This is a genomic window from Variovorax boronicumulans, assembly GCF_030812215.1.
GTDB classification, from domain to species: domain Bacteria; phylum Pseudomonadota; class Gammaproteobacteria; order Burkholderiales; family Burkholderiaceae_C; genus Variovorax; species Variovorax boronicumulans_C.
In genome coordinates, this window is record NZ_JAUSSG010000011.1 from 1 (window position 1) to 54,304 (window position 54,304).

A 54,304-nucleotide genomic window follows, 5' to 3' on the forward strand; every position below is an offset into this window, starting at 1 on the left:
TTCACCTTCAAGCATGTTCGACACCTTGTTGCACCACAAGAAACGTAGGATAGCAATCGGAGCGGCTGGTCAAGACGACTTCGCCGGTCGCATACGTTTGTTTGATGCGAGTGGCCGGGCTGCGAGAACGCGTTGGCGCCTCGCCGGTGCCCGGCCGCCGCTACGTCGCCGAGGGCAGGCTGCTGCTGCCGCTGACTTGCAGCGCCATCAGCGCCCGGCGCATGTCGCCAGCGGCTGCGTTGACGGCGTCGATGCGCGCCACGAGCGCTTCGTTGAGCAGGCCGAGCAAGGCGCTCAGTTCGCTGCGGGTGGGGGCGAGCGCCTCGCTGTCGTTCGGGGCGCCGGTTTCGATGAGCTTTTCGAACGCGGTGTAGGCGCGCAGCACTTCGTTGAGGTTTTCGGCGTCGTCGCAGGTTTGGATTGCGAGGGTGTCGAGGGTGGGGGATGTGGGATCAGCGCGTGATTGCGCGGGTGTGGATGCGGATTCAGCCATGTGCGGCCTCCCAGGGATTTTTGATTTGCCACAACCGCCGCACCCGCTTCCAAACGGTGGCGGCGGCTCGAACAGGTTGGAAGACCGGAAAACCCCTGAAGGAAACCGGCAGGGCTCGCGCCCTCCCGTCCGAGCCGCCTAAAAAAGCAGCGCGAACGAAAAAGCCGCAGACCATGTGCGGGTCCTGCGGCTTTCGTCGCAGGGGTTTTGTCGGGCTTCCAAACCCGATCGCGCTTTTTTTGCGCGACAAGCCAGTATATCTACTAGGACGCCATCAATCGAATAAGGCAGCCGCGAAAGCTATAGAACACAGTAGCTTTGACCATAAGCGTCGCGGATAAATTTCATGAGACAAAGAAGCGCGCATGCGCTGTCAAATACTTCAACGCAAAAGCAGAAATGACTTATCTCGCAGATTCAAAGCAAATTATTGCTGCGCGATTTTTCCAAAATATTTGACGAAGATACCGCAACAACTTTGTCTTTGATTGGCTGACTGTCGATAATACTTTCGCTGGTTGAGGTAAGTAATGCAGTGCCCGCCCGAGAGAGTTCTAATCGCTCCACATGCACTACAGCACCTTTTTTTGATTCAACGTGGGAATGTGCAATAACTTTAACTCGGCGACCAATAACGGTATTCATTTTCCGTACCTTTCACTTACATATCGAGTGACACCGGCGCATGATTCGAGAATTGCAGACTGCACTGCTTCGTCAGTAAACAAGCCCTGAGCTTTCGCGTCCAAGTAGATCACTCCCAACGCGTGATGTCCACTACCATCCAATACAGGGATCGCCATGGATGACATGCAGTCCGTCGAAAGTTTGGCCGCGTCTGCTGGCGTGTAGCTCCATTCCGCCTCCAAAGCGCGACGATAGCTCGCTAGATTTTCGTCTTGCCTATGCATCGTATGAGGTTGTTTGGTTCGAATGCAGAGCCCAGTTATGCCAGAACGAATAGAGAATTTTCGCCCCTCTCCGCCGCCTGCGCCACCGACATAGGGCACGATTTGCTCTATGAGCTGCGCATCGTCCAAAGGAGGAACAACGCGGTGAAACGTAACGCGTAATGCGCTGCTCTTATCTTGTGGATCAAGACCACACGCGTTACCAGCGCTTGCTTGCAGGACCCACAATGCGGCCTTAAGGCCATCATGATCGCGCTTTGCAGAAGCCTCTCGATCCTGCTCTCGTGCATGCGCGATTTTTACAGCTGACGCTATCAACAGCCATAAAACCGCCCCTGCAGATAAATATCCCAGCAAAATCGTTTCGGGCTGAAGCCAAAAACGATATGCCGCAATCCCTGCAACTATAAGAGGAGGAATACTCCCGACCGCCTCTACCAGCCATTTTTTATTCAGCCAGCTGGGGCGATCTATTCCGGGAATGTGCTTTACAGCCATTTTTGCTTTCGCACCTTGCTAACTGACGGCGACACCGACGTCAGCGGTGTGTGAGGAGAATTTTTGCCACGGCTTACGATACCTGGACGTGCCGGCCGTCATATCCGGGGGAACGAGTCCTTCTGAAAAATAAACCAGTTCGATCCCGCGCTTTGCATTTCCGTGTGCGCTATACGGAAAGTCCATCTGCACCTCATCGCCTCCTCCATAACACTCACGCACAAGTGAGTGATCATCGTAGGAAACCATCCATGGCCTTTTTAGATTACTTCGGACCCACAATGCTAAATTTCGATGATCTTCAGCGTTGTAATGATTGAGGTAAAGGCCGGGGCCTTTTTCAACATACGGAGGATCTAGATAGACCAACGTTTTCTCAGGAAAACTCTGCTGATTGTTGGCCAAAAACTCCATCGCATCGAGGTTGTAAATCTTAATCCTAGATCGCAATTTGCCAATCGCCCTAATCCTTGCAATCAAATCTATTTGATTGTATCTGGCGTTCAGCTTCCACAGTCCAGCTTGATTTTTACCACCAATCACTCCCGCTTCAAGTATCCCAGATCGGTTGGTACGATTCAAAAAGAAGGTCGCAAAACCTAGGTCTAATGAGTCCGATTTTTCACGGGTTTTATAAATAAATTTTTGCGCGTGCCATGTATCCATATTACACGGCGTGGTTTCAATTCGCTCACAAAGCTCGTCCGTACGATAGACCGCACTGTGCCAAAATGAGTATACAGCCGGGTCGAAGTCATTGATATGAATAGCACTGACCACGTAACTGAGAAGAAGCTCTATGGCGACAGCTGCCCCGCCGCAAAATGGCTCCACATAGTGCGCGTCATAAAGCTGATTGGTTTGAATTAGCTTTTCAACGTACGGTCTTAACCGAGCTTTACCCCCGGGGTATCGAAGCGGAGTTGCGTTAGCCATGAGCTTTATTTTTTTCCACAGCTTGAGCGTTTGCGTAAATTCTTTTCCACAAAAGATCCATTCCGCCGCCCAAATTATTCCATGATGCCCGAATGTGGTCCGGACTGATTACGCTTAACGCACTATGTGCTGCTTCGCACAATTGATCGTAAGTACTACTTGATGCTTTAAAAGATTTTGCCAACTCTTGTCGATTTGCTGGGTCCGTGGCATGGGAATTTCCCAAAAGATGGTTTGCCGCTTGCTCAATATTTGTTGATTTATTGGTCGTTTTTTTGGCGCCAATCGAATCCAAATATATCTCCGCAGTCATTTCCTGCAAAGATCTAAGGAGCAATGCACATGCGTAGGGCGCGTCGGCCACAGGTACCTGACCTTTCAGCTCATTAACGATTTCTCGGCATTTGAGATTCGTGACTGTTAGAAGATCTTTTTTATCAATGAGGTACTTTGAATCTCGCTTCTTTCGCACACCGGATGTTGCTGCGGCGGGTGCTCCTGCAGGAGCGGCGGCGGCTGGCGGCTTCGCGACTTTCGAAGCCGCGCCCTCTTCCGCCCCCTGTGAACCATCTCCAGTCTGCTTTGTAGAGTCAGCACTTGTCGTCGCGTCAGCCCCACCACCTTGCGATTGATTTGGAGCAGTCGAAGGTGCAGGAGGAGTTGCCGAAGGAGCGGGGGGAGGTCTGATTGCCTCCTCTACTTCGGCGAAATAGGCCTTCATATTCTTCGCTTCTGCAAACTCGTCGCGTGAGTGCACTCGACCACTTACGACATCTGACGCTAGCTTTGATAGGGCAGCGTAAGCCCGCTGTTTGTTGTCCAAGAGTGAGAACGAGCTCTTTCCAAGCACGAACCCGAAACGATCCTGGTAGTCCTTTGTGCTCGCAACACGCTCAAAGTTGGTGATCGCGAATTGACTGCTAGCTAGCTGGTTTGCAACGTCGAGGTTCAACGCGTTGTCATCGCGAAGTTGCTCAAGGCACTGCCAACTGCCAGTCCGATCAAATCGCGCGACCTGCAGCGCGGACCATGCACTTCGACCAGCGCCTGCGTTCTCACCTGTGTGGCGCAAGCGAATGAAATGTGTCGCGGAAATCCTGTCATCGAAAATCGCGACATCGACCTCTGCGGGCCAATGATCTTTGAAATCTTTCTGAAGCCTTTTGATGCGCTGTTTCAGCGATCCGCTGAGACCAATGTCGTCTCTATCCACAAGGGCTGGCTGCGAAAGTAAACGTAGGCTCGTAAGACGACGGTTTCCGTCAACAACGATGTACCGCCCCTCCTCCGTTTCTGAGCGGATCACATAGAGGCGATCCCCAGGATCAAGCTCACCCTTTTGGCAGATATCTAAAGCTAACGCGTAGATTTTTTCGCCCTCTTTCTCGACCGCGATCAAGCTTCGCATTGCGGCTGTCTGATTTTCCTCAGAGTTGGTTCGCGGATTGGCTGTGTCTAGGTCAAGCTGTGACACGGCAACAGTTGCTTTTAAGGCCATTAGGTCTCTTTCTGGTTCAGGCCCAAGGTTGCGTTGCCCCCTTGTGGGCTTGGTCCTACTCCGTTTCGGTTTGTATCACGCGCTGTAGCTGAGAACAGTGGCAAAAACGAGGGGCTATATCGGTCATCTTCCGTCAGGGCTCTCCGTGCGAGTGCGCCCCAATGTGACTCCTTCATCAGTTCTGTGCTTTGTCTTACTCTTGCTCTCATCGCAACTATCTTCTGCCCACAACCCCATTTATCCGCAAAGGTATCCACAAGACACTCCTCCTAACCCATTCAGGAGTGCCTCATGCCAATCGCCCTACTCGCGCTGACCCTCAGCGCCTTCGCCATCGGGACGACCGAGTTCGTCATCGTTGGCCTCATCCCCACGGTCGCTGCCGACCTGGGCATCGGCCTGCCCTCGGCGGGCCTTCTCGTCAGCCTCTACGCATTGGGCGTCGCCATCGGCGCGCCGGTGCTCACCGCCCTCACGGGCAAGCTGCCGCGCAAGGCGCTGCTGCTCGGGCTCATGGCGCTGTTCACGGTCGGCAATCTGCTGGCGTGGCAGGCGCCGAGCTATGAATCGCTGGTGGCCGCGCGCATCCTCACGGGGCTGGCGCACGGGGTGTTCTTCTCGATCGGCTCGACCATCGCCACGGGCCTCGTGCCCAAGGAAAAGGCGGCGAGCGCCATCGCGATCATGTTCACCGGGCTCACGGTGGCGCTGGTCACGGGCGTGCCGCTGGGCACGTTCATCGGGCAGCACTTCGGCTGGCGCGAGACCTTCCTGGCCGTGTCCGCGCTGGGCGTGATCGCCTTCGTCGGCAGCTGGATCTTCATTCCCAACAACATCCGCCACACGGCGCCGGCCTCACTCGCGCAGCAGGCCAAGGTGCTGGCCGAGCCGCGCCTGTTGCTGGTGTATGCCAAGACGGCGATTGGCTACGGCGGCTCGTTCATTCCGTTCACGTTTCTCGCGCCGATCCTCACCGACGTGTCGGGCTTCAGCGCCGGCGCGGTGGGCTGGGTGATGCTGGTGTACGGCGTGTCGGTGGCGGTGGGCAACATCTGGGGCGGCAAGCTGGCCGACCGCATGGGGCCGATTCCGGCGCTCAAGATCATCTTTGCGCTGCTGGCTGCCGTGCTGCTGGTCTTCAACTTCGCGGCGCCGCACAAGTGGCTCGCGCTGGTGGCGGTGCTGATGTGGGGCGCGGTGGCGTTCGGCAACGTGCCGGGGCTGCAGGTGTATGTGGTCAAGCAGGCCGAGCGCTTCACGCCGCAGGCAGTCGATGTGGCCTCGGGCCTGAACATCGCGGCCTTCAACCTGGGCATTGCCCTCGCAGCCTGGGCCGGCGGCCTGATCGTGACGCACCTGGGCCTCATGCACACGCCCTGGATCGGCGCGCTGGTGGTGCTGGTGTCGCTGGCCCTCACGCAGTGGAGCGGCACGCTGGACCGCCGCGCCGGGATTCCGGTTCGCGCCTCGGGGCCGGTGCCGGTCGGTCACTGATTGATCTGATTTCTCTCTCTTCTTCTTTTTCAACGCACAAGGACAACTCGACCATGACAACGAACAACGCAAACACCATCCCCGCCTTCGGCCTGGGCACCTTCCGCCTGCAGGGCCAGGTGGTCATCGACTCGGTGAAGAACGGCCTGGACGTGGGCTACCGCGTCATCGACACCGCGCAGATCTACGGCAACGAAGCCGAAGTGGGCCAGGCGATTGCCGAAAGCGGCGTGGCGCGCAACGACCTCTTCATCACCACCAAGATCTGGACCGACAACTACGCCAAGGCCAAGCTGGTGCCGAGCCTGAAAGACAGCCTCGCCAAGCTGCGCACCGACTACGTCGACCTGACGCTGATCCACTGGCCCTCGCCCGGCAACACAGTTTCCGTCGCCGAGTTCATGGGCGCGCTGGCCGAGGCCAAGGCGCTGGGGCTCACCAAGCGCATCGGCGTGTCGAACTTCAACATCGCGCTGATGAAGGAAGCGATTGCGGCCGTGGGCGCGGAGAACATCGCCACCAACCAGGTCGAGCTGCACCCGTACCTGCAGAACCGCAAGGTGGCCGAATTCGCCAAGAGCCAGGGCATCCACATCACCTCGTACATGACGCTGGCCTACGGCAAGGTGATTGCCGACCCGGTGATCGAGGCGATTGCCAAGGCGCACAACGCCACCACCGCGCAGGTCACGCTGGCCTGGGCGATGCAATTGGGCTACGCGGTGATTCCGTCGTCCACGAAGCGCGCGAACCTCGAAGGCAACCTGAAGGCGCAGCAACTGAAGCTGACGGACGCCGAGATGGCGCAGATCGCAGCGCTCGACCGCAACGAGCGGCTCACCGACCCGGCCGGCCTGTCGCCGGCGTGGGACTGATCGATCGACGGACCGCGCCATGCAAGCACTTGAACATCTGGTCGCCACCCACGGCAGCGGCCCGAGCATCGGGCTCGAGCTGCCGCTTGACAACGACTGGTCACCCGCGGGCGACACCGCCCGCCGCGCCGCCGGCAGGCCCTTCGGCGTGCCCGACATCGCACAGCACGCGCGCCTCGCGAAGCTGGCCGACAAGCTGGGCTTCCGTGCCCTGTGGGCGCGCGATGTGCCGCTGTACGACCCGGCCTTCGGCGATGCCGCGCAGGTGTTCGAGGTGTTCAGCTACCTCGGCTACCTGGCTGGCGTGACCGAGCGCATCTTGCTCGGCACCGCCGCCGTGGTGCTGCCGCTGCGGGAACCGGTGCTCACGCTGAAGTCGGCCGCCACGGTCGACTACTTGAGCAACGGCCGGCTGATGCTGGGCGTGGCGAGCGGCGACCGGCCGGTGGAGTACCCGATCTTCAATCGCGACTACGCCTTGCGCGGCGAGCGTTTTCGGGAGCAGGTGGCGATGGTGCGCGACTGGGGCGCGGCGGCGTTGCCCGAAGGCATCGCGCTGTTGCCGCGTCCGCAACAGAACCCGCTGCCGCTGCTGGTGGCGGGCCTCGCGCAGCAAACGCCGGACTGGATCGGCACGCACATGGACGGTTGCCTCGCCTACCCCGGCACGCCGGAAGACCATGCGCGGCGTTCGGCGCAGTGGCGCTCGGTGGCGGGCGAACACAAGCCGTATGTGAGCTTCATCCACCTCGACCTGGCGGACGATGCCGATGCGCCGCTGGAGCGCCATCGCTTCGGCGGGCGCATGGGGCGCCATGCGCTCATCGCCGAACTGGCCGCGCTGCATGCGGCGGGTGTGCAGCATGTGGGGCTGCATCTGCGGCGCAACCGGCGGCCGGTTGCGGAGACGATGGAAGAGATTGCGCAGTTCGTGCTGCCGGTGTTCCATGCGGAGGCCGACGTGCGCCGGTCGGAAGAAGACGACGCCGTTGCGGCCTGAACACAGCTGGCGGGGCCTGGTTGCTGGCAGGACAAGGGCTCCCAACAGCCTGATGCCATCGCGCCCACGTGTGGCAGGATTCGCCCCGACGCGCTGGTGCGTACTGGACGAGCGGGAGGGGCACACACATGATCTTCGACATTTTCTGTTCCGTCGATGGCAACCGGGACCGCTGGGCGCTGTGCTGGCGACTGGGGCGCGACCTGGCACAACGCGAACACACCGTGCGTCTGTGGATCGACGATGAACACGCGAGGCGCGAAATAGGCTGGCGCGAGGTCGGAAACTTTCCCATGTATTCGGAAAATTCCAGGCAGTGGTACGACGGCACCAACGCCGCGCGCGGCTCCTTGGACCCACGCAGCAAGATCCAGGTGAGACCTTGGCCCACGGAAGGCAAGTGGCTCCTCAAGCGGCGCCCTCCCGACGTGATCATCGAGACATTCGAGTGCGGGCTGCCTGGATTGGTAGTGGAAGAAATACTCCGCTTCCCGACACGGCCTGTGTGTGTGGCCTTGAATTCGTTCTCGGCCGCCACTCGTACCTATTCGAAAAAGAAGTCCGGTGTTCGATCAGGCTTGAGCAGCCTGCCGGAAACGCAGGTGCACATCCTCAACGCGGGCCTTTCAGAAGGCGGCGTGTTGTGGGGCACCGATTCCGAGCAAGGCGTTTTTGACGTCGCGAAATGGAGAGCTTGGTTCGTAGAAGGCAGCCTGGGCAGGCCCCTTGAGCCCGGAGAGCGCGTGATCAGCATGTGCGCATCCACCAATGCGCAGGCGCTCAAGGAGCTCTATGCCATCCTGGAGCGCGACACCGTGCCCTCGGTCATCCTGCGCCCAAGATGCGATCCCGTCGATTGGCGCTCTTGGGCGCTCGGTATCGAGCCAGGGCCGCGAATAAGCGAGCGGTCCCTCGATTCGTTATCACAGGATGATTTCGACGATTTGCTGAAGGGGTGCGACATCAATTTCGTCTGTGGGGAGGCGTCAGTCACAAGGGCATGGAAGTCTGGCCGCCCCTGGATTTGGCAAGAGCTTGCCGGCCCTCATGCCAAGGGACCCGATGAATCCGGCGAACTGCTGCGCCAACTGAATGCACCTGCCCAATTGATCAACCTCCATTCGTGGTGGAACGGCAGGCCGCATGCGGTGCCTGTGGTCGGCGACCTCTTTGATCAGAGCCTGTGGCCCGACGTTCGTGGGGCGCAAAAACAGAACGACCTTGTTGTCAAATTGCTGGGCATCTTGTCTGGCCTGGTGGTGGAGCCCGCAGCAAAAAAGAAGCGCGCAGTACGCCCCGACAGCACCTCGAAGGAGGGATCGCGGGAAGTCTTGCTACCTGGTCCTGGATACGACATTCGAGAGGAAGTGCTCGAAGGCAAGATCCTGACGATTGGGATGGGATCTTTTGTCGATTCCTTTCACAAGACCGTGCTGCGCAACTGCGAGTTGCGCATCGTCAAGACGACACGTCAGTCGCTGAACTTCGTAGCGACGTTCGACGGATGCGACATTCGGCCGAAGACGCCTCTGAAGCACAAGCAGATGTGGGACACCATCTTTCTGCGCTGCAATTTCCGCGGCCACTACATCGGCTGTGACTTCGGTTCACGGCGCGAGAAGGGCGAAGGTCGTGCCGAAGAGTGTGATTTCTCGGCTTGCAGATTGCATCTGACTGAATTCTTCGACTGCGAATTGCCGCGCCTGAAACTACCCGGTTGGCCTCACGTCTATCTGATCAGCGATTCCAGCGGCACATGGACCGCTGATTGGGGCAAGGCATCAGCGTCGCTGCCGCCGCGAATCGCCTCGATGCACGAACTAGGCTCCATTCGGGACGAGTCGATACTGGCCATTCACCTGCCCGATTTCGATCTCGATCCGGAGGCGGTCTGGCCTTTGATTCAAGACATGAAATATGCCTGGTTCCCGGGGAAAGACGACAAACCGCGAGCCTCCGCGCAGGCCGTGTTTTCGCTCGGCGAGCAGAACGAATCGAAGAAGCGCCAACGTCAACAGGATATCGAACGTGTGTCGATCTGGAACCTGCTGCATCGCTCGTGGCTGTGCAGCATCCAGAAGCAGTCGGACGGCTCGCTCGAACTCCTGTTCGATACCTCGTTCTTCAAGGCCAAGGTTCCTGATGCGCCGGAAAAGGTGCTGGTGCGACTGAAAGATGGAGCAGCCATTCATCGCAGCGCGGCCGACGCGAACGACTCGCGTGAGGCGAGAGGAGCCATCGAAAAATTCATGCTCATGGGCGTCGGGTGCGAAGGCGACGACATCGTCTTGAAGCCGCACCGCAAGGAGCGAGGACAGATCAAGTTGAGTTATGCGTCCTATGAAGTGTTCGAAGGCAACGGTACCCCCATTGCAGGCGGCGAGCTCAATAGGGTTGCGCAAAGCTACTGGACCACACTGTCGGCGTAACACGATCGACAGAGGCGACATGCGCCAGCCGAAAGAAGACAACGCCGCCGCGGCGTAAGTGGTGCCTACTCGGCCGCTACCGGGCCGGTCTTCTTGTGCGCGGAGATGGCGGCAGGCTTGATGAGCAGGGCGTTCAGTGCATCGCACTCGGACTTCAGTTCGGCCGCGACCTGCTCGGGCGCTGCGCGCAACTCGACGATGTCGCGCTCGCCGACACAGTGGCCGTCCAGGCGCACATAGATACGCTTGAAGTCCCCGCCGAGCGCCCTGGCCACGTCACTCAAGCAGTCTGCGAGGGTGGGGAAACCGCCATCCTTGTAGGAACTCGGGGGTATCACGCCCTTCGAGCGCGGCGCCCTCACGGAATAGGCAAACGTCGCGCCCTCGCCCCGCAGCTCCACGACGGGCTGCAGGATGCGTGGAGCGTCCCCAGTGCTTTTCATGGGCGCAGTTTAAGTGCGTCGGGTGCGGGGTGGAACCTCGGCGGCTGGCTGGTCTCTTGCGGGCCGGCGCGGCGGCTGCGTGCCTGCCGCAGGCTTGTTGCGGCGGGTCAGCGAGAGAAACCGTCCGCGGCGCACGGCCTTGCCGCGGATGCCGGTCTTCGATGCCACAGAATGGCGCCCCTTCAAAACAAGAGGAGACGCGTTGAAAGCCTTCGAAGACCAGGTCGAGCGTTTGGTGGCACTCGGGTATCCGGCGATGCTCGGCTGCACACCCGGTGAATTCCGCGAGCGCCTCGATGCGTTGCGCCCCCATGTTCCCGCAGAGGCCCCGGCATTGGATGTGGAACAGGGAACCGTCGGTTGCCTGCTGGTCGTGCACTGCGCGGCCGCACCGGTGGACAAGACCTTGCCGCTCGTTGTTCGCAACGGCCATGCGGCGATCGAGCGGCTGTTTCCTCGCACGCCCGATTTCTTCAGGCCGCTCCCGTCGCTGGCCTTGCCGTCAGGGCACGCCTATCTGCTGCTCGATGTCGACCGGGGCAACGGCTCGCTCAACGCGGTGCCGAAGGAGGCCGAGGTACGGATCGCGGCCGATGGCAGGACGCCGCTCACGCTCGAAGAAGGCACAGCATTGCTGACGCAGTACCCCGAGTTCCTGCAGCCCAACCGCTGCTTCATGATGCTGGGCTCGCGCGGCGACGACAAGCGTGTGCCGGCGCTCTGGCTCAGCGGCAAGCAGCCGAAACTGGGCTGGTGCTGGGAGGGCAACCCGCATACGTGGCTGGGCTTCGCTTCGTGCGGCGGTCGGTCGCCGGGCGTGGCTGTTCTCGAATAGAAGGTCGGGTGCCAGCAACTCACTCGGCCTTGAGCGCCTCGACCTGGATGCGCAACGTGACGTCGGGCTTGAAGCCCCACTGCGGCTGGTAGTCGAGCCCAAAGGCGTCGCGCTTGAAGCTGCCCGACACATCGGCGCCGCAGTAGTCGCGCTTGAACATGGGGTGCGGAATGCACTTGAACGAATTGATCTTGAGCGAAACGGGCTTGGTCACGCCATGCATCGTGAGCTCGCCGGTCACCGTGGTGGGCGCGCCGTTCCTGAAGCCGCCGAGCTTGCCCTTGTAGGTGATGGTGGGGTACCTGGCCGCATCGAGCTGCTCGGGGCCGGCGACGTATTCGGCGACCTTGGCATGGCCGAAGTCGATGCTGGCGGTGTCGATGCTCACCTCCACCGTGCCGGTGCCCGCGGCCTTGTCGAGCAGGACCTTGCCGCTGGTCTTGTTGAACCGGCCGCGCCACACCGAGATGCCCATGTGGTCGGCCTCGAAGCTCGGGTAGGTGTGCTCGGGGTCCATTTCGTAGGTGGCGGGTGCCGCCACCGCGCTCGCACCGAGGCAGAGCGCGCAGAGAGAAAACAGAAGTGTGCTTTTCGTCATGGCGGGTTGTCTCCATTCGTGAAACCGGGCGCGCAAGCGTAGCGGACAAGCACGGCGCGGTGTGCGAGGATCGCGGCCGCTCTGAAGGAACACACCCCATGCGCACCCGCATCGCCTCCGGTTTCCTCGTCGCATTGCTCGCGGGCACTGCATCGCTTTGTGCGATGGCAGCCGACCCGCCGCCGCAATCACTGCCGCCGATGGTGCAGCGCGCGCAACCCGGCGCAGGGCAGCGCGCATTGCAGCCGCTCGCCGGCACATGGAAGGTCGAGAAGAGCCTCTTCGTCGCCATCGGCACGCCCGACAAGCCCGCGCGCGGCGAGGGCATGACGACCAAGCGCGAGTGGATCGGCGACGGGCGCTTCCTGCACGACGTGACGCAAGGAAGCTTCAACGGCCAGCCGTACTTTCGCGCGGGCTTTCTCGGCTACAACAACATGGATCAGCGCTACGAGTGGGTGACGGCGGACAACTTCACGCCGACGCTCATGGCTTATCAGGCGCGCAATGGCAGCGGGCCGAACGTGAGCGGCCAGCCTATCGACATGAAGGGCCAGTTCACCGACCTCGGGATCACGGGCGAAGCGAACGTGGGCAAGAACATCCCGATGCGCACGGTGATTCGCATCGAGAGCGAGAACCGGCATGTGTTCGAGATCTACTTCACGCCGCCGGGTGGGAGCGAAGTGCTGGCGGACCGGATGGTGTTCACGCGCGCGCCCTGAGCCTTGCTTTTTTTCTTCGCGCGTGAACTCCGGCCCCTCCCCTTTCCGCCCTCGCGTGTCAACCCAGCGGCAGGAGCGGCACGAACCCCCATGCCTGTTTCTCGAACTCGATGAAGCTGATCGGGCCGGCCATCGCTGGCGCCGCGGACTGGTCGCCGGAGAGCTGGATGACCATGGGCGTCTGCGAATTGCTCGAGTGGGTCTTGCTCTGGATGTACCAGTAGCCGAGTTTCTCGGTGGACTGGAGGCACCAGAGTTGGTACTCGGTCTGCTTCGGGTCCTTCGGCGCCATGAACAGGGGCCTGGGCTCGAGCGGCAGGTTCGGCTCGATCGGCGTGTACGGCTCGAGCGTGACGACGAAGTCGGTGCTCATCTTCGTCTGCAGGTACCACCACCCCGGGTTCTCCGGGCCGGCGGCAACGAACATCCATTGCTGGTTGCTGGTGTTCGGCGTATTGCGCGGATAGCCAATGACCTTGGTGCCCGAGGCGGTGTTGTTCTGGAACACATCGAGCACATAGTGGCTTCCGGCCAGGTGCCGGATGGCGTAGGGGCCGAGGTCCAGCGGGCCCATGGTCGGCGTCGCCGGCGAAACATCTTTTTGAAGGGTCGACATCGTTGCTCCTTGAGAGGAATGCGTACGTTCGTGGAATGCGGCGAAACAGCGCTCAGGCGCGCGCGGCGCTGCGCGGGGCGTCACCCAGGATGGGGTCGTCGACGACGATGCTGGTCCTCCAGTAGGCCTTGATCAATGCCTCCGCCTTGGAGGTGTCCGCGGCCCAGCCCTTGTCCTGCAGCAGCTGGATGGCCTCGGGGTACGTCGTGTTCTCCGGAATGAAGAAGGGCAGCGACGGGTTGAGGTTGACGTAGCGATCACCCAGCAGGAATCCGGCCAGCGTCGGCATGAGGTTGCAGGAGGTTCCGTTCAGGCACATGTCCAGGATGGGCCCGGGCGTGGACTGGTTCATGAGGAACGGCGGCGTGTTGTTGAACGGGTTGCCGTCGCCCGTCATCCACTGGTTGGCGCCCCACTTGTGGGTGTCGCTCGCAATCCAGTCGTACATGAGGCCGGTGCCGATGGTGATGGCCGTGATGTCCTCCAGCTTGTGCCCTGCCTGCACGGCCAGCGCGATGGCCGCCACCGTCGGATCGTGGTTCAGGAAAGCACCGTCGACATTGCCTTCGTAGGAGCCCAACTGCCCCGGCATCGCGCCGCTGGAAGTGGCGGCCTTGGCGATGAGCACGTCGCCCATGCCCGGCGCCATGTTCGTGTACATGATCGGCGTCCAGGGCGTGGGCGTCACGACGCCGTCGGCCGAGGTGGCAAGGCCGCCGACATTGAAGGTCACGAAAAGCACCTTGCGTTCGAGGTCGGAGACTTTCGTGCCCGGATGCAGCGCGATCTGAGAGCCGAACACTTCGTCGATGTCGTACGCGGGCGTGTTCGGGTCGGTGTTCATCTTGTCGTAGAACTTGATCTCGCCGGTCTTGAAGAATTCGGCGAGTTCCTTGGCAGTCTTTCCGGCAAGAAGTTCGCTCGTGATGATCGACCCTGTCGAGCACCCTGCGATCAGATCGGTCTCATCCACGATGCCGGGAAATTTCTCCTGCAGTTTCTGCAGGATCGTGACCGACATGAGTCCGCGTATGCCGCCTCCGACGAACGAGAGGATGGTGAATTTTTTTCCAGGCTCTGCCATGACCAGCTCCTTTCAAATCATTGAATTCCCCGGGTTGGGGAAGCGGAGTCTCTGCTTGCGGCCCGTGCATCGTCTACGCGTGGAATCCCGTTCAATCCATCGGCGTAATTCCGAACGCCGCGCAAGATATCGGTGCCCTCTCATGCATCGCATGCGGATTCATGCAGTGCTTCAAGCGCAGTCCTTAGTTCCCTTTCTTGCGCGGATGAGAGCGATTGCACGAGCTTGCGGAACTCGGCCCGGTAGCAAGGAAGCATCAGGGCGGCGGTGAGTGCATGAACACCACCGCCGCATGCGATGTGCGCGTGGCATGCGGCAATGTTGCGATGGATGCCGAGGGCGCATTCGACAAGCGCGGTCTGCATCAGGTCGCTGTCGTGCTCGTGCTCGTGTTCGTCGTTGCTCGTGGTGTGTGTCGTGCGTGTCATTGCGTGCTCCTCGTGGCGCACTGCAATCGCGCCGCGAGACAACTCTATGCACGCGGGCGCGCCGCGGGGAGTAACAACATCGTCGTGAATCGGACCCGACCGCCAGACGGCGAGCAAGCTGCCATGCGGGGACAATCGGGGGCTCCTTGAAAATGAATGCATCCATGCCGACCGAACCTCGCACCCCTCCTCCTTCACCGACGGAACAGCCGGCCGATGCGTCCACCCCCGCGCCTCACGTGCCTCAGGCGCGCGCCGCACAGAGCGCGGGCAAGGCCCGGCGCCTGCGCACCGAAGCCGAGAAGCTGGAGGCCTTTTGCGTCGTCGTGCGCGCGGCTTCCTCCGCGGCGGACCATGCGGCGTTTGCGGAGGTGAGCCGTGCGGCATCGAAGGCGCTGCAGGCCAAGTTCGGCGGCGGAACGATCACTTCGGTGTTCGCATGGCTCACCAGCAGCGCGGGAAAAGATGCGCTGGACAGCGTTCTTGCAGGCGAGGTCGAGTTGACGGGGTCGCTCTCCGTCGAGCAGATCGTCGAGGCGGTGGCACTGGCGCAGAAAGCGGAGTTGCTGCGCGCCACACAAGGCCAAGACCAAGGCTGAGGTTTCTGCTTCTTCGCTCAGCCGGCCGCGCGCCAGCGGCCGGACTCGGGGCACACACTGGCCCGCGCGCCGTCGAGCCAGACCTGCTCGTCATTCAATTGCGATGCGGTCGAGGGGTCGATGTCGAACGCGATGCGCAACGCGCGCGCCACATCGGCGTTGTCGATGGGAAGCTCCCACGTGAGAAACAGCTGGCTGCAATCGCGCCCCGCTGCAAAGTCTTCTGCATCGAACCCGCTGGCGCCGCGGCGGATCACCGCATGCGGTTGGGCGGTGTCGAACATCAGCACGGTGCCCCTGGCCAGCGGAATGCGATGGCCGGTGCCGGGAAAGTGCACGTCGAGCCCCTTGTCCTCGCTCACGAAGAGATTGCAGAAAGCGGCGCTGCCGTACTGTTCGCCGTCGTGGTGGTAGCGCGCGCCGCGGCAGGCCATGAGTGCGATGTCGCTCGACGCCAGCACACCCTTCAGGCCGAGCGCCTGCGTCCACTCGCTCATCGCCTGCACGCAGCGCTTGTGGTCGGGCCAGCGCATGCGCGCGCGTGCCAGCGGCAAGGGCTCGACGTCGCCGGGCTCGAGGAAGAGGGTTTCGGCGATGTCGCGTTCCCAATCGGCCATGAGCCGCGCGGGCGGCTGCGGCACATCGACCGTGCCCGACAGCACGATGTCGCTCACGCTGCGGCTGCGCAGCGCGGTGCTGTTCCAGAAGTAGGAGGTGAGGCGATGGCTCATCGGGGAGCCAGTGTAGTGATCGCCTCTACCGGACTTGAAAAGACAGGAGCTCGGGGCCGAGCGACGCGAGGAAGTCGCGCGCATCGAAGGCCTCGCCGGCAGTCAGCACACCGGGTGTGTGGACCTTCCCGCCGACAACGCGGGCCAACGCCTCGACCACCAGCGGCGCGGTGAACGCATAGATGTCCCGCCCGCTCGCGATGGCCCTGCGCTCTTCGCCGCCGCGGCGCGCGATCACCTCGACCATGAAGGTCTGCGACGACCGGCCGCTCGCGTCGCTGGCGGTCGGCGCCTTGTGGCCCGGATCGGTCAGGTCCTTGACGGCGGCGAGCGTCATGTACGAACGGATCTCGGGCACCTGGATGTGGCGCGAGATGGTCACGGTGTCGGCCATGGTGAATTCGGAGACGGCCTGCTGCCTGCCCACGGGCGCGGGGAATTCCCATTCGACGACCGGCGCGGTGTTCGTCGTGTACGCGATCTTTCCGTTTGCGAAGACGACGCGGCGGCCATCGCGGCGCTGCCGGGAGACCTGGCCGGCGACGAGCGTGCCGGCCGTCGGATGCCAGCTGTCGAGGCCATACGCAATGGAAATGTCGTCGGCCGATGTCCAGTCGCCCATGGCCGCGGTCGCGAGCAGGTCGCCCAGCCCGCCGTAGAACGCCATCGCGTGCACGACGACGACGCCGGCCTCGCGTGCGCGGTCGGCGTACAGCGCGAAGGTGTCGATGTTGGCCTCGACTTCGGCGGCAACGTCGAGGTACGGAATGCGTGCGCGCAACGCTGCTTCGATCACCGGTCCGGCCGTGCTGGCGAAGGGGCCCGCGCAGTTGATGACTGCCGCTGCGCCCTTGAGTGCGCGGTCGAGCGAAGCGGGTTCGTCGATCGATGCGGGGCGCACTGCGAGGCCGGAGTGATCGGTCGCGAGCGTGTCGAGCTTGCCGGCATCGCGCCCGGAAAGAACCGGCGTCCAGCCGCGGCGGCGCAGTTCGGAAACGACGAAGCGCCCGGTGTGGCCATACGCGCCATAGACGACCACCGATCGATTGGATTGCATTGCGGATTCCCTCCAGTGGGAGCCATCCGCGGCAAAACGCTACAGATCTGTACTCCTCTGGATCGAGCTTAGAGTACAGATCTGTAGCGTGTCAAGGTAGACTGGCGAAATGAACAAACGCATGGCCACCGCCACCACCGAAGCAGCCGGCGCCGAACGCGGCACCTCCGTCGCACGGGCGCGCATTCTCGAGACGGCGGCATCGCTGTTCTATCGGGAGGGCGTGAGGGCCGTCGGCGTCGACCTGGTGGTCGAGCGGTCAGGCGTCGCGAAGACCAGCCTTTACCGGCACTTCGCGACCAAGGACGATCTGGTCGTGGCGTTTCTCGAGCAGGAAGACGCCGAATACTGGCGCGATTGGGAAACGGTGGCCGAGAAGGCAAAAGGCGACGCGCTGGCCGAGCTGGAGGCGCACATCCGCTGGATCGCCAATCACATCCTCAAGCCGACCTACCGCGGCTGCCCGTTTCTCAACGTGGCCACGGAGTTTCCAGATGCGGCGCACCCTGCGCGTGCCATCACCACGCGGCACAAGCTCGAATTGCACCGCCGGCTCGCCGCACTGGCAAAGCAGGCGGGCATTCGCAAGCCCGCGGAGCTGGCGGACCAGCTGGGATTGCTTTTCGACGGGGCCTACATGAACGGGCACCTGACGGGCAAGAAGGGGCCCGTGAGGTCGTTCGTTCCGGCCGGGCTTGCGCTGCTGCGTCTTGCGCAGGAACAGGAATAGCGCGCGGCTTTTTTCAGCCCGCGTTCTTCAGCGATTGCTTGGCCTTGTCGGCCGAGCTCTTCGCGCGGTTCTTGTGATAGCCCGACTTGACGTTGTTCACTGCCTTGCCGACAGGGCCGCTCTTCTTGGCCTTGCTGTCGGCCTGCTTCTCGTCGATCTTGTGCTGCGCGGCATCGGTCGCCTCGGAGGCAGCCTTGCCGATCTGCGCGTTGGCCGTGCCGGCCGCAAGCAGGGTGAGCGAGGTGGCGAGTGCAATCAGGGTCTTGTTCATCGGGTGTCCTCCAAATGTTGAATCGGAGTCGATGGTTGCACCGCTGTCAGTAGCGGCGTGTCAGCGAGCGCCGCGCATGCACTGGGGGCCGGGCCCCACAATGCGGCCGATCAACGGAGCGCGCCCAGGTACGAATCCACAGCCGTGCCCCACAGGCGTTGAACAGTGTAGGTGCCGTGGCCGTCCATCCCCTTGGGTGGCAGGAGAACGTCGAAGGTGCCTTTTCCACCCGCCGACTGGAATACCTTGAAGTTGGCCTTGCTGTGCGCGATGGGGTAGTACGGATCGTCTTCGCCGTACAGCCAGAGCGTCGGCTGCGGAAAGGCCGCTGCGCGCTTGAACAGTTCACCGTTTATCTTGGCCGCATCGGGGCAGCCCGCACCGATCCAGCCGCCGACGAAGTTGATCGCGCCCACCACCTCTTGCGGATGAAGGCCCGCATAGGTGGTTGCGAGAATGCCGCCGCGCGACACGCCACCGATCACGATGCGCTTGGCGTCCACGTCGCTGCGCTGTCGGATGTGTGCCATGGCCACCTGGAGGTCCGCCAGCGCGTGCTCGGCGCCGGGCAGCGACAACGCGGCCTTGCATGAATAGCGCGAGCGGTCCGCCTCGAAACCCTCGTCGTACAGGCCATCCGAACGGCCCCGCCCCCGGCGCTGCGGATAGATGACCTGCCAGCCGCGCGCGACGAAGAACGCACTCACCTCGGGGCTGGCCCAGGTCAGCTTGAACCATTCCGGGCGATTGCCCATGCCTGTCGAGCCATGGTTCATGACAAGCGTGGGAAAAGGCCCATCGCCTTCGGGGCGGTGGATGACCATCTCGAGCTTCACGGGCTTGCCGTTCTCCGTGAACGGCGTGTCCAGCCATTCGACGCGCCGCACGTACGCGGGCGGGCGGCGCGACAGCACGCCCATGGACAGCAGTTGGGTTTCGGGCCGCCAGATGCCGAGCTCCATGTCGCCGTCCTTGCGCAGACGCAGCACCAGCTTGGCGCCGGTCTTGAGCATGACCTGGAGTTCGTCGTTCTCGAAGCGGCCGGGCGCTTCGTCGACCACGGTCTGCAGCGGGCTTGCGCCCACGTAGGTCACGGTCGCGCCGGTGGCGGTGAGATCGCGGATGGAGAGCTTGATGTCGCAGCCCGCCGTGCGGCACGCCCATCCGCGCCAGATGCCGCTCCATTGCGCGACCTCGGCTGGCGCGGTGGTGTCTTCCTTCAACGCAGCCACTTGCGGCGGCAGCTCGGCGGCCACGGAGCTTTCGGAGACGGCGCGCGGCAGGTCGCCGATGTAGCTGGGCCATGGGGTCTGCGCCGATGCGGCCATGCAGACGCCGAGCAGAAACGCGCCGAAAAGACTTGGCTTCAAGAGAACTCCCTCCAATTTTTGGATGACCGAGACACGCGCCTTCGCGAGCCCCTACAACGATGCTATCCCGGCCTCCAGCGCGCCATTGCGCGCCACGATGCGCCCACCCGCCACCACCAGCTTTCGCACCGGACGCGACACCACCGCATGCGCCACGGTCTGCGCATCGACCAGCACCAGATCCGCGCGGTTGCCCGGCACGAGGCCGTAGGCCTCGAAGCCGCAGCCGCGCGCGCCCGAATGGGTGACGGTGTCGAGCGCCACTTCGACCTCGTCGTCGCGGCGCAGGTTGTAGCGCAGGCCGATGAGCATCGCGCGCTCGAGCATGTCGGGGTTGCCGTAGGGCGTCCACGCGTCGCGAATGCCGTCGTTGCCGCCGACCACGGTCACGCCCGCCTGCCGGCAGGCCATGAGCGGCGGCACGCTGCGGGACGGCGGCGCACTGGTGACGAGCACCACGCCCAGCTTCGCCATGCGCGCGAGCAGCGTCTCGCGCTCGCGTTCGGCCACGTCGCCGAGGCAGAAGCCGTGGCTCACAGCGACCTTGCCCTGCATGCCCAGCGCCTCGGTGCGCTGCAGGATGAGGTCGAGCGAGAACGCGCCCATGGCGCCCGGCTCGTGCAGGTGGATGTCGATGGGCCGCTGGTGTTTGTCTGCGATGCCGAAGAGCACGTCGAGCGACTTCACCGGATCGCCATCGATGGCAGAGGGGTCGAGGCCGCCGAGCACGTCGGCGCCGAGCGCGAGCGATTGGTCGAGCAGTTCGGCGGTGCCGGGGCGACGCAGCAGGCCCGATTGCGGGAACGCGACGACCTGGATCTGCTGCAACTCGCGCAGCGCCTCGCGCGTGCGCAGCGTGCCTTCGAGATGCCGCAGACCCGCCTGGGTATCGACATCGACATGCGTGCGAAGCCGCGTGGTGCCGAGGGCGAGAAAGGCCTTGGCGAGCACGAGCGACTGCGCGGCGGCATCGTGCCCGCTCGCATGGCGAAAGGCGCGCTCGTTCTCGATCTTGTCGATGAGGTTGGCGCCGACCTCGTTGCGATACCAGTCCATGCCCCACATCGTCTTGTCGAGATGGGTGTGGCCTTCGACGAGGCCGGGGAGCAGCAAGGCGCTGCCGCCCTCTTCCACGGTTGCGTCGGTGGGGGCGGTGAGTGCCGCGCCGATGCCTGCGATGCGGCCGTCGCGCACCAGCAGGTCGACGGGGGAAGCGCCCATCGGGCGAACGTTGCGGATCAATAGCGTGGGCATGGTTCTTCTTTGAAAAACATCGGGCGGATCGTCGTCGGCAGCGTACCCAGATTCGGTCGCGTGGTCATCATCACCGCACACGATTCGTTCCAGGCCGAAGTGTTCGCGCCCTCCGCTCGCGATGATCGGCGCACCATGCACACGACCACGCTCGATACAGCCGCCAAGCCCCGACCCCATCTCGCCGTCGAATGGACACTGCTCGCGGTGCTCGCGACCTGCTGGGGTGCCTCGTACACCTTCATCAAGATCGGCGTCGAGACGCTGCCGCCCATCACGCTGATCGCGGCACGCACGCTGATCGCCGGCCTGCTGCTGCTCGCGGTGCTGCGCATGCGCGGCGTGAAGCTGCCGACCAGGCCCGCGATGTGGGGCCGCTTCGCGCTGCAGGCCTGCCTGAACAGCGTGCTGCCATTCACGCTCATCGCATGGGCCGAGCGCAGCGTCGATGCCGGGCTCGCGACCATTCTCAACTCCACATCGCCGATCTTCATCTTCCTGCTGGGCCTCGGCATGGGCGGCGCGGAGAAGCCCACGCTGCGCCGGCTGTTCGGCGTGGGCGCGGGGTTGGCGGGCATCTGCCTCATCGTCGGCTTCGAGGCGCTGCATGGGCTCGGGCATTCGCTGCTCGCGCAGATCGGCCTTATGACGGCCGCCGTCTGCTACGGCTGCGCCGCGATGTTCGGCCGCGTGTTCAAGGGGCTGGACCCGATGGTGCCGGCGGCAGGCTCGCTGTTGAGCGGCGCGGCGATGCTGCTGCCCGCGAGCATCGCGATCGACAGGCCATGGACGCTGTCGCCTTCGGCCGCATCGGTGATGGCGGTGCTGGCGTTGGCCGTGGTTTCGACCGCCCTTGCCTTCACCATCTACTTCCGCCTGATCAAGACGCTGGGGCCGATGTCCACCGCCGCGCAGGCCTACCTGCGCGTGCCCATCGGCGTTGCGATCGGCGTGGTGTTTCTCGGCGAAGCGCTCTCGCCCACCGCGTGGATCGGGCTCGCGTGCATCGTGGCGGGCGTGGTCGCGATGACGATGCCCGGGCGTCGCTGATCGGCACCTCTGCTCGAATGCAACATCGTTGCATTTTGCAGAAGCACCGGGCACCGTGTTATTGGCACAGATGTTGCAAATAAATGCCCTGCACTTGTTGTGCTTCATTAACAACATTCAGGGAGTTGCCTACATGGCTCATCAACACAAGGTTGATTCGGAAGAACCGTCTGTGCAAGGAACACGGCGGCGTTCATTGCTGAGGGCAGGCCTGGCGCTGCCTCTCGGGTCCACCGCCTTGCTGGTCGCATGCGGCGGTGGGAGCAACGGAGGCGGACTGTCGTTCGCCCCCGTGGCCTCCGAGCCACCGTCCACGCCGACTTCAGGGACCGCGCCTCCTGCCCCCGCCCCCGCCCCCGTTGTGGTGGAAACCCCACCGGTCAATCCCCCGCCACCCAAGCCCGTGGAAAAGGCGGTGAAGAACATACGTGTTCTCAACTTCCAGACCCCCACCTACACGCAACCCGAAGGCCAACGCCTGAAGAGCGAAGACATCAAGACCTATACGCAGCGAGCCCTGCAAGCCAAGTTCGCGCTGCTTCGCGACGCCTTGACGGCAGGCCTCCCAAAGCAGAGCGCGCCAACCGATCTTTGCTACTTTGTGGTGCCGGAGTTTTTCTGGAATGTGAACTGGGATGCGGTACAGAACGAGGACGACATCAAGGTCTTCTCGACGACTTGTGTCATCGAGGTACAGAAGCACGTGCGCGCCTTGATCGCGCTGTTCCCGCAGGAGCAGTACGGCAAGCTGGCACTGCTGCCGGGGACGGCACAGGTGCTGATGAAGCAGATCGTCGGCGCTCCCCCTGCACCCCCACCTGCCGGCAAGGCGGTTGCCGACAAAGATCTGCCACCGTATGAAGCGCTCAACTACGTTCTGGTGATCGACAACTTCAGCAAGGCCAATCCAGATGGCAGCCGGCCTATCTCGATGTGGCCCAAGCGCAATGTATCGGGGATCGACTTCGATACGTATGGCAGGACGACCGTCATGAGAGATAGTCGAAAGTATTGGAAAGTCCGACTGGGGCCTCTCAACATCCTCGTACTGCAGAAATCCACGACGACGGCCGCGTCTCATGCGGACGGAAAGGAGATCAAGGGCTTCGACAACGACCCCCTCGGCGGCGTGCCTTTCGGTGTGGACGTGTGCCTCGACTATGCATTGGCATACACGGAGCAGCAGTACCTCCGGATGTCGCAGATCGAAGACACGAACTACATCATCGACTTCCTGATCGCGTGCGGCATGACTGCCGACCCGTCGAAGCACAAGTATTTGCCCTCGGTGCAATACATCGTTCGCAACGATGGCATGAACGCGACTTACCCACCACCCTACGAGTCGTTCAGCACCTACGGGACCTGCGAGATCTTCAAGCTCTCCGCACCGGAGGACAAGGAAGGCATCGCCCTGAGGCCCGTCAATGTGATGGTTCCCCAGACTCAGGTTGCCAGCCCGGGCCCGAACAGCATCCTCTTTGACTCCTACTTCGACGTTCATCCGCTGGGGCAGTACCCGATCACCAACCTTCCCACGGACCCGTTGCCCTCTCCGTTCACGCCGCCCGTGTCTGCCTGAGCAGCGCGCACCATCCACGGTCTTTGCAGCAGCAGCCCTGCCATCAGCAGGCCGGCTGCTGCGAAATCCCGCGCGTGTAACGAGGCTCTGCCCGAAGGTCGATCCGACCGTCGCCATCACGGGGAGCACCGAGAAGCCGGGTCGAACGGCCACGGCCCGAAACGACATGTGCGCTCAAAACTTTTGCGCCGAAGCCTTCATTTTTTACACGGCTTTTAGACGCCTCCTCCTACGCTGCCGGCTCCTCTATCCGTTAGCGATTTCTCTCGATGAAACACCTTCTCCGCATCGCCCTGCCGGTGCTCGTTCTTCCCACCCTCGCCGGCCTGCCGATGCTCGCGAGCGCGCAGCTCACCGGCAACGTCGCGCTCACCAGCAACTACAAGTTCCGCGGGCAGGACCAGGACATGCTGGGCCGCAACGACTACGCCAAGACCAGCGGCTTCAAGCCCGCCATCCAGGGTGGCCTGGATTACGCATTCGGCGAAAGCGGCTTCTACGTGGGCAACTGGAATTCGAGCGTCAACTGGCTCAAGGGCAACAGCCTGGAGAGCGATTTCTATGGCGGCTACAAATTCAAGGCCGGCCCGCTCGACATGGACGTGGGTGCGCTCACCTACGTCTACCCCGGCAACTCCTCGGGCAACACGACCGAGCTCTACGGCAGCGCGGGCTACACGAATGAAGCGATCGGCTCCTTCACGCTGAAGTACTCGCACACGGTGTCGAAGGACTACTTCGGCTACGCGGGCAACAAGGCCGGCTCGGGCCTGAAGGGCACCAACACCGGCTACCTGAACCTGGCCTACAGCAAGGAGATCGCGCCCAAGCTCACGCTGAAGGCGGCCGTGGGCTACACGAACATGTCGAGCGACATCCGCAGCCTGGGCTACAGGAACTACGTCGACTACAACGTGGGCGCCTCGTACGACTTCGGCAACGGCCTCTCGCTCGCGGGCTCGGTGCAGGGCGCGAACAAGAAGAGCGCGTACACCTCGGTCAGCAACCCCGGCGTGGACTTCGGCTTCGGCACTTTCGGCCGCGAAACCTATTCGCCGAACAAGGCGCGCTTCATCGTCACGTTGACGAAGACGCTGTAGCTCTCAAGGTCAGAGCACCCGTTGATCGCTGCACACCCACCGCGTGCCCAAGTGCGCAGGGCGTCGGGTGCTCCCCGCAGCGAAATCAAGGAGGAGGCCGAAGGCCGGGGGACATTCGCGGAGGGGAGCACCCGGCGCCCTGCGCACCCGCCCCGAATGCATCACGCGCCAATCAGTCGATGCTGATGTTGGCAGCCTTCGCCACCTCCGCCCACTTCACGCGGTTCTCGTGCACCGTCTTCTTGAACTGCGCAGGCGACTCGATGCGGATGGTGTTCCCCTGCGCCTCGAACTTCTCGCGAATATCCGGCTGCTCGAGCACCGCCTTCACCGCCGCATTGAGCTTGTTCACGATCTGCGGGTCCGTGCCCTTGGGCGCGAAGATGCCGAACCAGATCGAGCTGTCGAAACCCTTGGTGCCCGGCACGCCGCTGGAAGCGATGGTCGGCACTTCCTTCACCGCCGCCACCGGCGCTGCGGTGGTCACGCCCAGCAAACGCACCTTGCCCGCCTTGTAGTGCGGCAGCACCGTCTGCACCTGGTTCATGATGCAGCAGGTCTCGCCGCGCACCACCGAGGTGATGGCCTCCGGCCCGCCCTTGTAGGGCACGTGCACCATGTTGAGCCCGAGGCGCGAGTTGAATTCGGCAAACGCCATGTGCGTGCCTGCCCCGTTGCCCGTGGACGCATAGTTGTACTTGCCGGGGTTGGCCTTGACGAGGTCGACAAACTCCTTCAGCGTCTTCACGTCGATCACGCTCGAATTGATGGTGAGCACGTTCGATACGTCGAGCACCGGCGCCACCGGCACGAAGTCGGCCTCCACGTCGAAGGGCAGCTTCTTGTAGAGCGCGGCATTGCTGCCATGCGTGGCCGCGGTGCCGAACGAGAGCGTGTAGCCATCGGGCTTCGAATGCGCCACGTACTCGCTCGCGATGTTGCCGGCTGCGCCCGAGCGGTAATCGATGATGACCGGGCGGCCCAGCTGCTTTGCGAGCGGCTCCTGGATGGTGCGGGCGACCACGTCGACGCCCGAGCCGGCCGGAAAGCCCATGATCAGCGTGACGGGCTGCTGCGGCCAATCGTGCTGGGCGAAAGCGGCCGGGGCCGCGACGGCACAGAGGGCCGCGGCCAGCCGCAGCGAGCGGCGTGAGACCAGGGAGAAGAGAGAGAGCGGAGAGGATGGAGAATGGGCCATGACTGTCTTTCTGCGAGGCTGACGGTGCAGAGTGTGCAAAAGCGGATTGTGGCGCGCGGCTCATGCCCGTTTCCCCATGAGCTTATGCACGTGCCGCACGCGCATCGCACCCGCTCCCCATAATCACCCCATGGTCCGCTTCTCCCAATTGATCCACCCCGCACGCGAGCCCGCGCCCGTGCGCGCCGCCGCCACCGTGCTGCTGCTGCGCGACACGCCCGCCGGCATCGAGGTGCTGATGACCCGCCGCTCGGCCACCGCGAGCTTTGCGCCCGGCGCCTATGTTTTCCCCGGCGGCCACATCGACGCGGCCGACGAAGCCGCCAAGCGCATCGCCACCCGCCGCCCCACCCAGAGCCGCGCACAACGCACCCAGGCCATCGCGGCGATTCGCGAGGCTTTTGAAGAACTGGGCGTGCTGCTCGCGCACCACGCCGACGGCCGACCGGTCAGCGCCGAAGACATCGCCGCCATGGACCGCGGCGCCACCGCAGGCACCGCTTTCGCCGACCAGTGCGCGGCACGCGGGCTGGTGCTGGCGTCGGACCAGGTGTTCACCTTCGCGCACTGGATCACCGACCGCGACCTGCCCAAGCGCTTCGATGTGCCATTTCTCGTCGCGCGCATGCCCGAGGGCCAGGTGCCCACCGCCGACGAGAGCGAGCAGTTCGAGCCCTGCTGGGTGCGTCCCGCCGATGCGCTCGCGCGCCACGCGGCGGGCAACTTCTTCATGATCTTCCCGACCGTGCGCACGCTGCAGCGCATGGCGGCCTATGCAACGGTCGATGCGGTGCTCGCGGCCTGTGCGCCCGGCGGCAATGGCGGAACCGCCGAAGGGCCCCTGTGGACCAGTTGCCCGCGTGCAGGCTTCCTCAAGGGCGAGGACGTGCGCTACATGGAAAGCGATTCGCCCTACGGCGAGCTCGCGCTGGTCTGCCCCGACGGCCAGCTCGTGCACGCCCTCGACTGGCAGAGCGAGCAGCCGGTGGCGCTTCTGAAGAACGTGCAGCGCCTCACCGCGCCCAACCCGAGCGCCATGACCGGCCCGGGCACCAACACCTACATCGTGGGCGACGCCGCCACCGGCTACCTGGTGATCGACCCGGGCCCGAACGACTTCGACCACATCGGCCGCCTCTGGCGCATCACGCACGGCGACATCCGCATGATCGTCTGCACGCATTCGCATGCCGACCACTCGCCGGGCGCCGCACCGCTGCAGGCGCTGTGCAAGGCAAGCAAGCCGCCGATCCTCGGCCTGCCCTCGGCGCCGACCGCGCGCGCCACGGCGCGCTTCACGCCCGAGCGCTCGCTGATCAACGGCGAGCGCCTCGCGCTCTCGGGCACCACCGCCGAGGGCGAGCCCATCACCCACACGCTGCGCGTGATCCACACCCCCGGCCACGCGGCCAACCACCTGTGCCTGGTGCTCGAAGAAGACGGCCTGCTCTTCTCCGGCGACCACATCCTGAACGGCAGCACGACGGTGGTCGACCCGCCCGATGGCGACATGACGGCCTACCTCGATTCGCTCGACACGCTGGACGAGGCATGCGCCGCGGGCTTGGTCGAATTCATCCTGCCGGCCCATGGCTACGTGATCGGCTTCGCGCGCACCGCCATCGCGCAGCTGAAGGCGCACCGCCTCAAGCGCGAGGCCAAGATCGCCGCGGCCATGCACGAGCTGCCCGAAGGCACGCCCGAGCAATGGCTGCCGATCGCCTACGACGACGTGCCCGAGCGCATGTGGCCGGTGGCCGCGCGTTCCCTGGCCGCGCATGTGGCGCGCATCCAGCAACTGCAGCAGCAACAACGACAGACGGGCGCCCGATGAAGAACAACGCACCCGAAGACGAAGGCATCCGCCTCGCCAAGCGCGTGGCCGCCCTCGCGGGCGTGTCGCGGCGCGAGGCCGAACTGCTGATCGAGAACGGCGCGGTGCGCGTCGATGGCGTGCCCGCCCTGCTGCCGCAGTCGCGCGTGCAGGCGCACCAGCAGGTCGAGATCGAGGCCGGCGCCAAGCCCGAACCGGTGGTGCCCGTCACGATGCTGCTCTACAAGCCGGCCGGCATGCCGACCGACAACGCGCACAAGCTGCTGGTGGCCGCGAACCACCACGAGCCCGAACGCGCGGGCCAGAAATTCCTGCCCGCCCACGTGAAGGGGCAGCACTGCATGACGCCGCTGGAGACCGGCGCCAGCGGCCTCGTGGCCTATACGCAGGAGTTCCGCATCGAGCGCAAGCTGCAGGAAGACGCGGGCATCCTCGAACACGAGGTGATGGTCGACGTGGCCGGCCCGGTGAGCCCCGAGGTGCTTGCGCGCTTCGAGCGTTCGCCCGCGCGCGTGAGCATCGGCCGGCAGGCCGAGGACGGCAAGCAGACGGGCCTGCGCTTCGCGCTCAAGGGCGCGCGGCCGGGGCAGATCGCGCACCTGTGCGACCAGATGGGCCTGACCATCGTCGCGATGCGGCGCATCCGCATCGGGCGCGTGCCGCTCGCGGGGTTGCAGCCCGGCCAATGGCGCTACCTGGCGCCGCACGAACGCTTTTGATCTCGAAGCAAGAGAAAGAAGAGAAAAACGACGCGCCGCCTGCCTCGTGCTTGCGGCCTGAAATTTTCAGCAAGCGGCCCCGCGCCGCCGACAGGGAGACCGAAGCCATGACATTCAGGAAGAACACAACCACGGCCGCCGCACTGGCCTCCATCGCGCCCGTTGCACTGCTTGCAGGTTGCAGTTTTCTCGCCTCGCTGCAGCCGGCGCCCGAACCCGTCGCGGCAGCCGCGCCGCCCGCCCCGCCGCCCGCGGTGGTGTCGAAAGACGGGCTCGCACCGATCACTGGCGAGCAGGTCGAGCGCATCCGCGAAGCCATCGGCGGCAAGACGCCCAGCCCGAGCGTGGCCAAGGTGGTGCGCGGCGCGGCGCCGACCATCGAATCGTTCGTGCGGACCGAAGGCTGCATCACCGAGCGCAACGGCGCGGTGCTCAACCCCTTCGCGGCGCCGGGCCGGCTGTTCGACGGCACGGGCTTCCAGGGCGGTCCGATGGCGCAGATGCAGTACCACGACAAGACGGCCTGCGTGACCGTCAAGCGCATCCAGAACTGGAAGATGGTGTCGCCCAGGCTGCTGCGCTTCGAGGTGGTCTATGTGGGCGACGACGGCGAGGAGCAATCGATCCGCCGCCATGAGCTGATGCGCCAGCCCAAGGGCGGCTGGCTGTTCACGCGCTGAGCGTTGTTCTTCAGCCCGCGGCCGCGGTCGCCAGCTTCCCCTGGTGGCGCAGCGCCACCGCGAACGACAGCTGCGCCACGATGCCCGCCCCGGCCAGCACGATGGCCGCGGCCAGCGCCGGATTCCGGTGGCCCATGCCGGCCAGCGCCGTGCACAGCGCGCCCACCGCCATCTGCGTCGAACCATAGAGGCCCGAGGCCGAACCGATCACCTGAGGATTGACGCTGATCGCCTGCGTCAGCGCCGCCGGCGAAGCCATGCCCGCGCCGACGGTGAAGAGGAACATGGTGCCCACCGCCAGCGCCACCGACAGGTGCCCCGACAGCACGCCGCCCAGCAGCACGAAGGCCGCGAGCACGCTGAGCGCATTGGAGCGGATCATGAGGCGGTCCACGCGCACGCGCTGGATCAGGTGGCTCGTGAGGAAGCTGCCGAGCCACACGCCCGACACCAGGATCGCGAGGTAGATGCCCGCCTCGTGCGCCGGCCGGTGCAGCTGGTCCACGAAGATGAACGGCGCGGATGCGATGAAGGCATACATCGACGTGGTCGCGCAGCCGCCGCCGATGGAGAAGCCGAGGAACGCGGGCGAGTGCAGCAGCTGGCCGTAGTTGCGCGCGAGCGCCGATGCATCGAGCCGCGCGCCCGGCGTGCCGGTCTCGGGCAGCAGGCGCCAGGTGAAGAGCAGGCCGACGATGCCCAGCGCGAAGAGCGTGTAGAAGATCGAACGCCAGCCGAGCGCGGTGGCGAGCGCGCCGCCGACCAGCGGCGCGATGCTCGGGCCGACCGTGACCATCAGGTTCATCAGCGCGAGGCGGCGCGTGGCCTCTTGCGGCCCGGCCGTGTCGCGCACGATGCTGCGGCCCAGCACGAGGCCCGCGCAGCCGCCGATGGCCTGGAAGAGCCGCGCCGTGATGAGCGCATGCACATCCGGCGCGAGCGCGGCGACGAGCCCCGCCGCCGAGTAGAGGCCGAGCCCGAACAGCAGCACGGGGCGCCGGCCGAAGCGGTCGGCCATCGGGCCGTACAGCAACTGCCCCACCGCGAGGCCGAAGATGTAGAGGCTCACCGTCATCTGCATCGCGCCCATGCCAGCGCCCAGGTTCTTCGCGGCGATCGGCAAGGCGGGCACGAAGATGTGCATCGCCAGCGTGCCGCTGAAGGTGACCAGCGCGAGCAGCCACAGCGGCGCGTGCGGCCGTGCCGTGGGCGCTTCGGTCGAGGTCATTGCTTCACGGTCGTCGTGTTCTTGCCGAATGCGACGGGGGCGGATTGTTCATCGGGCTCCCAGCCGCCGCCGAGCGCCATGAACAGCACCACCTGGTCGTCGGCCAGTTGCGCTTCGCTGGCCGCCAGGGCGGCGTCGCTTGCAGCGAGCGAGCGCTCGGCATCGAGCGCGTCGAGGTACGCGGTGCGGCCGTTCTTGTAGAGCTGGCGCGCCTGCGCCGCGACCTTCGCGCTCTCGTCGCGCGAGGCCTGCAATGCGGCGCGGCGGTCGAGTTCGCGGGCGTAGGCGCCGAGTGCGGTTTCGGTTTCGCGCAGCGCGGTGAGCACGGTGCCGTCGAACTTGGCGAGCGCGCCGCGGGTGCTGGCCTCGGCCTCGGCGATGCGGGCCTGCGCGATGCCGGTGTTGGGAATGGTCCAGGAGATCAGCGGGCCCATGCTCCAACTCATCGTGTCCTTGCGGCCGAAGTCGGCCGCCGGGCCGGCCGATGAAGCCGAGAGGCCGAGCGTGACCTTCGGATAGAGATCGGCCGTGGCCACGCCGATGCGCGCGGTCGAGGCCGCGAGGCTGCGTTCGGCCTGGCGGATGTCGGGGCGGCGGCGCAGCAGAGCCGCGCCATCGCCCACGGGCAGTGTGCCGGCCACGCGCGGGGGCACCGTGCAGTCGGCCACCTCGCGCGGAAAGTCCTGCGGCAGTGCACCGGTCAGCGTGGCGAGGCGGTAGAGCGCGCCCTGGCGCTCGGCCTTCAGCGGGGGCACGGTGGCGTTCAACTGCTGCAGTTGCGCACGCGCGCGGCCCGTGTCGATGGCGCCGGCACGGCCTGCGCGTTGCAGGCGGTCGGTGACGTTCACCGCGTCTTGCTGCAGGGCAATCGACTTCTCTGCGATCTGCAGGCGCAGGCCCGTCGAACAGGCCTCGGCGTAGGCGCGGGCGGTGCCGGCGGCGACGTTCACGCGCACGAGGTCGAGCGCCGCCGCGGCCGCTTCGGTACTGGCGCCGGCCGCTTCGATGCTGCGGCGGATCTGGCCGAACAGGTCGACCTGGTAGGACAGCGATGCACCCGCGCTGTAGTTGAAGCGGCTGGGCGGCTCGTAGCCCTTCTGCAGCAGCGAGAGGCCCGAGACATGGCCGAACGACGGCCCCCCACTCACGCCCAACGCGGGGCGCTCGGCGCCGGCCACTTCGGACGCGATGGCGCGTTCGCGTTCGAGGTTGGCCACGGCCTGGCGCAGGTCGGTGTTGTGCGCGAGGGCTTGCGTGACGAGCTTGTCGAGCAGCGGGTCGTGGTACAGGCGCCACCAGTGCGGTGGCAGCGGCGCCGAGTTCGCGGGTGCTTCGGCAAAGGGCTTTGCCGCAGCGGGTTGGCTGGCGAGCGCATCGGCGGGCTGCTTGTAGTCGGGGCCGACCGCCGCGCACGCGGCGAGCCCGGCGGCTGCCACCAATGAGGCCATGCGAAAAGCGAAGCGGGTCATGTGGATCATCCCTTCTTCGGGGCGGCCGCGCCGTGCTCCAGCACCTGCACGGTCACGGTCTGTCCAGCCACGAGCCGCGCGCCTTCGGGCAGCGGATCGAGTTTCACGCGCACCGGAATGCGCTGCGCGAGCCGCACCCAGTTGAAGGTCGGGTTCACGCTGGGCAGCAGGTTCGCGCTGGTGGAGCGGTCGCGGTCGGCAATGCCGGCGGCCACGCTGTCGACCGCGCCCTCGAGCACCGCGCCGCCGCCCATCGGCGTGACGCGCACGCGGTCGCCCAGATGGATGCGCGGCAGCTTCGTCTCTTCGAAATAGCCTTCGACGTAGAACGACTGCGCATCGACCAGCGCGAGCACCGGCCGGCCCGCCGCGGCATAGCTGCCCTGGCGCAGGTCCAGGTTGGTGACGAGGCCATCGGCCGGTGCGCGCACCTGGGCGCGCTGCAGGTTGAGGCGCGCGGAATCGAGCGCCACCTCGGCCTGCGCGACGGCGGCCTGCATCTGCTCGACGCGCGAGCGGGTCTGTTCGCGTGCCTCCTTGGAGACGAGTTCGTCCAGGCCCGCGTTGCGCGCGTTCTCGCGCTGCACCTGCGCGCTCGCGGCGCGTTGTGCCGACAGAGCGGCCTGCGCCTGGCGCACGGCGAGGTCGTAGCGGGCGCGGTCCACCTCGAAGAGGAGCGTGCCTGCGGCGACCGGTTGGTTGTCCTGGATCGGCACCGCCGTGACGAGGCCGGACACGTCGGGCGCTATCTGGACCACGTTGGCGCGCACGCGGCCGTCGCGGGTCCACGGCGCGAGCTCGTAGTGGTCCCAGAGCCGGAAGCCGGCCCAGACGGCCGCGGCCACCACGGCCAGGGTGAGGAGGACGCGCAGCAGGCGCTGTATCCGGGAGTTGTCTGAAGAAGAACTGGCTGTCATGGGAATCTCTTCGTCATTGAAGGTGTGAGGTGAGGCGGCTCAGCGCATAAAGCAGCAGCAGGTAGAGCGCCATGTCGAACAGCGCCGGGTGCCACACCCAGCGATAGAGGCCGGTGGCCGCGAGCAGGCGGCGCACACCCCAGAGCGCGAGCAGCGCGCCGGCGGCGAGCACCATGAGCCATGGCAGGTAGAGGCCGTAGAAACTGGCTTCGCCGATCATGTGGAGGCTCCTTGGGAAACGACGGCTGTCAGCGAAGGCGGCGCGTCGGGGAACAGGTTGCGGCGCAGGCCCACCAGCGCGGTGACGGCGGCGCGCGATGCCGAAGAGGTGTCGCGCGCGGCGAGCACCGCATGGAGCGCGTCGTCGATCTGCGGCAGCAGAGCTTGCGGCCGGGGGGTCATGCGGCCTTCGCCGCGCTGGCGGAAGAAACGCGAGATGCCGTCCAGCAGCGCGGCCGAAGTGGCCAGCGGCAACTGCGCGCGCACGCGCTGCAGCACCGCGATGTCGGCGCCCATGCGCAGGTCGCGCAGCGCGTCGTTGGCAGCCACGCCTTCGACCGTGCCGCCGGCTTGTGCGATGCGCGGCGCGAGCAGGCCGATGCGGTCGAGCATGCGGACCGCGTAGGCGTCGCCATGCGCGTATTGCGGCTGCGAAGAAGCAGCCATCTCGCCGAGTTCGCGCCAGGTCGCGCGCTGGATGCGGCGCGCGCTCCAGTCGGCGCCCACCGAGCGCACGAGGCGCGTGACGCGGGCCGCGACCAGCACGCCGACGATCTGGCCGATCATGCTGTTGATGAAGCTCACGAGGTCGGCACTGGCGGTGTCGTGCAGCGCGAGCGTGCCGGCCACGCCGAAGATCATCGCCATCGCGGGCATGAAGTGCGTCGGCCGCGGCAGGTAGAGGCCCAGCACCAGGAAGAGCGGCGCGCAGATCGCGACCAGCATGCCGAAGTCCTGCACCGTGGGCATGAGCACCAGCACATAGACGGCGGAGATCGGAATGGACCACAGCGTCCACTTCAGGAAGCCATGGATCGCCGGCACCGGATCGTCCATGGTCGCGAAGAAGCAGCAGAAGACGGCGGCCATCATGGTGGCGGCCGAGCCCATGGGCCAGCCGGTGAGGATCCAGAACGCACCACACAGGCAGATGGCAATGACGGCGGCGAGCGCGGAGAGCAGCGCCATGCCGTAGTCGCGGTGCAGCGCGCGATTGCCGAGGGCGGCGGTGCGGCGCAAGGGGGCGGCGCCCTGGAGGCCTTCGTCGATGTCCAGGCGCAGCTGGGCGCAGGCGGTCCAGCCGTCGACGAGTTCTTCGAGGCGGCCGGCAAGGCCGATGCGCAGGGCGCGGCCCCAGGCGGTGGGTTGTGCGCCGGTGTCGGCTTGCGGTGCATCGCTCATTGCGGCGATGGCATGGCGCAGGGCCTGCAGGCGCTCGGCGCGCGGGGTGTTGTCGCCCGCGGGTTCGGCTTCTGCGCGCAGCCATTGCGCGGCCTTCGCAAGCACCGAGGCCACATCGGGGGCGAGCACGCCTTCAGCCTGTTCGAGTGCGAGCAGCCGGTCTTCAACGGCCGAGAGCGCGGGCGTGAGCGCGGCGACGCGGTCCTGCATCGTGCGGATCGCGCCGGCCGTCCAGCGCAGGTGCGTGGTATCGAAGGGCACGTGGGTGGAGAGCAGGCGCAGTTGCGTGATGTCGCCCGCGAGGCGGCGGCGGTCGGCATCGAGGCGCTTGGGGTCGGCGTCGCTCTTGCGGCCGGTCGGCTGCAGCAGGTCGCCGAGCCACTTGCGCGCGTCCTGCAGCGTGCGGTCGAGCAGGCCGAGCACGGTGGGCGCGAGGCCGGTGGGCAGCACGAGGCTGTGAACCAACGTGGCGCAGAGGATGCCGAGGCCGATCTCCTCGACGCGCGCCACGGCGGTGTCGAACAGCACCAGCGGCGTCTGCACCGACGGAAAGCCGATCAGCGCGGCCGTGTAGCCCGCGAGCATGAAGACGTACGAGCGCGGCGTGCGGTCGAAAAGCGAGATGCACAGGCACAAGCCCACCCACAGCGCGAGCACCAGCGTCAGCAACTCGGGCGCATTCGAAAGCGCGGGCACCAGCAGCACCGTCGCCGTGCTGCCGATCAGCGTGCCGACGAAACGGTACACCGCCTTGGAGCGCACCGCGCCGGCCAGCGGATGGGCCACGATGTAGGTGGTCATGAGGGCCCAGAACGGACGCGGCAGGCCGGCGCGGCTGGCCAGGTACATCGCAAGCATCGCGGCGGCGAAGCTCTTGCCCGAAAACAGAAGCTCCGCGCGGCTGAAGCGCGGCAGGCGGAGCGTGGTCATTTACTTGCGTCCTTCCTGCGTCGCCACGGCGTTGCGACCGAGCCGCTCCTCGAGCATGCCGAAGACGCGCAGGCAGGCGGCAATGTCCTCGTCGGCGATGCCTTCGAACAGCGTGCCGCGCATCTCGCTCAAGGCGGCTTCGATGGTCGCGCAAGCGGTCACGCCTGTGGGTGTGAGGTGCAGCGTCTTGGCGCGGCGGTCGGCCGGGTCTTCGAGGCGTTGAACGAGGCCCGCCTCGACCAGTTGATCGACGGAGCGAACCAGCGACGGTCCCTCGATGCCCAGCACCGAGGCAAGCATGCCCTGCCGGATGCCGTCGCCCATGCGGCCGATCATCACGATCGGCCAGGCCAGCGTCTGCGACACGCCGACGTGGGCCACCGCCTTGTCGGCCGCGGCACGGTAGGAGCGCTGCAGCGTGGACAGCGACATGCCAAGGTGCATGAGCGCGTGTTCGCGGGTCTGGGTGGTTTTGGAGGCAGTCACGTCGGATAGCAATTAGTTAGCTTGCTATCTATTATACGGGTAACTACTGATCCATGCAGCGGCAACGCTGGCGCCCGCCTCGGGCGCCGGAAAACCGGGAAAAGAAAAACGGGGAAAAGAAGAAAAGTGTGAAGCCCGCCGATAAGCCGGATTCTGTGCACCGAAGGCCTCTTGCGAAGCCCTCGGCGTGACCGCCATTACTCTGGGCCGTTTGTCGCCAAACGGCTCGATGCCACCTACCCGCCAGCTCAGCGGAACCACCTCGATACTGGCCTACTTGGTGTTGCTGCGCGCAGAGATTGCCCGTTTCACCCGAACTCAATCGGCTCGTCTCTGTTGCTCTGATCCTCACCTCACGGTGGAGAGTCGTTAACTCCTGCGCTGTCCTGTGCAGTCCGGACGTTCCTCCAGTGCGGTCTTTCGACACGATGCCCGAAGGCAGAGCGTCCCTTTCGGGCTTGCACCAGCGGCGGTCTGGCGTGCTTCACCGCTCGATTATCGCCCGGCGCGCAGCGCGCTGGTCTCACAATGCGCGCTGTCCGTCGACAAACCGCATCCAAGGAGATTTCCATGAAGGCCCAGAACATCCTCCAGACCATCGGCAACACGCCGCACATCCGCATCAACCGCCTGTTCGGCAACGCGAAGCAACAGGTGTGGATCAAGTCCGAGCGCGCCAACCCCGGCGGCTCGATCAAGGACCGCATTGCGCTCTCGATGGTGGAAGACGCCGAGAAGTCCGGCGCGCTCAAGCCCGGCGGCACCATCGTCGAGCCCACCTCGGGCAATACCGGCATCGGCCTCGCAATGGTCGCTGCCGTCAAGGGCTACAAGCTGATCCTGGTGATGCCCGACAGCATGTCGCTCGAGCGCCGCCGCCTGATGCTGGCCTACGGCGCCACCTTCGACCTCACGCCGCGCGCCGGCGGCATGAAGGCTTCCATCGCCCGCGCCGAGGAAATCGTGGCCGGCACGCCCGGCGCGTGGATGCCGCAGCAGTTCAACAACCCGGCCAACGTCGAGGTGCACGTGCGCACCACGGCCGAGGAAATCGCGGCGGACTTTCCCGACGGCATCGACGTGATCATCACCGGCGTGGGCACGGGCGGCCACATCACCGGCGTGGCACGGGTGCTCAAGAAGAAGTGGCCGAAGCTCCAGGTGTTCGCGGTGGAGCCGGTGGCTTCGCCCGTCATTTCGGGCGGTGCGCCGTCGCCGCACCCGATCCAGGGCATCGGCGCGGGCTTCATCCCGAAGAACCTGGACACCTCGCTGCTCGACGGCGTGCTGCAGGTCGATGCCGAACCCGCCCGCGAAATGGCCCGCCGCTGCGCGCAGGAAGAAGGCATCCTCGTGGGCATCTCCTCGGGCGCCACGCTCGCGGCCATTGCGCAGAAGCTGCCGTCGCTGGCGCCCGATGCGGTGGTGCTGGGGTTCAACTACGACACGGGCGAGCGCTACCTCTCCGTCGAGGGCTTCCTCCCCGCCTGATCCAGCTATCTCTTTCATAGCGCCTCGGCGCGTAAAATGCGCGGCCTGCTTGATAAACACAAGCCCCACGCCATGCTGAGAATCTCCGAACTCAAACTCCCGCTCGACCACGCGCCCGACGCGCTGGTCACCCTGATCGCCCGGACCCTCGACGTCCCGCTCGAAGCGATCGCCTCCCACACCGTCTTCAAGCGCAGCTTCGATGCGCGCAAGGTCGACCTGCTCACGGTCTACATCTGCGACGTGCAGTTGGCCGATGCAAAGCTGGAAGCCGCGCTGCTCGCCAGGCACGCCGGCCATCCGCACATCCAGCCCGCGCCCGACATGCGCTACACGCCGCCCGCCAATGCGCCCGAAGGCACGAGCCGGCCGGTGGTGATCGGCTTCGGCCCCTGCGGCATCTTCGCGGCGCTGATGCTCGCGAAGATGGGCTTCAGGCCCATCGTGCTCGAACGCGGCAAGACCGTGCGCCAGCGCACCCGCGACACCTGGGGCCTGTGGCGCAAGAGCGTACTCAACCCCGAGTCGAACGTGCAGTTCGGCGAAGGCGGTGCCGGCACTTTTTCCGACGGCAAGCTCTACAGCCAGATCAAGGACCCGCGCTTCCTCGGCCGCAAGGTAATGGAAGAGTTCGTGAAAGCCGGTGCGCCGCCCGAAATCCTTTATGTCGCGCATCCGCACATCGGCACCTTCAAGCTGGTGAAGGTGGTGGAGAACATCCGCGAGCAGATCGTCGCGCTCGGCGGCGAGATCCGCTTCGAGCAGCGCGTGACCGACGTGCGCATCGAAGACGGCCAACTGCGCGCCCTCACCGTGCTCGACCAGACCACCGGCCAGTCGAGCGAACTGCGCGCCGACCATGTCGTGATGGCGCTCGGCCACAGCTCGCGCGACACCTTCGCGATGCTGCACGAGCGCGGCGTTCACATCGAGGCCAAGCCCTTCTCCATCGGCTTTCGCGTGGAGCACCCGCAGGGCCTCATCGATCGTGCGCGCTGGGGCCGCCACGCGGGCCATCCGCTCCTGGGCGCGGCCGACTACAAGCTGGTGCACCACGCGAGCAACGGCCGCTCGGTCTACAGCTTCTGCATGTGCCCGGGCGGCACGGTGGTTGCGGCCACCAGCGAGCCGGGCCGCGTGGTCACCAACGGCATGAGCCAGTACTCGCGCAACGAGCGCAACGCGAATGCGGGCATCGTGGTGGGCATCGATCCGAAGGACTTCCCGGGCGACGCGCTCGCAGGCATCGCGCTGCAGCGCGCGCTCGAATCGAACGCCTTCGTGCTCGGCGGCGGCGACTACCGCGCGCCGGGGCAGTTGGTCGGCGACTTCATCGCCGGCAAGCCCTCGACCGCGCTCGGCAGCGTGACGCCCTCGTACAAGCCCGGCGTGACGCCCACCGACTTGCACCAGGCCCTGCCTGCCTACGCCATCGAGGCGATGCGCGAGGCCTTCCCCGCCTTCGGCCGCAAGATCAAGGGCTTCGATACGCACGACGCGGTGCTCACCGGCGTCGAAACGCGCACCTCGTCGCCGATCCGCATCACGCGCGGCGACGATTTCCAGAGCCTCAACGTGCGCGGCCTGTACCCCGCCGGCGAAGGCGCGAGCTACGCGGGCGGCATCCTCTCGGCGGGCGTCGATGGCATCAAGGTGGCCGAGGCGGTGGCGCGCAACGTGCTGGCCGCGGCCGAACGCGAGCGCACGGCGAACGTCTGATGCAGCAAGCCATGCCCTTCGCACGCCCCACGGCCGGCCAGTTCGCCGTCGCCACGCTGGCCATGGCCGCGGTGGTGCTGGCCTCCAACATCCTGGTGCAGTTCGCCCTCAACGACTGGCTCACCTGGGGCGCCTTCACCTACCCGGTGGCCTACCTGGTGAGCGACCTCGTCAACCGGCGCTTCGGCCCCGGCATGGCGCGCCGCGTGGCGTGGGTCGGCTTCGCGGTGGCCATCGTGGCTTCGCTGATGCTCGCGCCGATGCGCATCGCGCTCGCTTCGGGCCTGGCATTCATCGCCTCGCAGCTGCTCGATATCCGCGTGTTCGACCGCCTGCGCCGCGGCCTCTGGTGGCGCGCGCCGCTGGTGGCGACGGTGATCGCGGCGGTGCTCGACAGCATCGTGTTCTGGGGCATCGCATTTGCGGGCACCGACGGCCCCTGGCTCACCTGGGCCGCGGGCGACCTCGCGGTGAAACTCGGCGTGGGCGTGCTGATGCTGCTGCCGTTCCGGCTGCTGATCGGCCGGCAGGCCGCGCGCACCTCGGTCCTGAGCCATTGAGAGCCATGATGTCCCGCAACGACGACTTCCACTACTACGAGCCTGCCAAGGGCCACGGCCTGCCGCACGACCCGTTCAACGCGATGGTCGGCCCGCGCCCCATCGGCTGGATCTCGTCGCAGGACGAGAACGGCGTGCTCAACCTCGCGCCCTACAGTTTCTTCAACGCCTTCAACTACACGCCGCCGATCGTCGGCTTCGCGAGCATCGGCGCAAAAGACAGCCTGCACAACATCCGCCAGACGCGCGAGTTCGGCTGGAACCTCGCCACGCGCCCGCTGGCCGAGCAGATGAACCAGTCGTGCGCGGCCGTACCGCCGGAAGTCAACGAGTTCGAGCTCGCCGGCCTCACGCCCGTGGCATCGCGCCAGATCGCCGTGCCGCGCGTGGCCGAGAGCCCCGTGTCCTTCGAATGCCGTCTCACGCAATTGATCCAGCTCGAAGGTGTCGATGGCGTGCCGGTGCAGACCTGGCTCGTCCTTGGCGAAGTGGTGGGCGTGCACATCGCGCGCCACCTGCTGAAGAACGGCATCTACGACACCGCGGCGGCGCAGCCCATCCTGCGCGGCGGCGGTCCGGCCGATTATTTCGAGATCAGCCCCGACAATATGTTCAGGATGTTCCGGCCGCGCTGAGCGCACAACCGGTTTTTCTGTTGTTCCCCTTTCATCCCATCGCGCCCACCGCCGATCCCACCGTATGACCGACGCATCCACCGCAGCCCCGAACACGAACGCGCCGAACTCGCGCCATGCACGGCGCCAGCGCCCGGACCTCGCCGAGCAGCTGCAGCAGCTCAAGACCGGCGCCAGCGCCGACGCAGGCGCCGGCGCGCAAGCGCCCACCGCGCAGCAGCAACAAGATCAACGGCCACCGCGCGAGAGGAAGCCGCGTCCGCAGGGACAGGGGCAGCAGCCCCGTCAACAGCAGCAGGCCCGCAAGCCGCAGGCACAAGCAGCGCAGCAACAACCCCAACGCACGCCGCGCAAGGTCAACCCGGTGCTCGAGCGCCTGTTCGAGCTGTACCCGCAGCTTTTCGGTGCCCGCTTCGTGCCGCTCAAGCTCGGCGTGTACGAAGAGCTGATCGCGCGCCATCCGGACGACTTCAAGGCCGAAGACCTGAAGATCGCCATGGGCCAGCATGCGCGCTCCACCCGCTACCTCGAAGCCGTGGCCGCGGGGCTCGCGCGCCATGACCTGGACGGCAACGCGCTCGATCCGGTCGCGCCCGAGCACGTGCATCACGCCATCCTCGAACTGCACCGTCGCCGCATGCACCGCAACCCCGGCGAAGACCTGCGCCCGCAACTGGTGGCGCGCATCGCCAAGGCGATCGAAGCCTCGGGGCTCGATCGCGAAGCCTATGCCGTGCTCGTGCGCTCGCGCGATGCGAACAACAACGCGGTGGTCGACGAGGCATTGGCCGAACTCGCGCAGCAAGCTGCCAAGCGCGAGGCACTGCTGCGCGCCTTCGAGGCCAGCGGCCGCACCGAGCAGGAGTTCGCCGAGATGTACGGCATGAAGCCGGGCGAAGTGGCGCGCACGCTGCAGCACGCACGTGCCGAGCGGCAGGCGCCGGCTGTTGCTGCTGCCATTGCAGAACCGGCGGCACCGGTCGAGCCCACCGAACCCGCTGCCGACTGACACGCCCGGCGCACCCGGGCCTCAACAGCCCATAAAAAAACCGCCACGCAAAGCTGGCGGTTTTTTTACGTCCGGCGGCAGCGCCGCGGCCGTGTCAGCGCGCGTTCTGCAGCGCAGCGATGCGCTCTTCGATCGGCGGGTGCGTCGCAAACAGCTTGCCGATGCTGCCGGTGATGCCCATGGCTTCCACCGCCTTGGGCAGTTCGCCGGCCGGCAGGCCGCCCAGGCGCGCGAGCGCGTTCATCATCGGCTGCTTCTGGCCCATGAGCGCGGCGGCGCCGGCGTCGGCGCGGAACTCGCGCTGGCGCGAGAACCAGGCCACCACCATCGCGGCGGCGAAGCCAAGCACGATGTCCAGCACGATGGTGCTCACGTAGTAGCCGATGCCGGGGCCCGAGGAGCGGTCGTCGCCGCGGCGCAGGAAGCTGTCGACCGCGTAGCCGATCACGCGCGACAGGAACACGACGAAGGTGTTCATCACGCCCTGGATCAGCGTCATCGTGACCATGTCGCCATTGGCGATGTGCGCCACCTCGTGGCCGATGACGGCCTCGACCTCTTCGCGCGTCATGTTCTGCAGCAGGCCGGTGGACACGGCCACGAGCGACGAATTCTTGAAGGCGCCGGTGGCGAAGGCGTTGGGCTCGCCCTCGAAGATCCCGACCTCCGGCATGCCGACACCGGCCTTGTCGGCGAACTTGCGCACGGTGGCGACGATCCAGGCCTCGTCGGGCGACTGGGGGTTGTCGATCATGCGCAGGCCCGCGGTCCACTTGGCCATCGGCTTGCTGATGAGCAGCGAGATGAACGCGCCGCCGAAGCCCATGATGAGCGCGAAGCCCAGCAGCGCCGTCAGGTTCAGGCCGTTGGCCGTGAGGAAGCGGTTGACGCCGAGCAGGCTCGCGACGACGCCGAGCACTGCGACGACCATCACATTGGTCAAAACGAACAGAAGGATACGTTTCAAGTTGAATTCTCCGTGGGGAACTGCCGCTCAGATGAGGGCCGGCGGGCCCTCTTCAAGCCATGCGGTGTTGCGAGCGCTTCTTTGTTGTTTGGATACTGACGCGGCCCCGGCATGGCGGCTGCGGGTAGAGCAATGATAGGAGCAAAAGTTCTACGGACGGGGCCGGAAGACCTTCGGATCGTCGTAGTACTCGGGCGACACATTCTCGGCACACCACCCCGGTACGCCCAGCACCGGGAGCGGCACGAAGGGCTTTTGCGCGAGCCGATCCGGGCTCAGGCACTGCGCCAGCGCGGCGTCCTCGAGGGCGCTCGAACGCGCCGCATCCGGCAGCAGCACGTGCGCTGTCGCGGCCTTGCGGGGCGCGACGAGCTTTTCGAGCAGCGCGTGGCCGAACACGAGCAGCCGCGCCTCGGACCACAAGGCACGCCGCGTCACGAAAAGCGCGTGCCAGTCGCGCGCCACCAGCGCCTCCCATAGCGCGGCCGGTGCATCGAGCACCGCGCCGTTCTCGTCGAACAGCGTGAGCGCGTCGCGCAGCGGGCCGCGCGTGGCGCCGATGCCGGTGCGGGCGATCTCGGCGGCCTGCAGTTCATTGAGGCGCCGTTTGGTTTGCGGAAAGGCGAGCCAGACCAGGCCGTTGAAGAAGTCGTGCAAGTTGTCGCGGGTCGGGACGGTGCGGGTCTGGAAGATGTGCGCTTCGTAGGCTTGGCCGGCGGGCAGGCTGTCCTGGTGCACGAAGTCGGGCGCCGATGGCGGCTTGACGGCCTGCAGCGCCGAGGCAACCGATGTGACGCTCGCGGCCTGCGCCGCCGCTTCGCCGTGGGCGCGATAGGGCGCAAGCCAGGGCTGCGCCCAGTCGACCGCCGGCAGCATCGACTCAGAGCGCGGAAGCGCCCGTCCAGCGGATGCGGTCCGGATGCTGCAGCACGGCGAACTCCGCGGTGAGCTTGTCGAACAGCTTGAGCGAACTGCCGCTCTTACTGAGGAGGCCGGCTGTGCGCAGGGCTTTCGCCACGTCGTTGAGCGGCACGTCCTTGCCGCTGCGCAGGGCGGGCGCGGCCCGCAGGATGAATTCGGCGGCTTCGGAGACCGGCTGCGGCGTGGACTGAGGCTCTGCCGCGGCCCGCGTCGTCTTCCTGGCGGCTGTCTTCGTTGCCGCTTTCTTCGCAGGCGCCGTCGCGCTCTTCGCCCGCGCGGTCTTCACGGCAGGCACCTTCGCCGCAACCTTCTTCGCCGCAGCGGTGCGTGCCGCGGGCTTCACGCTGTGGTGCGCGAGATCGATGAAGGTGTCGTAGATGCCAACCGTCTCGTCACCCGTCTTGCCCTGCTGGCCGATGCCGCAGACGCGGCACCCCTTCTCGCGCAGCCGGCTCACGAGCGGCGCGAAGTCGGAGTCGGAAGACACCAGCACCACCACGTCGGGCCGCTCGGCAATCACAAGGTCGATCGCATCGACCGCGAGCGCGATGTCGGTGCTGTTCTTGCCGGCCGAGAGGTTCACCATCGGCCGCACCGAGAGCTGCTTGAAGAGCGCCTGCCGGTTGACCGCCATTTCGGCGTTGCAGTAGGCACGGCGCACATGAATGGCGCCGTACTCGTCCATGGTGCGCTGCACGGCTTGCTCGATCACGTCGGCCGAGACGTTGTCGGCGTCGATCAGCAGCATCACGCGCGGCGTGGGTGTCATACGAGTTTCCAGTGGATGGTTTCACCGCCGCGCAAGGGCTTGAGCGTGGCTTCGCCGTAAGGCACCGTCTCCGGCACGGTCCACGTCTCGCGCTTGAGCGTGACGGTGTCGGTGTGCCGCGGCAGGCCGTAGAAGTCGGGGCCGTGGAAGCTCGCGAAGCCTTCCAGCTTGTCGAGCGCGTTCACGCTGTCGAAGGCCTCGGCGTAGAGCTCGATGGCGGTCAGGGCGGTGTAGCAGCCGGCACAGCCGAGCGCATGCTCCTTCAGGTGCGCCGGGTGCGGTGCGCTGTCGGTGCCGAGGAAGAAACGGTCGCTGCCGCTCGCGGCCGCCTCGACCAGCGCGACGCGGTGCGTCTCGCGCTTGAGCACCGGCAGGCAGTAGTAATGCGGGCGGATGCCGCCGGTGAAGATGGCGTTGCGGTTGTAGAGCAGGTGGTGCGCGGTGATGGTGGCGGCGGTGAAGCGGCCGGCGTCGCGCACGTAGTGGGCGCCCTCTTTGGTGGTCAGGTGCTCGAACACCACCTTGAGTTCGGGGAAGTCGCGGCGCAGCGGAATCATCACGCGATCGACGAAGACCGCCTCGCGGTCGAACAGGTCGATGGCCGGGTCGGTCACCTCGCCGTGCACCAGCAGCAAGAGGCCGTGCTTCTGCATGGCTTCGAGCGTCTTGTAGGTCTTGCGGATGTCGGTCACGCCGGCATCGCTGTTGGTGGTGGCGCCGGCCGGGTAGAGCTTGAGCGCACGCACGCCGGCTTCGGCGGCGAGGGCGATTTCCTCGGGCGGCAGCTTGTCGGTCAGGTAGAGCGACATCACCGGTTCGAAGGGGGTGCCTTCGGGCACCGCGGCAAGGATGCGGTCGCGGTAAGCCACGGCCTGCGCGGCGGTGGTCACGGGGGGACGCAGGTTCGGCATGATCAGCGCGCGGCCGAACTGGCGCGCGCTGTGCGGTACGACGGCTTCGAGCGCGGCGCCATCGCGCACATGCAGGTGCCAGTCGTCGGGGCGGGTGATCGTGAGGGTGTCTGTCATGGCGCGGGGATTGTCGCACCGCCTCCCCGCGGCGCCCTCCGGATTACGCGTGCAGGAACACCCGGCAGATGTTCCCGGCCGTGTGCCGGCTCCAGCTCGCATGGTTGACCGAGCAGCGCGCGCCCTTGTTCGGCGGCCAGGGATCGAAGACGCGCAGCGTGGTGCCGGCATCGCCGTCGCCGCGGATGCCCGCCACGACGACCATGTGCCCCGGACCACCGGCCGCATGGCCCTTGGCGCCCCAGCGCAGGTCGAACATCAGCAGCCCGTTCTCCAGCGCGGTGCGCATGGCACCGACCGTCCAGGACATGGCCTGCCGCTGCAGCACCAAACCGTGCGCGGACGCGAAGAGCGCATCGGCGGTCATCGCCTCGTCGGCGTCCGCGAAGCTGCGCAGCCCGCCGTCCTCGGCGATCAGCTCGCCCGGCGTGCGCGCGACCACCGCCGGCACGGTGGAGCGCGTGATCATGGCCACGGCGGCCGCCCAGCACAGGGCGGGCACAGGCTGCGGGATCAGCGCGACGGGATGCAGGATCGGCTCGCGGGCCTCGCGGCCGAACACGAGGTTCTGCGTGCAGGGGCCGGCCTCGCCGTCCTCGACCAGCCAGTTCGCAGCCTGCAGCCGGCGCACGGCCATCCGGGTGAACGGACCGTAGTCGCCGTCGATCACGAGCCCGGGCCCCGGCTGGAGCGTCCTGTTCAGGGCCTCCTGCAGCCTGCGGACATCGGCCCCGCGCGAGCCTTGTCTCAGTGTTGTCATCGGTTCTTGCCCCCGCCCATGCGACTTCGGCTTTCGAAGTGGGCGGCTGCATTGTGGAAAACGGGGTGCGGCTGCGTCTATCGGTCGGATGGCATAGCCGGGATGGCGGCATCGCAATGACCAGTGCATGGCTGGGGGCTCTGCGCCGGCTGGCACATGTCGTGCTTGAAGGCTTCCTTCGCCTTTCCGTCATCCCCCACACCGGAGTTCCAAGTGAAGCGTGCTGCCCCCGCCCTGTCCCTGAAACCCCTGGCCGCCTGCGCGGCGCTCGCCGTCCTGGTTCTTGCATCGCCCACCGCGCTGGCCCAGGAAAAGACGCTGCGCATCGCCATGACCGCGGCCGACATTCCGCGCACCCTCGGCCAGCCCGACCAGGGCTTCGAAGGCAACCGGTTCACCGGCATCCCGATCTACGACGCGCTCACGCAGTGGGACCTGTCCAAGGCCGACGCGCCCAGCGTGCTGATTCCCGGCGTTGCCACCACATGGGCGGTGGATGCCAAGGACAAGACCAAGTGGGTCTTCAAGCTGCGTCCCGGCGTCAAGTTCCACGACGGCTCCGCATTCAACGCCGATGCGGTGGTGTGGAACGTGCAGAAGGTGCTCGATAAAGACGCACCGCAGTTCGATGCGAGCCAGGTGGGCGTCACGGCCTCGCGCATGCCCACGCTCAAGTCCGCACGCAAGATCGACGACATGACGGTCGAGCTCACCACCAGCGAGCCCGATGCGTTCCTGCCGATCAACCTGTCGAACCTGTTCATGGCTTCGCCCGCGCACTGGCAGAAGAAGTTCGACGCCGCTGCCGGCGCCACGCCCGCCGACAAGGCCAAGGCCGCCTGGACCGCCTTCGCCGCCGACCCGTCCGGCTCGGGCCCGTTCAAGGTCACGCGCTTCGTGGCGCGCGAGCGGCTGGAGCTCGCCGCCAACAAGACGTACTGGGACGCGAAGCGCGTACCGAAGATCGACAAGGTCGTGATGATCCCCATGCCCGAAGCCAACGCGCGCACCGCCGCGCTGCTGGGCGGACAGGTCGACTGGATCGAGGCGCCCTCGCCCGACGCCATGGCGCAGATCACGCAGCGCGGCTTCAAGATCTATTCGAATGCGCAGCCGCACGTGTGGCCGTGGCAGCTGTCGTTCGCCGAAGGCTCGCCCTGGCTCGACAAGCGCGTGCGCCAGGCCGCCAACCTGTGCATCGACCGCGGCGGCATGAAGCAGTTGCTGGGCGGCATGATGGCCGAGCCCAAGGGCACGGTGCCGCCGGGCCACCCCTGGTTCGGCAAGCCCACCTTCGACATCCGCTACGACGTGAAGGCTGCGCAGGCCCTCATGACGCAGGCCGGCTATTCCGCGGCCAAGCCGATCAAGGTGAAGGTGCAGATCTCGGCCTCGGGCTCGGGCCAGATGCAGCCGCTGCCGATGAACGAGTTCGCGCAGCAGTCGCTCAAGCAGTGCTTCTTCGACGTGCAGTTCGACGTGATCGAATGGAACACGCTCTTCACCAACTGGCGCAAGGGCGCGAAGGACCCGTCGGCCAATGGCGCCAACGCGGTCAACATCAGCTTCGCGGCGATGGACCCGTTCTTTGCGATGGTGCGCTTCGTGAGCACCAAGGCCTTTCCGCCGGTGTCGAACAACTGGGGCTACTACGGCAACGCCGAGGTCGACAAGCTGGTGGCCGATGCGCGCACCAGCTTCGACGACAAGGCGCGCGACGCCGCGCTCGCGAAGCTGCACACCCACATCGTGGACGACGCACCGTTCGTGTGGATCGCGCACGACGTGGGCCCGCGCGCCATGTCGGCCAAGGTGAAGAACGTGGTGCAGCCCAGGAGCTGGTTCATCGACATCGCGACGATGACGATGGACTGACCGCCTCCTCCCTCCAGCCAGCTTCCCAGCCAGCCATGCTCGCCTACCTCCTGCGCCGCGTGATCTACGCCGTGCCGATCATGATCGGCGTGGCCCTCGTGTGCTTCCTTCTCGTGCACATCGCGCCCGGCGATCCGCTGGTGTCGATCCTGCCGCCCGACGCCTCGGCGGACCTGCAGGCGCAGTTGCGCGAGCTCTACGGCTTCAACCGCTCGCTGCCTGAGCAGTTCGCCATGTGGGTCTGGCGCGCGCTGCATGGCGACCTGGGCGTGTCCATCGCGAGCAACCGCGCGGTGGCCGGCGAGGTGTTCACCGCCGTGGGCAACACGCTGCGGCTGGCGGTGGTGGCCACCTTCATCGGCTTCGTGCTGGGGTGCCTCTTCGGCTTCGTGGCGGGCTATTTCCGCAACTCGTGGATCGACAGGCTCGCCTCGATGTTCTCGGTGCTCGGCGTGAGCGTGCCGCACTACTGGCTGGGCATGGTGATGGTGATCGTGTTCTCGTCGCAGCTCATGTGGCTGCCCGCCACGGGCGCCGGCCCGAGCGGCTCGGACGACTGGGCCTGGGACTGGGCGCACCTGCAGTTCCTCTTGCTGCCGGCGCTCACGATGTCGGTGATCCCGATGGGCATCATCGCGCGCACCGTGCGCGCACTGGTGGCCGACATCCTCGACCAGGAGTTCATCGTGGGCCTGCGCGCCAAGGGCCTCACGCACCTGGGCGTGTTCCGCCACATGGTGAAGAACGCGGCGCCCACGGCGCTGGCCGTGATGGGCCTGCAACTGGGCTACCTGCTGGGCGGCTCGATCCTGATCGAGACGGTGTTCTCCTGGCCCGGCACCGGCTTCCTCTTGAATTCAGCCATCTTCCAGCGCGACCTCCCTCTGCTGCAGGGAACGATCCTGGTGCTGGCGATGTTCTTCGTGGTGCTCAACCTGCTGGTCGATGTGCTGCAGACCTTGCTCGATCCGCGCATCGCACGCGCCTGAAGGAAGAGAACCGCCAAGCCATGTCCACCGTGCTCGCTTCCTCTCCCACTGCCAACGCCGTCGAACCGTTGCCGGCGCAACGCTCGCGCGGCTACTGGACCTCGGTCTGGCTGCGCTTTCGCCGCGATCCGGTCGCGGTTGGCGCGGCCATCGTCGTGCTGCTGCTGATCGCGCTCGCGGTGTTCGGCCCGTGGCTCGCGCCGTCCGACCCGTACCAGTCGTCGATGCTCAAGCGCCTCAAGCCCATCGGCACCGAGGGCCTGCCCTTCGGCAGCGACGAGCTGGGCCGCGACATGCTTTCGCGGCTGATCGTCGGCGCGCGGCTGTCTCTCTTCATCGGCATCACGCCGGTGCTCTGCGCCTTCGTGCTGGGCACGGTGATCGGCATCGTCGCGGGCTATGCGGGCGGCCTCACCAACACGCTGATCATGCGCACCATCGATGTGTTCTATGCGTTCCCCTCGGTGCTGCTGGCCATCGCGCTGTCGGGCACGCTGGGCGCGGGCGTGGTCAATTCCTTGATCTCGCTGACCATCGTGTTCATTCCGCAGATCGCGCGCGTGGCCGAGAGCGTGACCACGCAGGTGCGCACCCGCGACTACGTGGAGGCGGCGCGCGCCTCGGGCGCCAGCCCCTTCACCATCGTGCGGGTGCATGTGCTGGGCAACGTGCTCGGGCCGATCTTCGTCTACGCCACGAGCCTCATCGCGGTCTCGATGATCCTGGCCTCGGGCCTCTCGTTCCTCGGTCTTGGCGTCAAGCCGCCGGAGCCCGAGTGGGGCCTCATGCTCAACACGCTGCGCACCGCGATCTACGTGCAGCCCTGGGTGGCCGCGCTGCCGGGGGTGATGATCTTCATCACCTCGATTTCCTTCAATCTCCTGTCCGACGGCCTGCGTTCGGCCATGGACAACAAGGGCTGAGGCCATCCATGGAAGCACTGAAAGACATCGGCGGCCCCGCGCAGCCGCTCCTCACCATCTCGGGCCTGGTCAAGCACTTCCCGCTCAAGAAAGACCCGCGGGGCCGCGGCGGCGGCGTGGTGCGCGCGGTGGACGGCGTGGACTTCGAGGTCATGAAGGGCGAGACGCTCGGCGTGGTCGGCGAATCGGGCTGCGGCAAGTCGACCACCGCGCGCCTCCTGATGCAGCTGATCGAGCCGACGCGCGGCGAGGTGATCTTCGACGGCCGCGAGGTCGGCGGGCGCGACCTGCCGCTCAAGGAATTCCGCCGCCAGGTGCAGATGGTGTTCCAGGACAGCTACGCCTCGCTCAACCCGCGCCTCACCATCGAGGATTCGGTCGCCTTCGGACCGCAGGTGCATGGCGTGTCGCGGCGCGAATCGGTGGCGCGGGCGCGCGACCTGCTGGCGCGCGTGGGCCTCGCGCCGCAGCGCTTTGCCGAGCGCTATCCGCACGAGCTGTCGGGCGGCCAGCGGCAGCGTGTGAACATCGCGCGGGCGCTCGCACTGCAACCGCGCATGGTGATCCTCGACGAAGCCGTGTCGGCGCTCGACAAGTCGGTGGAAGCGCAGGTCATCAACCTGCTGCTCGACCTGAAAACCGAGTTCGGCCTCACGTATGTGTTCATCAGCCACGACCTCAACGTGGTGCGCTACGTGAGCGACCGCGTGATGGTGATGTATCTCGGGCAAGTCGCCGAGATCGGTCCCGCCGATGTTCTGTACGAAATGCCCGCGCATCCCTACACGCGCGCGCTGCTGTCCTCGATGCCTTCGATGGACCCCGACCGCCGCACCGAGGTGGCAGCGCTCGCGGGCGATCCGCCGAACCCGATCAATCCGCCGTCGGGCTGCCGCTTCCATCCGCGCTGCTCCATCGCAGCGCCGGTATGCAGCCAGGTCGTGCCTGAGCGCATCGCGACGGATTCGCAGCATGCGGTGAGTTGCCTGGTGCATGAGCCCGGCAGCGGGCACCCGATGGCGCAGCCGCAACCCTTCTTGCAGAGGCAGGCCGCATGAGCGCCGCGCCGGGCCGCCCCAAGCAAGCTCGCACCGCAGTGCGAAGCACGAAGGTACTTCAATGAATGCAGCAGCAGAAACAGAAACTGCCGCCACCGGCCCCATGGTCCGGCTGCGGGATCTGAGCGTCACTTTCAGCGGCGGCCGCAAACCCGTCCACGCGGTCAGCGGCGTGAGCCTCGAAGTGCAGCGCGGCGAAGTGGTTGCGCTGATCGGCGAGTCGGGTTCGGGCAAGAGCGTGACCATGCGCACCTTGCTTCGCCTGCACCCCGAGCGCCGCACCCGCATGGGCGGGCTGGTGGAAGTGGCGGGCCGCGACGTGCTCGCAATGTCGCAACGCGAACTCGCTGACTTTCGCGGCAAGGTCGCGTCGATGATCTTCCAGGAGCCGCTGCTCGCGCTCGACCCGGTGTACTCGGTGGGCGCGCAGATCGTCGAGTCGATCCGCCGCCACGAGCCCGTGAGCCAGGCCGAGGCGCAGCAGCGCGCGCTGGCCCTCTTCGAACGGGTTCGAATTCCGAGCCCCGAACGGCGCCTCCAGGCCTATCCGCACGAGATGTCGGGCGGCATGCGCCAGCGCGCCATGATCGCGCTCGCCCTCGCCTGCAAGCCGCAGCTGCTGCTGGCCGACGAGCCGACCACGGCGCTCGACGCCACGGTGCAGATCCAGATCCTGTTGCTGCTGCGCGAGCTGCAGCGCGACCTCGGCCTCTCGGTGATCTTCGTCACGCACGACATCGGCGCAGCCGTCGAGGTGGCCGACCGCATCGCGGTGATGTATGCGGGGCGCATCGTCGAGGAAGGCACGGCGCGCGAACTGATCCGCTCGCCGCGCCATCCGTACACCATCGCGCTGCTCAAGAGCCGGGCGCACGGGGCGCTCGCGCGCGGCACGCGGCTGGAGACCATCGGCGGTGCGCCGCCCGATCTTTCGGCCTTGCCGACCGGCTGCTCCTTTGCCGAGCGTTGCGCGCTCGCGAGCGATGCCTGCCGTGCCGCACAACCGCCGGTGGTTGAACTCGCACCGAATCACCGTGTACGCTGCATCCACACGGAGGCCGCCGCGGCCATTGCGCCCGTGCTGGTTGCCTGAACCTTCCTTCCTCACGTCCATCGCCATGCCACTGCACGACCCTGCCCACGCCTTCGTCCCGTACCCCGATGCGCCAGTGGCGCGCGCCAGCACCGGCCCCTTGTCGGACCTGAGCTTTGCCGCCAAGGACCTGTTCGACGTGGCCGGCTATCCGACCGGCGGCGGCAACCCCATCGTGCTGGCGATGTCGGGCATCAAGACCCGCACCGCGCCCACGGTGCAGAAGCTGCTCGATGCCGGTGCGCGCTTCGTCGGCAAGACCGTGACCGACGAGCTCGCGTTCTCCATGAACGGCAACAACGCGCACTTCGGCGCACCGGTCAACGGCGGCGCGCCGCTGCGCATCACGGGCGGCTCGTCGTCGGGGTCGGCCTCGGCCGTGTCATCGAAGCTGTGCGACTTCGCGCTCGGCACCGACACCGGCGGCTCGGTGCGTGCGCCCGCCAACCACTGCGGCCTGTACGGCCTGCGTCCGACGCACGGCCGCGTGAGCCTGGAAGGTGCGCTCGACCTCGCACCGAGTTTCGACACCTGCGGCTGGTTCGCGCGCGACATCGGCACCTTCGCGCGCGTGGCCGATGTGCTGCTCGGTGCCGACGCAGCCGCCCTGCCCGAGCGCGTGCGGCTGCTGCGGCCCGACGACGTCTGGACGCTTGCCGTGCCCGCCGCGGCCGAAGCCCTGCAAGGCGCGGCCGATCGCGTGCAAAGCCTGCTCGGCCCCGCGCAAGGAACGACGGTGGCGCTGGAATCCTTCGACGCGATGTACTGGCACTTCCGCTACCTGCAATCGCGCGAGGCCTGGCTTACCGACGGCCCGCTGATCGAGCGCTACGCGCCGCCGCTCGGCCCCGGCGTGGCCGAGCGTTTTGCATGGTCGCGCGAAGTGACCGATGCGCAGGTAGCGACCGCGCGGGTTTTCCGCACCGCATTTCGCGCGCACCTGGCCAGGCTGCTCGGGAGCGACGGCGTGCTGCTGATGCCGACCATGCCCGACATCGCCCCGCTGCGCAGCGACGGCGAGGCCTCGATGGAGGATTACCGCAATCGCGCGATCCGGCTCTTGTGCATCGCGGGGCTGGCGGGTTTTCCACAGCTGTCGATGCCGCTCGCCTCACGCGATGGTGCGCCGCTGGGCCTCTCGCTGCTGGGGCCGGCGGGGTCGGACCGGTCGCTGGTTGCGCTGGCCGAGCGCATCGCGGGGTAAGACAGGGCCATGCGGCCTGGGTTAGGCTGGTGCTCCCACGTCCCGCACAAAAGCGCCATGCCGAACAACACCCAGGTCACCACCCCCAAGCAAGTCGCCGCCTCGCTCACCGAGTTCTGGTCGCCGCGCGTCGTCGCCGAAGTCGACGATGCCTACATCAAGGTTGCCAAGGTCCAGGGCTCGCTCGCCTGGCACAGCCATGACGAGGAGGACGAACTCTTCCTCGTGCTCAAGGGGCACCTGCGCATCGAGATGGAAGCGGGAGCCGTCGAGCTCGGCGAGGGCGAGATGTTCGTCGTGCCCAAGGGCGTGCGGCACAACCCGGTCGCCGACGAGGAATGCCACCTGATGCTCATCGAGCGCAAGACCACGCTGCACACCGGCAGCACCGTCACCGAGAAGACGCGTTCGCTCGCGGACCAGTTGCGCCCGGTCTAGCCTGCGGCCACGCGGGCGGGCTCCTGCAGTCGGCAGACATCGCAGTCGACCGCCGCCGCAGCCCGCTCGATCACCACGAAATCGCCCGCATCGACCGCAAGCAGTGCGTGGTGCCAGGTGCCGGGCGCCAGCACCACGCCTTGGTGCCCGTCCGTGACGAAGGCCACAAGGTCGCGGTGCGACACGGGCGCATCGCCAGCCCGCGCAACGACGATCACGAAGCGCCGCTCGCCCAACGGAACGAAGGTCTGGCTGCCGAGCGCATGCCGTTCCATCTCCGTGACCTCGTGCGGAAAGCTTCGCGCCTGCGCGCGGAACAGCGCAAGCATCGGCCGGCCACCATCGGCATGGAGCTGCAAGTCGCCGAGCAGGTCGAAGCGCCGTGCGTTGCCGCCGTTGATCGGGCGGCCTTCGCCGGCCGGCACCCCGATCACCGTGCCGTAGGGCGCGAAAGCCTTCGATGTGAGCGGTTGCGCAACGCGCAGCGCGGCGGCGGGTGATTCGTCGTTCATGCCGCGATTGCAGCAGAAACCGTGCCGCGCGCGCGTTCGAGGTCGTCCAGCCAGCGGGCGTAGGCCTCGGCGCGTTCGCCGTCCGCGAGCCGCAGCAGCGCCGAGGGATGCAGGGTCACGAACACGGGCCTGCCATCGCGGCGCTCATGCAGCCATGCCCCGCGCTCGGCCTGCACCGCCACCGGCCGGCCCAGCAAGGCGCGCGCCGCCGTGGTGCCGAGCGCCACCAGCCCCTGCGGCCTGACGAGCGATATCTCGCTGTCGAGCCAGTGCGTGCAGGCGTCGGCCTCGCGCTGCGCCGCGGTCTTGTGGATGCGGCGCTTGCCGCGCAGCTCGTACTTGAAATGCTTGACGGCATTGGCGAGGTACACGCTGTCGCGCGCCCAACCCAATTGCGCCATCGCGCGGTCGAGCAACTGGCCCGCCGGTCCGACGAAGGGGCGGCCCATGAGGTCTTCCTGATCGCCGGGTTGTTCGCCGACGAGCATGTGTTGCGGCGCCAGCGGCCCCTCGCCGCAGACGGCCTGCGTGGCGAGCGCGCCGATGGGGCATTCGCGGCAGGCATGCGCCGCTGCGCGCAACTCGCCCAGGTTGGCGGGCGCCACGCCATCCGCCGGCCGCACATGCAACGCAATGGGCGCGCGGATGCGGCGTGCCGCCGTGGGCGGCGCATCGATCATCGACTGGCTGCGCGCCTCGGCCGCGTCCGTGAGCGGCTGGATCAGCGCGGCCTCGGGCAGGTTGTGCCAGTAGCGGCGCGGCATCTCGCGCCGCATCATCGCGACCTTCAGGCGCGCGGGGTTGAAGATGTGTTCGTAGTAGGTGAGCCAGAGCTGCTCGCCCGCATCGGGCGGCGGCTTCTCGCGGCGGTCGGCGCCCTCGCC

The 54,304-nt window shown here is 66.1% G+C and carries 55 protein-coding genes and 1 other RNA gene (1 of these 56 cut by a window edge); 26 read left to right on the forward strand and 30 right to left on the reverse strand.

Translation table 11 applies throughout. The annotated features are described in order from the left end of the window. Positions 1–160 precede the first annotated feature (160 nt). From J2W23_RS25830 to J2W23_RS25850, 5 genes are all read right to left on the reverse strand, one after another. Complete coding sequence (locus J2W23_RS25830; RefSeq protein WP_307650770.1) at positions 161–493, reverse strand: hypothetical protein; 333 nt, start codon at positions 491–493, stop codon at positions 161–163. Positions 494–910: 417 nt separating this feature from the next. Then, complete coding sequence (locus J2W23_RS25835) at positions 911–1,138, reverse strand: hypothetical protein (RefSeq protein WP_307650771.1); 228 nt, start codon at positions 1,136–1,138, stop codon at positions 911–913. Next, on the reverse strand, positions 1,135–1,902 hold the full coding sequence (locus J2W23_RS25840; RefSeq protein WP_307650772.1) for a hypothetical protein: 768 nt from the start codon (positions 1,900–1,902) through the stop codon (positions 1,135–1,137). The genes J2W23_RS25835 and J2W23_RS25840 overlap by 4 nt, the downstream gene beginning before the upstream one ends. An 18-nt stretch (positions 1,903–1,920) precedes the next feature. Continuing rightward, positions 1,921–2,838 carry a DNA adenine methylase gene (locus J2W23_RS25845; RefSeq protein WP_307650773.1) on the reverse strand — a complete coding sequence of 306 codons (918 nt, stop codon included), beginning with the start codon at positions 2,836–2,838 and terminating at the stop codon, positions 1,921–1,923. Continuing rightward, positions 2,831–4,336 (reverse strand): hypothetical protein, encoded by a 1,506-nt coding sequence (locus J2W23_RS25850; protein WP_307650774.1) that lies wholly within the window; start codon positions 4,334–4,336, stop codon positions 2,831–2,833. Before J2W23_RS25850 ends, J2W23_RS25845 begins: the two co-directional genes overlap by 8 nt. 291 nt (positions 4,337–4,627) lie before the next feature. On the opposite strand from J2W23_RS25850, the gene J2W23_RS25855 reads away from it, so the two are divergent. The 4 genes from J2W23_RS25855 (at position 4,628) to earP (ending at position 10,134) form a co-directional block, all read left to right on the forward strand. Then, positions 4,628–5,830 carry an MFS transporter gene (locus J2W23_RS25855; protein WP_307650775.1) on the forward strand — a complete coding sequence of 401 codons (1,203 nt, stop codon included), beginning with the start codon at positions 4,628–4,630 and terminating at the stop codon, positions 5,828–5,830. A gap of 53 nt (positions 5,831–5,883) precedes the next feature. Beyond that, positions 5,884–6,705 (forward strand): 2,5-didehydrogluconate reductase DkgB, encoded by an 822-nt coding sequence (gene dkgB / locus J2W23_RS25860; protein ID WP_307650776.1) that lies wholly within the window; start codon positions 5,884–5,886, stop codon positions 6,703–6,705. Positions 6,706–6,724: 19 nt separating this feature from the next. Continuing rightward, positions 6,725–7,705 (forward strand): TIGR03571 family LLM class oxidoreductase, encoded by a 981-nt coding sequence (locus J2W23_RS25865; RefSeq protein ID WP_307650777.1) that lies wholly within the window; start codon positions 6,725–6,727, stop codon positions 7,703–7,705. Positions 7,706–7,833: 128 nt separating this feature from the next. Next, a complete protein-coding gene (gene earP, locus J2W23_RS25870) occupies positions 7,834–10,134 on the forward strand; it encodes an elongation factor P maturation arginine rhamnosyltransferase EarP (protein ID WP_307650778.1) in 2,301 nt (766 codons plus the stop codon). 65 nt (positions 10,135–10,199) lie between these two features. Here earP and J2W23_RS25875 read toward each other — a convergent pair whose 3' ends face one another. Further along, complete coding sequence (locus J2W23_RS25875) at positions 10,200–10,418, reverse strand: hypothetical protein (RefSeq protein ID WP_307650779.1); 219 nt, start codon at positions 10,416–10,418, stop codon at positions 10,200–10,202. A gap of 361 nt (positions 10,419–10,779) precedes the next feature. Here J2W23_RS25875 and J2W23_RS25880 point away from each other — a divergent pair, with 361 nt between their 5' ends. Then, positions 10,780–11,412 carry a DUF5701 family protein gene (locus J2W23_RS25880; RefSeq protein ID WP_307650780.1) on the forward strand — a complete coding sequence of 211 codons (633 nt, stop codon included), beginning with the start codon at positions 10,780–10,782 and terminating at the stop codon, positions 11,410–11,412. Between the two features lie 19 nt (positions 11,413–11,431). On the opposite strand, the gene J2W23_RS25885 is transcribed toward J2W23_RS25880, so the two are convergent. Next, positions 11,432–12,010 (reverse strand): YceI family protein, encoded by a 579-nt coding sequence (locus tag J2W23_RS25885; protein ID WP_307650781.1) that lies wholly within the window; start codon positions 12,008–12,010, stop codon positions 11,432–11,434. A 98-nt stretch (positions 12,011–12,108) separates the two neighbouring features. Between J2W23_RS25885 and J2W23_RS25890 the strand changes: the two genes are divergently transcribed. Beyond that, complete coding sequence (locus J2W23_RS25890) at positions 12,109–12,735, forward strand: DUF1579 family protein (RefSeq protein WP_307650782.1); 627 nt, start codon at positions 12,109–12,111, stop codon at positions 12,733–12,735. Between the two features lie 58 nt (positions 12,736–12,793). On the opposite strand, the gene J2W23_RS25895 is transcribed toward J2W23_RS25890, so the two are convergent. From J2W23_RS25895 to J2W23_RS25905, 3 genes are all read right to left on the reverse strand, one after another. Then, on the reverse strand, positions 12,794–13,351 hold the full coding sequence (locus tag J2W23_RS25895) for an RICIN domain-containing protein (RefSeq protein ID WP_307650783.1): 558 nt from the start codon (positions 13,349–13,351) through the stop codon (positions 12,794–12,796). A gap of 52 nt (positions 13,352–13,403) precedes the next feature. Further along, on the reverse strand, positions 13,404–14,435 hold the full coding sequence (locus tag J2W23_RS25900) for a patatin-like phospholipase family protein (protein WP_307650784.1): 1,032 nt from the start codon (positions 14,433–14,435) through the stop codon (positions 13,404–13,406). 140 nt (positions 14,436–14,575) lie between these two features. Next, a complete protein-coding gene (locus J2W23_RS25905; protein ID WP_307650785.1) occupies positions 14,576–14,863 on the reverse strand; it encodes a hypothetical protein in 288 nt (95 codons plus the stop codon). Between the two features lie 164 nt (positions 14,864–15,027). Between J2W23_RS25905 and J2W23_RS25910 the strand changes: the two genes are divergently transcribed. Beyond that, positions 15,028–15,462 carry a hypothetical protein gene (locus J2W23_RS25910; protein ID WP_307650786.1) on the forward strand — a complete coding sequence of 145 codons (435 nt, stop codon included), beginning with the start codon at positions 15,028–15,030 and terminating at the stop codon, positions 15,460–15,462. A 17-nt stretch (positions 15,463–15,479) separates the two neighbouring features. Here the strand turns inward: J2W23_RS25910 and J2W23_RS25915 are convergent, their stop codons facing one another. Both J2W23_RS25915 and J2W23_RS25920 read right to left on the reverse strand, forming a co-directional pair. Continuing rightward, on the reverse strand, positions 15,480–16,193 hold the full coding sequence (locus J2W23_RS25915; protein ID WP_176660121.1) for a hypothetical protein: 714 nt from the start codon (positions 16,191–16,193) through the stop codon (positions 15,480–15,482). Positions 16,194–16,218: 25 nt separating this feature from the next. Next, positions 16,219–17,250 carry a saccharopine dehydrogenase family protein gene (locus J2W23_RS25920; RefSeq protein ID WP_307650787.1) on the reverse strand — a complete coding sequence of 344 codons (1,032 nt, stop codon included), beginning with the start codon at positions 17,248–17,250 and terminating at the stop codon, positions 16,219–16,221. Positions 17,251–17,371: 121 nt separating this feature from the next. On the opposite strand from J2W23_RS25920, the gene J2W23_RS25925 reads away from it, so the two are divergent. Then, the gene (locus J2W23_RS25925) at positions 17,372–17,980 is read left to right on the forward strand and encodes a TetR/AcrR family transcriptional regulator (protein WP_307650788.1); all 609 of its coding nucleotides are present in this window, start codon (positions 17,372–17,374) and stop codon (positions 17,978–17,980) included. A 13-nt stretch (positions 17,981–17,993) separates the two neighbouring features. On the opposite strand, the gene J2W23_RS25930 is transcribed toward J2W23_RS25925, so the two are convergent. The 3 genes from J2W23_RS25930 to J2W23_RS25940 form a co-directional block, all read right to left on the reverse strand. Further along, a complete protein-coding gene (locus tag J2W23_RS25930) occupies positions 17,994–18,251 on the reverse strand; it encodes a hypothetical protein (RefSeq protein WP_176660118.1) in 258 nt (85 codons plus the stop codon). 110 nt (positions 18,252–18,361) lie between these two features. Continuing rightward, positions 18,362–19,621 (reverse strand): alpha/beta hydrolase family protein, encoded by a 1,260-nt coding sequence (locus J2W23_RS25935; RefSeq protein ID WP_307650789.1) that lies wholly within the window; start codon positions 19,619–19,621, stop codon positions 18,362–18,364. A gap of 51 nt (positions 19,622–19,672) precedes the next feature. After that, positions 19,673–20,875, reverse strand: coding sequence for an amidohydrolase family protein (locus J2W23_RS25940; RefSeq protein WP_307650790.1), 1,203 nt, complete (start codon positions 20,873–20,875; stop codon positions 19,673–19,675). 135 nt (positions 20,876–21,010) lie between these two features. On the opposite strand from J2W23_RS25940, the gene J2W23_RS25945 reads away from it, so the two are divergent. The 3 genes from J2W23_RS25945 (at position 21,011) to J2W23_RS25955 (ending at position 24,607) form a co-directional block, all read left to right on the forward strand. Beyond that, positions 21,011–21,925, forward strand: a complete 915-nt coding sequence (locus J2W23_RS25945; RefSeq protein ID WP_307650791.1) for a DMT family transporter — start codon at positions 21,011–21,013, stop codon at positions 21,923–21,925. A 133-nt stretch (positions 21,926–22,058) separates the two neighbouring features. Continuing rightward, entirely contained in the window at positions 22,059–23,507 is a 1,449-nt protein-coding gene (locus J2W23_RS25950; protein WP_307650792.1) for a hypothetical protein, read from the forward strand. 269 nt (positions 23,508–23,776) lie between these two features. Then, a complete protein-coding gene (locus J2W23_RS25955) occupies positions 23,777–24,607 on the forward strand; it encodes a TorF family putative porin (protein WP_307650793.1) in 831 nt (276 codons plus the stop codon). Positions 24,608–24,779: 172 nt separating this feature from the next. Here J2W23_RS25955 and J2W23_RS25960 read toward each other — a convergent pair whose 3' ends face one another. Next, on the reverse strand, positions 24,780–25,805 hold the full coding sequence (locus J2W23_RS25960; RefSeq protein ID WP_307650794.1) for a Bug family tripartite tricarboxylate transporter substrate binding protein: 1,026 nt from the start codon (positions 25,803–25,805) through the stop codon (positions 24,780–24,782). 130 nt (positions 25,806–25,935) lie between these two features. Here J2W23_RS25960 and J2W23_RS25965 point away from each other — a divergent pair, with 130 nt between their 5' ends. The 3 genes from J2W23_RS25965 (at position 25,936) to J2W23_RS25975 (ending at position 29,038) form a co-directional block, all read left to right on the forward strand. Then, on the forward strand, positions 25,936–27,639 hold the full coding sequence (locus tag J2W23_RS25965; RefSeq protein ID WP_307650795.1) for an MBL fold metallo-hydrolase: 1,704 nt from the start codon (positions 25,936–25,938) through the stop codon (positions 27,637–27,639). Then, positions 27,636–28,358 (forward strand): RNA pseudouridine synthase, encoded by a 723-nt coding sequence (locus tag J2W23_RS25970; RefSeq protein WP_176660112.1) that lies wholly within the window; start codon positions 27,636–27,638, stop codon positions 28,356–28,358. The genes J2W23_RS25965 and J2W23_RS25970 overlap by 4 nt, the downstream gene beginning before the upstream one ends. 107 nt (positions 28,359–28,465) lie before the next feature. Next, the gene (locus J2W23_RS25975; protein WP_307650796.1) at positions 28,466–29,038 is read left to right on the forward strand and encodes a hypothetical protein; all 573 of its coding nucleotides are present in this window, start codon (positions 28,466–28,468) and stop codon (positions 29,036–29,038) included. A gap of 10 nt (positions 29,039–29,048) precedes the next feature. Here the strand turns inward: J2W23_RS25975 and J2W23_RS25980 are convergent, their stop codons facing one another. The 7 genes from J2W23_RS25980 to rnpB form a co-directional block, all read right to left on the reverse strand. Next, positions 29,049–30,266, reverse strand: a complete 1,218-nt coding sequence (locus J2W23_RS25980) for a multidrug effflux MFS transporter (protein ID WP_307650797.1) — start codon at positions 30,264–30,266, stop codon at positions 29,049–29,051. After that, entirely contained in the window at positions 30,263–31,735 is a 1,473-nt protein-coding gene (locus J2W23_RS25985; protein ID WP_373423987.1) for an efflux transporter outer membrane subunit, read from the reverse strand. The genes J2W23_RS25980 and J2W23_RS25985 overlap by 4 nt, the downstream gene beginning before the upstream one ends. A 5-nt stretch (positions 31,736–31,740) precedes the next feature. Beyond that, positions 31,741–32,652, reverse strand: a complete 912-nt coding sequence (locus J2W23_RS25990; protein WP_307650799.1) for an efflux RND transporter periplasmic adaptor subunit — start codon at positions 32,650–32,652, stop codon at positions 31,741–31,743. 13 nt (positions 32,653–32,665) lie between these two features. Next, positions 32,666–32,872 carry a DUF1656 domain-containing protein gene (locus J2W23_RS25995; RefSeq protein ID WP_013539373.1) on the reverse strand — a complete coding sequence of 69 codons (207 nt, stop codon included), beginning with the start codon at positions 32,870–32,872 and terminating at the stop codon, positions 32,666–32,668. Beyond that, entirely contained in the window at positions 32,869–34,983 is a 2,115-nt protein-coding gene (locus J2W23_RS26000) for an FUSC family protein (protein WP_307650800.1), read from the reverse strand. Before J2W23_RS26000 ends, J2W23_RS25995 begins: the two co-directional genes overlap by 4 nt. Further along, entirely contained in the window at positions 34,984–35,427 is a 444-nt protein-coding gene (locus J2W23_RS26005) for a MarR family winged helix-turn-helix transcriptional regulator (RefSeq protein WP_307650920.1), read from the reverse strand. It lies immediately after the preceding gene. A gap of 168 nt (positions 35,428–35,595) precedes the next feature. Beyond that, positions 35,596–35,955: RNase P RNA component class A (gene rnpB, locus J2W23_RS26010), an RNA gene on the reverse strand. 84 nt (positions 35,956–36,039) lie between these two features. Here rnpB and cysK point away from each other — a divergent pair. The 5 genes from cysK to J2W23_RS26035 all read left to right on the forward strand — a co-directional run bounded on the left by cysK (position 36,040) and on the right by J2W23_RS26035 (position 40,883). Then, on the forward strand, positions 36,040–36,960 hold the full coding sequence (cysK, locus tag J2W23_RS26015) for a cysteine synthase A (RefSeq protein WP_176660106.1): 921 nt from the start codon (positions 36,040–36,042) through the stop codon (positions 36,958–36,960). 72 nt (positions 36,961–37,032) lie between these two features. Continuing rightward, positions 37,033–38,679: an NAD(P)/FAD-dependent oxidoreductase gene (locus tag J2W23_RS26020; protein WP_307650801.1), complete on the forward strand. Its 1,647-nt coding sequence runs from the start codon at positions 37,033–37,035 to the stop codon at positions 38,677–38,679. Positions 38,680–38,690: 11 nt separating this feature from the next. Beyond that, entirely contained in the window at positions 38,691–39,239 is a 549-nt protein-coding gene (locus J2W23_RS26025; RefSeq protein WP_307650802.1) for a VUT family protein, read from the forward strand. A gap of 5 nt (positions 39,240–39,244) precedes the next feature. Continuing rightward, positions 39,245–39,874, forward strand: a complete 630-nt coding sequence (locus J2W23_RS26030) for a flavin reductase family protein (RefSeq protein WP_176660103.1) — start codon at positions 39,245–39,247, stop codon at positions 39,872–39,874. A gap of 64 nt (positions 39,875–39,938) precedes the next feature. Then, positions 39,939–40,883 carry a ProQ/FinO family protein gene (locus J2W23_RS26035; protein ID WP_307650803.1) on the forward strand — a complete coding sequence of 315 codons (945 nt, stop codon included), beginning with the start codon at positions 39,939–39,941 and terminating at the stop codon, positions 40,881–40,883. Positions 40,884–40,977: 94 nt separating this feature from the next. Here the strand turns inward: J2W23_RS26035 and htpX are convergent, their stop codons facing one another. The 5 genes from htpX to J2W23_RS26060 form a co-directional block, all read right to left on the reverse strand. Beyond that, the gene (gene htpX, locus J2W23_RS26040; RefSeq protein ID WP_176660101.1) at positions 40,978–41,850 is read right to left on the reverse strand and encodes a protease HtpX; all 873 of its coding nucleotides are present in this window, start codon (positions 41,848–41,850) and stop codon (positions 40,978–40,980) included. 150 nt (positions 41,851–42,000) lie between these two features. Beyond that, positions 42,001–42,726, reverse strand: a complete 726-nt coding sequence (locus J2W23_RS26045; RefSeq protein ID WP_307650804.1) for a DUF3025 domain-containing protein — start codon at positions 42,724–42,726, stop codon at positions 42,001–42,003. A 4-nt stretch (positions 42,727–42,730) separates the two neighbouring features. Next, the gene (locus J2W23_RS26050; protein ID WP_307650805.1) at positions 42,731–43,540 is read right to left on the reverse strand and encodes an NYN domain-containing protein; all 810 of its coding nucleotides are present in this window, start codon (positions 43,538–43,540) and stop codon (positions 42,731–42,733) included. Continuing rightward, positions 43,537–44,568: a dihydroorotase gene (gene pyrC, locus J2W23_RS26055; protein WP_176660098.1), complete on the reverse strand. Its 1,032-nt coding sequence runs from the start codon at positions 44,566–44,568 to the stop codon at positions 43,537–43,539. The genes J2W23_RS26050 and pyrC overlap by 4 nt, the downstream gene beginning before the upstream one ends. A gap of 43 nt (positions 44,569–44,611) precedes the next feature. Beyond that, positions 44,612–45,328 (reverse strand): peptidoglycan-binding protein, encoded by a 717-nt coding sequence (locus J2W23_RS26060; protein WP_307650806.1) that lies wholly within the window; start codon positions 45,326–45,328, stop codon positions 44,612–44,614. 213 nt (positions 45,329–45,541) lie between these two features. Between J2W23_RS26060 and J2W23_RS26065 the strand changes: the two genes are divergently transcribed. The 7 genes from J2W23_RS26065 (at position 45,542) to J2W23_RS26095 (ending at position 52,908) form a co-directional block, all read left to right on the forward strand. Then, positions 45,542–47,203, forward strand: coding sequence for an ABC transporter substrate-binding protein (locus J2W23_RS26065; protein ID WP_176660096.1), 1,662 nt, complete (start codon positions 45,542–45,544; stop codon positions 47,201–47,203). 35 nt (positions 47,204–47,238) lie between these two features. Continuing rightward, on the forward strand, positions 47,239–48,192 hold the full coding sequence (locus J2W23_RS26070; RefSeq protein WP_176660095.1) for an ABC transporter permease: 954 nt from the start codon (positions 47,239–47,241) through the stop codon (positions 48,190–48,192). A 20-nt stretch (positions 48,193–48,212) separates the two neighbouring features. Then, positions 48,213–49,115, forward strand: a complete 903-nt coding sequence (locus tag J2W23_RS26075; protein ID WP_307650807.1) for an ABC transporter permease — start codon at positions 48,213–48,215, stop codon at positions 49,113–49,115. 8 nt (positions 49,116–49,123) lie between these two features. Further along, entirely contained in the window at positions 49,124–50,173 is a 1,050-nt protein-coding gene (locus J2W23_RS26080) for an ABC transporter ATP-binding protein (RefSeq protein ID WP_307650808.1), read from the forward strand. Between the two features lie 103 nt (positions 50,174–50,276). Then, positions 50,277–51,266 (forward strand): ABC transporter ATP-binding protein, encoded by a 990-nt coding sequence (locus J2W23_RS26085; RefSeq protein WP_307650922.1) that lies wholly within the window; start codon positions 50,277–50,279, stop codon positions 51,264–51,266. Positions 51,267–51,291: 25 nt separating this feature from the next. Further along, a complete protein-coding gene (locus tag J2W23_RS26090) occupies positions 51,292–52,470 on the forward strand; it encodes an amidase (protein ID WP_307650809.1) in 1,179 nt (392 codons plus the stop codon). 57 nt (positions 52,471–52,527) lie between these two features. Next, positions 52,528–52,908 carry a cupin domain-containing protein gene (locus J2W23_RS26095; RefSeq protein WP_307650810.1) on the forward strand — a complete coding sequence of 127 codons (381 nt, stop codon included), beginning with the start codon at positions 52,528–52,530 and terminating at the stop codon, positions 52,906–52,908. Here J2W23_RS26095 and J2W23_RS26100 read toward each other — a convergent pair. Together J2W23_RS26100 and J2W23_RS26105 are read right to left on the reverse strand one after the other, a co-directional pair. Further along, a complete protein-coding gene (locus J2W23_RS26100; RefSeq protein ID WP_307650811.1) occupies positions 52,905–53,420 on the reverse strand; it encodes an ureidoglycolate lyase in 516 nt (171 codons plus the stop codon). The two genes, J2W23_RS26095 and J2W23_RS26100, sit on opposite strands and share 4 nt — an antisense overlap. Next, positions 53,417–54,304: the 3' portion of a UdgX family uracil-DNA binding protein gene (locus tag J2W23_RS26105; protein ID WP_307650812.1), read on the reverse strand. 579 nt of this gene lie beyond the right edge of the window; only the last 888 of its 1,467 coding nucleotides appear in the window; its start codon lies off the right edge, out of view — the gene reads right to left on this strand; its stop codon occupies positions 53,417–53,419. Before J2W23_RS26105 ends, J2W23_RS26100 begins: the two co-directional genes overlap by 4 nt.

Coding starts and splice junctions, on each gene's coding strand:
- J2W23_RS25830 (WP_307650770.1), bottom strand. CDS start 493: ATGGCTGAATCCGCATCCACACCCGCGCAATCACGCGCTGATCCCACA.
- J2W23_RS25835 (WP_307650771.1), bottom strand. CDS start 1,138: ATGAATACCGTTATTGGTCGCCGAGTTAAAGTTATTGCACATTCCCAC.
- J2W23_RS25840 (WP_307650772.1), bottom strand. CDS start 1,902: ATGGCTGTAAAGCACATTCCCGGAATAGATCGCCCCAGCTGGCTGAAT.
- J2W23_RS25845 (WP_307650773.1), bottom strand. CDS start 2,838: ATGGCTAACGCAACTCCGCTTCGATACCCCGGGGGTAAAGCTCGGTTA.
- J2W23_RS25850 (WP_307650774.1), bottom strand. CDS start 4,336: ATGGCCTTAAAAGCAACTGTTGCCGTGTCACAGCTTGACCTAGACACA.
- J2W23_RS25855 (WP_307650775.1), top strand. CDS start 4,628: ATGCCAATCGCCCTACTCGCGCTGACCCTCAGCGCCTTCGCCATCGGG.
- dkgB (WP_307650776.1), top strand. CDS start 5,884: ATGACAACGAACAACGCAAACACCATCCCCGCCTTCGGCCTGGGCACC.
- J2W23_RS25865 (WP_307650777.1), top strand. CDS start 6,725: ATGCAAGCACTTGAACATCTGGTCGCCACCCACGGCAGCGGCCCGAGC.
- earP (WP_307650778.1), top strand. CDS start 7,834: ATGATCTTCGACATTTTCTGTTCCGTCGATGGCAACCGGGACCGCTGG.
- J2W23_RS25885 (WP_307650781.1), bottom strand. CDS start 12,010: ATGACGAAAAGCACACTTCTGTTTTCTCTCTGCGCGCTCTGCCTCGGT.
- J2W23_RS25890 (WP_307650782.1), top strand. CDS start 12,109: ATGCGCACCCGCATCGCCTCCGGTTTCCTCGTCGCATTGCTCGCGGGC.
- J2W23_RS25895 (WP_307650783.1), bottom strand. CDS start 13,351: ATGTCGACCCTTCAAAAAGATGTTTCGCCGGCGACGCCGACCATGGGC.
- J2W23_RS25900 (WP_307650784.1), bottom strand. CDS start 14,435: ATGGCAGAGCCTGGAAAAAAATTCACCATCCTCTCGTTCGTCGGAGGC.
- J2W23_RS25905 (WP_307650785.1), bottom strand. CDS start 14,863: ATGACACGCACGACACACACCACGAGCAACGACGAACACGAGCACGAG.
- J2W23_RS25910 (WP_307650786.1), top strand. CDS start 15,028: ATGCCGACCGAACCTCGCACCCCTCCTCCTTCACCGACGGAACAGCCG.
- J2W23_RS25915 (WP_176660121.1), bottom strand. CDS start 16,193: ATGAGCCATCGCCTCACCTCCTACTTCTGGAACAGCACCGCGCTGCGC.
- J2W23_RS25920 (WP_307650787.1), bottom strand. CDS start 17,250: ATGCAATCCAATCGATCGGTGGTCGTCTATGGCGCGTATGGCCACACC.
- J2W23_RS25925 (WP_307650788.1), top strand. CDS start 17,372: ATGGCCACCGCCACCACCGAAGCAGCCGGCGCCGAACGCGGCACCTCC.
- J2W23_RS25930 (WP_176660118.1), bottom strand. CDS start 18,251: ATGAACAAGACCCTGATTGCACTCGCCACCTCGCTCACCCTGCTTGCG.
- J2W23_RS25940 (WP_307650790.1), bottom strand. CDS start 20,875: ATGCCCACGCTATTGATCCGCAACGTTCGCCCGATGGGCGCTTCCCCC.
- J2W23_RS25945 (WP_307650791.1), top strand. CDS start 21,011: ATGCACACGACCACGCTCGATACAGCCGCCAAGCCCCGACCCCATCTC.
- J2W23_RS25950 (WP_307650792.1), top strand. CDS start 22,059: ATGGCTCATCAACACAAGGTTGATTCGGAAGAACCGTCTGTGCAAGGA.
- J2W23_RS25955 (WP_307650793.1), top strand. CDS start 23,777: ATGAAACACCTTCTCCGCATCGCCCTGCCGGTGCTCGTTCTTCCCACC.
- J2W23_RS25960 (WP_307650794.1), bottom strand. CDS start 25,805: ATGGCCCATTCTCCATCCTCTCCGCTCTCTCTCTTCTCCCTGGTCTCA.
- J2W23_RS25965 (WP_307650795.1), top strand. CDS start 25,936: ATGGTCCGCTTCTCCCAATTGATCCACCCCGCACGCGAGCCCGCGCCC.
- J2W23_RS25970 (WP_176660112.1), top strand. CDS start 27,636: ATGAAGAACAACGCACCCGAAGACGAAGGCATCCGCCTCGCCAAGCGC.
- J2W23_RS25975 (WP_307650796.1), top strand. CDS start 28,466: ATGACATTCAGGAAGAACACAACCACGGCCGCCGCACTGGCCTCCATC.
- J2W23_RS25980 (WP_307650797.1), bottom strand. CDS start 30,266: ATGACCTCGACCGAAGCGCCCACGGCACGGCCGCACGCGCCGCTGTGG.
- J2W23_RS25985 (WP_373423987.1), bottom strand. CDS start 31,735: ATGACCCGCTTCGCTTTTCGCATGGCCTCATTGGTGGCAGCCGCCGGG.
- J2W23_RS25990 (WP_307650799.1), bottom strand. CDS start 32,652: ATGACAGCCAGTTCTTCTTCAGACAACTCCCGGATACAGCGCCTGCTG.
- J2W23_RS25995 (WP_013539373.1), bottom strand. CDS start 32,872: ATGATCGGCGAAGCCAGTTTCTACGGCCTCTACCTGCCATGGCTCATG.
- J2W23_RS26000 (WP_307650800.1), bottom strand. CDS start 34,983: ATGACCACGCTCCGCCTGCCGCGCTTCAGCCGCGCGGAGCTTCTGTTT.
- J2W23_RS26005 (WP_307650920.1), bottom strand. CDS start 35,427: ATGCACCTTGGCATGTCGCTGTCCACGCTGCAGCGCTCCTACCGTGCC.
- cysK (WP_176660106.1), top strand. CDS start 36,040: ATGAAGGCCCAGAACATCCTCCAGACCATCGGCAACACGCCGCACATC.
- J2W23_RS26020 (WP_307650801.1), top strand. CDS start 37,033: ATGCTGAGAATCTCCGAACTCAAACTCCCGCTCGACCACGCGCCCGAC.
- J2W23_RS26025 (WP_307650802.1), top strand. CDS start 38,691: ATGCCCTTCGCACGCCCCACGGCCGGCCAGTTCGCCGTCGCCACGCTG.
- J2W23_RS26030 (WP_176660103.1), top strand. CDS start 39,245: ATGATGTCCCGCAACGACGACTTCCACTACTACGAGCCTGCCAAGGGC.
- J2W23_RS26035 (WP_307650803.1), top strand. CDS start 39,939: ATGACCGACGCATCCACCGCAGCCCCGAACACGAACGCGCCGAACTCG.
- J2W23_RS26045 (WP_307650804.1), bottom strand. CDS start 42,726: ATGCTGCCGGCGGTCGACTGGGCGCAGCCCTGGCTTGCGCCCTATCGC.
- J2W23_RS26050 (WP_307650805.1), bottom strand. CDS start 43,540: ATGACACCCACGCCGCGCGTGATGCTGCTGATCGACGCCGACAACGTC.
- pyrC (WP_176660098.1), bottom strand. CDS start 44,568: ATGACAGACACCCTCACGATCACCCGCCCCGACGACTGGCACCTGCAT.
- J2W23_RS26060 (WP_307650806.1), bottom strand. CDS start 45,328: ATGACAACACTGAGACAAGGCTCGCGCGGGGCCGATGTCCGCAGGCTG.
- J2W23_RS26070 (WP_176660095.1), top strand. CDS start 47,239: ATGCTCGCCTACCTCCTGCGCCGCGTGATCTACGCCGTGCCGATCATG.
- J2W23_RS26075 (WP_307650807.1), top strand. CDS start 48,213: ATGTCCACCGTGCTCGCTTCCTCTCCCACTGCCAACGCCGTCGAACCG.
- J2W23_RS26080 (WP_307650808.1), top strand. CDS start 49,124: ATGGAAGCACTGAAAGACATCGGCGGCCCCGCGCAGCCGCTCCTCACC.
- J2W23_RS26085 (WP_307650922.1), top strand. CDS start 50,277: ATGGTCCGGCTGCGGGATCTGAGCGTCACTTTCAGCGGCGGCCGCAAA.
- J2W23_RS26090 (WP_307650809.1), top strand. CDS start 51,292: ATGCCACTGCACGACCCTGCCCACGCCTTCGTCCCGTACCCCGATGCG.
- J2W23_RS26095 (WP_307650810.1), top strand. CDS start 52,528: ATGCCGAACAACACCCAGGTCACCACCCCCAAGCAAGTCGCCGCCTCG.
- J2W23_RS26100 (WP_307650811.1), bottom strand. CDS start 53,420: ATGAACGACGAATCACCCGCCGCCGCGCTGCGCGTTGCGCAACCGCTC.